General features: G+C 67.0%; 56 protein-coding genes (2 of these 56 only partly in view). 30 read left to right on the top strand and 26 right to left on the bottom strand.

What is annotated here, in order from left to right:
• The 3 genes from ACIBK2_RS40235 to ACIBK2_RS40225 all read left to right on the top strand — a co-directional run.
• Nucleotides 1-569 carry the 3' portion of an SIMPL domain-containing protein gene (locus tag ACIBK2_RS40235; protein WP_396975522.1) on the top strand. 139 nt of this gene lie to the left of the window's left edge, so the window shows 569 of its 708 coding nt (coding positions 140-708); the start codon falls outside the window, past its left edge; its stop codon occupies nt 567-569.
• Between the two features lie 334 nt (nt 570-903).
• A complete protein-coding gene (locus ACIBK2_RS40230; protein ID WP_396975521.1) occupies nt 904-1,887 on the top strand; it encodes a hypothetical protein in 984 nt (327 codons plus the stop codon).
• 164 nt (nt 1,888-2,051) lie between these two features.
• A complete protein-coding gene (locus ACIBK2_RS40225) occupies nt 2,052-2,384 on the top strand; it encodes a hypothetical protein (RefSeq protein ID WP_396975519.1) in 333 nt (110 codons plus the stop codon).
• 315 nt (nt 2,385-2,699) lie between these two features.
• Here ACIBK2_RS40225 and ACIBK2_RS40220 read toward each other — a convergent pair whose 3' ends face one another.
• Nucleotides 2,700-3,737 (bottom strand): beta-ketoacyl-ACP synthase III, encoded by a 1,038-nt coding sequence (locus ACIBK2_RS40220; protein ID WP_396975517.1) that lies wholly within the window; start codon nt 3,735-3,737, stop codon nt 2,700-2,702.
• A gap of 261 nt (nt 3,738-3,998) precedes the next feature.
• On the opposite strand from ACIBK2_RS40220, the gene ACIBK2_RS40215 reads away from it, so the two are divergent.
• The 7 genes from ACIBK2_RS40215 (at nt 3,999) to ACIBK2_RS40185 (ending at nt 9,369) form a co-directional block, all read left to right on the top strand.
• Complete coding sequence (locus ACIBK2_RS40215) at nt 3,999-4,271, top strand: GlsB/YeaQ/YmgE family stress response membrane protein (RefSeq protein ID WP_150399971.1); 273 nt, start codon at nt 3,999-4,001, stop codon at nt 4,269-4,271.
• A gap of 102 nt (nt 4,272-4,373) precedes the next feature.
• Nucleotides 4,374-5,108 (top strand): phosphatidylserine decarboxylase, encoded by a 735-nt coding sequence (locus ACIBK2_RS40210; protein ID WP_396975515.1) that lies wholly within the window; start codon nt 4,374-4,376, stop codon nt 5,106-5,108.
• On the top strand, nt 5,108-6,010 hold the full coding sequence (locus tag ACIBK2_RS40205) for a phosphatidylcholine/phosphatidylserine synthase (RefSeq protein ID WP_357385873.1): 903 nt from the start codon (nt 5,108-5,110) through the stop codon (nt 6,008-6,010). The genes ACIBK2_RS40210 and ACIBK2_RS40205 overlap by 1 nt, the downstream gene beginning before the upstream one ends.
• A gap of 62 nt (nt 6,011-6,072) precedes the next feature.
• Nucleotides 6,073-7,152, top strand: a complete 1,080-nt coding sequence (locus tag ACIBK2_RS40200) for an RNA polymerase sigma-70 factor (RefSeq protein WP_396975513.1) — start codon at nt 6,073-6,075, stop codon at nt 7,150-7,152.
• 98 nt (nt 7,153-7,250) lie between these two features.
• The gene (locus ACIBK2_RS40195) at nt 7,251-8,339 is read left to right on the top strand and encodes an NAD(P)/FAD-dependent oxidoreductase (RefSeq protein WP_396975511.1); all 1,089 of its coding nucleotides are present in this window, start codon (nt 7,251-7,253) and stop codon (nt 8,337-8,339) included.
• A 122-nt stretch (nt 8,340-8,461) separates the two neighbouring features.
• Entirely contained in the window at nt 8,462-9,190 is a 729-nt protein-coding gene (locus ACIBK2_RS40190) for a Clp protease N-terminal domain-containing protein (protein WP_396975510.1), read from the top strand.
• Nucleotides 9,187-9,369 (top strand): hypothetical protein, encoded by a 183-nt coding sequence (locus ACIBK2_RS40185; RefSeq protein ID WP_396975508.1) that lies wholly within the window; start codon nt 9,187-9,189, stop codon nt 9,367-9,369. The genes ACIBK2_RS40190 and ACIBK2_RS40185 overlap by 4 nt, the downstream gene beginning before the upstream one ends.
• 2 nt (nt 9,370-9,371) lie before the next feature.
• Here ACIBK2_RS40185 and ACIBK2_RS40180 read toward each other — a convergent pair whose 3' ends face one another.
• Both ACIBK2_RS40180 and ACIBK2_RS40175 read right to left on the bottom strand, forming a co-directional pair.
• Nucleotides 9,372-10,046 (bottom strand): suppressor of fused domain protein, encoded by a 675-nt coding sequence (locus tag ACIBK2_RS40180; protein WP_396975506.1) that lies wholly within the window; start codon nt 10,044-10,046, stop codon nt 9,372-9,374.
• Between the two features lie 67 nt (nt 10,047-10,113).
• On the bottom strand, nt 10,114-12,171 hold the full coding sequence (locus ACIBK2_RS40175) for an NAD(+) synthase (RefSeq protein WP_396975504.1): 2,058 nt from the start codon (nt 12,169-12,171) through the stop codon (nt 10,114-10,116).
• Nucleotides 12,172-12,260: 89 nt separating this feature from the next.
• Here ACIBK2_RS40175 and ACIBK2_RS40170 point away from each other — a divergent pair, with 89 nt between their 5' ends.
• Both ACIBK2_RS40170 and groL read left to right on the top strand, forming a co-directional pair.
• Nucleotides 12,261-12,554, top strand: coding sequence for a hypothetical protein (locus ACIBK2_RS40170; protein ID WP_357385170.1), 294 nt, complete (start codon nt 12,261-12,263; stop codon nt 12,552-12,554).
• A gap of 208 nt (nt 12,555-12,762) precedes the next feature.
• Nucleotides 12,763-14,388 (top strand): chaperonin GroEL, encoded by a 1,626-nt coding sequence (groL, locus tag ACIBK2_RS40165; protein WP_396975501.1) that lies wholly within the window; start codon nt 12,763-12,765, stop codon nt 14,386-14,388.
• A 142-nt stretch (nt 14,389-14,530) separates the two neighbouring features.
• Here the strand turns inward: groL and ACIBK2_RS40160 are convergent, their stop codons facing one another.
• The gene (locus ACIBK2_RS40160) at nt 14,531-15,559 is read right to left on the bottom strand and encodes an SMP-30/gluconolactonase/LRE family protein (RefSeq protein ID WP_396975499.1); all 1,029 of its coding nucleotides are present in this window, start codon (nt 15,557-15,559) and stop codon (nt 14,531-14,533) included.
• Between the two features lie 118 nt (nt 15,560-15,677).
• Here ACIBK2_RS40160 and ACIBK2_RS40155 point away from each other — a divergent pair, with 118 nt between their 5' ends.
• From ACIBK2_RS40155 to ACIBK2_RS40145, 3 genes are all read left to right on the top strand, one after another.
• Nucleotides 15,678-16,142, top strand: a complete 465-nt coding sequence (locus ACIBK2_RS40155; RefSeq protein WP_379284342.1) for a MarR family winged helix-turn-helix transcriptional regulator — start codon at nt 15,678-15,680, stop codon at nt 16,140-16,142.
• A 682-nt stretch (nt 16,143-16,824) separates the two neighbouring features.
• Nucleotides 16,825-17,457, top strand: coding sequence for a TetR/AcrR family transcriptional regulator (locus ACIBK2_RS40150; RefSeq protein ID WP_379284343.1), 633 nt, complete (start codon nt 16,825-16,827; stop codon nt 17,455-17,457).
• A gap of 50 nt (nt 17,458-17,507) precedes the next feature.
• Nucleotides 17,508-18,368, top strand: coding sequence for an alpha/beta fold hydrolase (locus ACIBK2_RS40145; RefSeq protein ID WP_396975496.1), 861 nt, complete (start codon nt 17,508-17,510; stop codon nt 18,366-18,368).
• Here ACIBK2_RS40145 and ACIBK2_RS40140 read toward each other — a convergent pair.
• Together ACIBK2_RS40140 and ACIBK2_RS40135 are read right to left on the bottom strand one after the other, a co-directional pair.
• On the bottom strand, nt 18,365-19,021 hold the full coding sequence (locus ACIBK2_RS40140; protein WP_396975494.1) for a TetR/AcrR family transcriptional regulator C-terminal domain-containing protein: 657 nt from the start codon (nt 19,019-19,021) through the stop codon (nt 18,365-18,367). The genes ACIBK2_RS40145 and ACIBK2_RS40140 overlap by 4 nt on opposite strands.
• 77 nt (nt 19,022-19,098) lie before the next feature.
• Nucleotides 19,099-21,213, bottom strand: coding sequence for a prolyl oligopeptidase family protein (locus tag ACIBK2_RS40135; RefSeq protein WP_396975690.1), 2,115 nt, complete (start codon nt 21,211-21,213; stop codon nt 19,099-19,101).
• Nucleotides 21,214-21,414: 201 nt separating this feature from the next.
• On the opposite strand from ACIBK2_RS40135, the gene ACIBK2_RS40130 reads away from it, so the two are divergent.
• Nucleotides 21,415-22,389 carry a dipeptidase gene (locus tag ACIBK2_RS40130; RefSeq protein WP_396975493.1) on the top strand — a complete coding sequence of 325 codons (975 nt, stop codon included), beginning with the start codon at nt 21,415-21,417 and terminating at the stop codon, nt 22,387-22,389.
• On the opposite strand, the gene ACIBK2_RS40125 is transcribed toward ACIBK2_RS40130, so the two are convergent.
• From ACIBK2_RS40125 to ACIBK2_RS40115, 3 genes are all read right to left on the bottom strand, one after another.
• Entirely contained in the window at nt 22,386-22,724 is a 339-nt protein-coding gene (locus ACIBK2_RS40125; RefSeq protein ID WP_396975491.1) for an MmcQ/YjbR family DNA-binding protein, read from the bottom strand. The genes ACIBK2_RS40130 and ACIBK2_RS40125 overlap by 4 nt on opposite strands.
• A 93-nt stretch (nt 22,725-22,817) precedes the next feature.
• Nucleotides 22,818-23,864 carry an NADP-dependent oxidoreductase gene (locus ACIBK2_RS40120; RefSeq protein WP_396975489.1) on the bottom strand — a complete coding sequence of 349 codons (1,047 nt, stop codon included), beginning with the start codon at nt 23,862-23,864 and terminating at the stop codon, nt 22,818-22,820.
• Nucleotides 23,865-23,990: 126 nt separating this feature from the next.
• A complete protein-coding gene (locus tag ACIBK2_RS40115) occupies nt 23,991-25,148 on the bottom strand; it encodes an AraC family transcriptional regulator ligand-binding domain-containing protein (RefSeq protein ID WP_396975487.1) in 1,158 nt (385 codons plus the stop codon).
• A 144-nt stretch (nt 25,149-25,292) separates the two neighbouring features.
• Between ACIBK2_RS40115 and lpdA the strand changes: the two genes are divergently transcribed.
• The gene (gene lpdA / locus ACIBK2_RS40110; protein WP_396975485.1) at nt 25,293-26,696 is read left to right on the top strand and encodes a dihydrolipoyl dehydrogenase; all 1,404 of its coding nucleotides are present in this window, start codon (nt 25,293-25,295) and stop codon (nt 26,694-26,696) included.
• 104 nt (nt 26,697-26,800) lie between these two features.
• On the top strand, nt 26,801-27,505 hold the full coding sequence (locus tag ACIBK2_RS40105; RefSeq protein ID WP_396975483.1) for a polysaccharide deacetylase family protein: 705 nt from the start codon (nt 26,801-26,803) through the stop codon (nt 27,503-27,505).
• On the opposite strand, the gene ACIBK2_RS40100 is transcribed toward ACIBK2_RS40105, so the two are convergent.
• Together ACIBK2_RS40100 and ACIBK2_RS40095 are read right to left on the bottom strand one after the other, a co-directional pair.
• Nucleotides 27,506-27,922: a PPOX class F420-dependent oxidoreductase gene (locus ACIBK2_RS40100; protein ID WP_396975481.1), complete on the bottom strand. Its 417-nt coding sequence runs from the start codon at nt 27,920-27,922 to the stop codon at nt 27,506-27,508.
• 46 nt (nt 27,923-27,968) lie between these two features.
• Nucleotides 27,969-28,367, bottom strand: coding sequence for a winged helix-turn-helix transcriptional regulator (locus ACIBK2_RS40095; protein WP_379284354.1), 399 nt, complete (start codon nt 28,365-28,367; stop codon nt 27,969-27,971).
• Between the two features lie 99 nt (nt 28,368-28,466).
• On the opposite strand from ACIBK2_RS40095, the gene ACIBK2_RS40090 reads away from it, so the two are divergent.
• A complete protein-coding gene (locus tag ACIBK2_RS40090) occupies nt 28,467-29,315 on the top strand; it encodes an SDR family oxidoreductase (RefSeq protein WP_396975479.1) in 849 nt (282 codons plus the stop codon).
• 66 nt (nt 29,316-29,381) lie between these two features.
• On the opposite strand, the gene ACIBK2_RS40085 is transcribed toward ACIBK2_RS40090, so the two are convergent.
• Complete coding sequence (locus ACIBK2_RS40085) at nt 29,382-29,759, bottom strand: VOC family protein (RefSeq protein ID WP_396975477.1); 378 nt, start codon at nt 29,757-29,759, stop codon at nt 29,382-29,384.
• Between the two features lie 124 nt (nt 29,760-29,883).
• On the opposite strand from ACIBK2_RS40085, the gene ACIBK2_RS40080 reads away from it, so the two are divergent.
• On the top strand, nt 29,884-30,696 hold the full coding sequence (locus ACIBK2_RS40080) for a TetR/AcrR family transcriptional regulator (RefSeq protein ID WP_396975475.1): 813 nt from the start codon (nt 29,884-29,886) through the stop codon (nt 30,694-30,696).
• Nucleotides 30,697-30,793: 97 nt separating this feature from the next.
• Here ACIBK2_RS40080 and ACIBK2_RS40075 read toward each other — a convergent pair whose 3' ends face one another.
• Nucleotides 30,794-31,327 carry a carboxymuconolactone decarboxylase family protein gene (locus ACIBK2_RS40075; RefSeq protein WP_396975688.1) on the bottom strand — a complete coding sequence of 178 codons (534 nt, stop codon included), beginning with the start codon at nt 31,325-31,327 and terminating at the stop codon, nt 30,794-30,796.
• A gap of 317 nt (nt 31,328-31,644) precedes the next feature.
• Between ACIBK2_RS40075 and ACIBK2_RS40070 the strand changes: the two genes are divergently transcribed.
• The gene (locus tag ACIBK2_RS40070) at nt 31,645-32,514 is read left to right on the top strand and encodes a nuclease-related domain-containing protein (RefSeq protein WP_396975473.1); all 870 of its coding nucleotides are present in this window, start codon (nt 31,645-31,647) and stop codon (nt 32,512-32,514) included.
• An 87-nt stretch (nt 32,515-32,601) separates the two neighbouring features.
• Here the strand turns inward: ACIBK2_RS40070 and ACIBK2_RS40065 are convergent, their stop codons facing one another.
• The 6 genes from ACIBK2_RS40065 to urtA all read right to left on the bottom strand — a co-directional run bounded on the left by ACIBK2_RS40065 (nt 32,602) and on the right by urtA (nt 38,173).
• Nucleotides 32,602-33,306 carry a GntR family transcriptional regulator gene (locus tag ACIBK2_RS40065; RefSeq protein WP_396975471.1) on the bottom strand — a complete coding sequence of 235 codons (705 nt, stop codon included), beginning with the start codon at nt 33,304-33,306 and terminating at the stop codon, nt 32,602-32,604.
• Between the two features lie 10 nt (nt 33,307-33,316).
• Nucleotides 33,317-34,009 (bottom strand): urea ABC transporter ATP-binding subunit UrtE, encoded by a 693-nt coding sequence (urtE, locus tag ACIBK2_RS40060; protein ID WP_396975469.1) that lies wholly within the window; start codon nt 34,007-34,009, stop codon nt 33,317-33,319.
• Nucleotides 34,009-34,836 (bottom strand): urea ABC transporter ATP-binding protein UrtD, encoded by an 828-nt coding sequence (gene urtD, locus ACIBK2_RS40055; RefSeq protein WP_396975467.1) that lies wholly within the window; start codon nt 34,834-34,836, stop codon nt 34,009-34,011. Before urtD ends, urtE begins: the two co-directional genes overlap by 1 nt.
• On the bottom strand, nt 34,833-35,981 hold the full coding sequence (gene urtC / locus ACIBK2_RS40050; RefSeq protein WP_396975465.1) for an urea ABC transporter permease subunit UrtC: 1,149 nt from the start codon (nt 35,979-35,981) through the stop codon (nt 34,833-34,835). Before urtC ends, urtD begins: the two co-directional genes overlap by 4 nt.
• Nucleotides 35,978-36,862: an urea ABC transporter permease subunit UrtB gene (gene urtB, locus ACIBK2_RS40045; RefSeq protein ID WP_379284362.1), complete on the bottom strand. Its 885-nt coding sequence runs from the start codon at nt 36,860-36,862 to the stop codon at nt 35,978-35,980. Before urtB ends, urtC begins: the two co-directional genes overlap by 4 nt.
• Nucleotides 36,863-36,934: 72 nt before the next feature.
• Nucleotides 36,935-38,173, bottom strand: a complete 1,239-nt coding sequence (gene urtA, locus ACIBK2_RS40040; RefSeq protein WP_396975686.1) for an urea ABC transporter substrate-binding protein — start codon at nt 38,171-38,173, stop codon at nt 36,935-36,937.
• Between the two features lie 369 nt (nt 38,174-38,542).
• Here urtA and ACIBK2_RS40035 point away from each other — a divergent pair, with 369 nt between their 5' ends.
• Nucleotides 38,543-40,369 carry an acyl-CoA dehydrogenase gene (locus ACIBK2_RS40035; RefSeq protein ID WP_396975463.1) on the top strand — a complete coding sequence of 609 codons (1,827 nt, stop codon included), beginning with the start codon at nt 38,543-38,545 and terminating at the stop codon, nt 40,367-40,369.
• A 99-nt stretch (nt 40,370-40,468) separates the two neighbouring features.
• Here the strand turns inward: ACIBK2_RS40035 and ACIBK2_RS40030 are convergent, their stop codons facing one another.
• Complete coding sequence (locus ACIBK2_RS40030) at nt 40,469-41,311, bottom strand: TetR/AcrR family transcriptional regulator (protein ID WP_396975461.1); 843 nt, start codon at nt 41,309-41,311, stop codon at nt 40,469-40,471.
• Nucleotides 41,312-41,386: 75 nt separating this feature from the next.
• Here ACIBK2_RS40030 and ACIBK2_RS40025 point away from each other — a divergent pair, with 75 nt between their 5' ends.
• Nucleotides 41,387-42,622, top strand: a complete 1,236-nt coding sequence (locus ACIBK2_RS40025) for an MFS transporter (protein WP_396975459.1) — start codon at nt 41,387-41,389, stop codon at nt 42,620-42,622.
• A gap of 72 nt (nt 42,623-42,694) precedes the next feature.
• Here ACIBK2_RS40025 and ramB read toward each other — a convergent pair whose 3' ends face one another.
• On the bottom strand, nt 42,695-44,101 hold the full coding sequence (gene ramB, locus ACIBK2_RS40020; RefSeq protein WP_396975457.1) for an acetate metabolism transcriptional regulator RamB: 1,407 nt from the start codon (nt 44,099-44,101) through the stop codon (nt 42,695-42,697).
• 93 nt (nt 44,102-44,194) lie between these two features.
• On the opposite strand from ramB, the gene ACIBK2_RS40015 reads away from it, so the two are divergent.
• The 6 genes from ACIBK2_RS40015 to ACIBK2_RS39990 all read left to right on the top strand — a co-directional run bounded on the left by ACIBK2_RS40015 (nt 44,195) and on the right by ACIBK2_RS39990 (nt 49,486).
• Nucleotides 44,195-45,706 (top strand): ATP-dependent DNA ligase, encoded by a 1,512-nt coding sequence (locus tag ACIBK2_RS40015; RefSeq protein ID WP_396975455.1) that lies wholly within the window; start codon nt 44,195-44,197, stop codon nt 45,704-45,706.
• 192 nt (nt 45,707-45,898) lie between these two features.
• Nucleotides 45,899-47,134 carry a lipase family protein gene (locus ACIBK2_RS40010; protein ID WP_396975684.1) on the top strand — a complete coding sequence of 412 codons (1,236 nt, stop codon included), beginning with the start codon at nt 45,899-45,901 and terminating at the stop codon, nt 47,132-47,134.
• 113 nt (nt 47,135-47,247) lie between these two features.
• Nucleotides 47,248-48,513, top strand: coding sequence for an anion permease (locus ACIBK2_RS40005; RefSeq protein ID WP_396975453.1), 1,266 nt, complete (start codon nt 47,248-47,250; stop codon nt 48,511-48,513).
• A gap of 11 nt (nt 48,514-48,524) precedes the next feature.
• A complete protein-coding gene (locus tag ACIBK2_RS40000) occupies nt 48,525-48,809 on the top strand; it encodes a hypothetical protein (RefSeq protein WP_396975451.1) in 285 nt (94 codons plus the stop codon).
• A gap of 10 nt (nt 48,810-48,819) precedes the next feature.
• Entirely contained in the window at nt 48,820-49,155 is a 336-nt protein-coding gene (locus ACIBK2_RS39995; RefSeq protein ID WP_357385230.1) for a DUF3349 domain-containing protein, read from the top strand.
• A gap of 16 nt (nt 49,156-49,171) precedes the next feature.
• A complete protein-coding gene (locus tag ACIBK2_RS39990; protein WP_396975449.1) occupies nt 49,172-49,486 on the top strand; it encodes a DUF3349 domain-containing protein in 315 nt (104 codons plus the stop codon).
• Between the two features lie 446 nt (nt 49,487-49,932).
• On the opposite strand, the gene ACIBK2_RS39985 is transcribed toward ACIBK2_RS39990, so the two are convergent.
• The 5 genes from ACIBK2_RS39985 to ACIBK2_RS39965 form a co-directional block, all read right to left on the bottom strand.
• Nucleotides 49,933-50,757, bottom strand: coding sequence for a class II fructose-bisphosphate aldolase (locus tag ACIBK2_RS39985; RefSeq protein WP_396975447.1), 825 nt, complete (start codon nt 50,755-50,757; stop codon nt 49,933-49,935).
• A gap of 153 nt (nt 50,758-50,910) precedes the next feature.
• Nucleotides 50,911-51,864: a 1-phosphofructokinase gene (locus tag ACIBK2_RS39980; protein WP_396975445.1), complete on the bottom strand. Its 954-nt coding sequence runs from the start codon at nt 51,862-51,864 to the stop codon at nt 50,911-50,913.
• Nucleotides 51,861-53,015, bottom strand: coding sequence for an N-acetylglucosamine-6-phosphate deacetylase (nagA, locus tag ACIBK2_RS39975; protein WP_396975443.1), 1,155 nt, complete (start codon nt 53,013-53,015; stop codon nt 51,861-51,863). Before nagA ends, ACIBK2_RS39980 begins: the two co-directional genes overlap by 4 nt.
• Nucleotides 53,012-54,073, bottom strand: coding sequence for an ROK family protein (locus ACIBK2_RS39970; protein WP_396975441.1), 1,062 nt, complete (start codon nt 54,071-54,073; stop codon nt 53,012-53,014). The genes nagA and ACIBK2_RS39970 overlap by 4 nt, the downstream gene beginning before the upstream one ends.
• Before the next feature lie 79 nt (nt 54,074-54,152).
• Complete coding sequence (locus ACIBK2_RS39965) at nt 54,153-55,097, bottom strand: SIS domain-containing protein (protein ID WP_396975439.1); 945 nt, start codon at nt 55,095-55,097, stop codon at nt 54,153-54,155.
• 128 nt (nt 55,098-55,225) lie between these two features.
• On the opposite strand from ACIBK2_RS39965, the gene ACIBK2_RS39960 reads away from it, so the two are divergent.
• Nucleotides 55,226-55,596, top strand: partial view of an extracellular solute-binding protein gene (locus tag ACIBK2_RS39960; RefSeq protein ID WP_396975437.1) — the 5' portion only. It continues 880 nt past the right edge of the window; the window shows 371 of its 1,251 coding nt (coding positions 1-371); its start codon is at nt 55,226-55,228; the stop codon falls past the right edge of the window.

Here is a 55,596-nt window from a genome sequence, read left to right as displayed (position 1 = left end):
CCGACATCCTGAATGCCGACATCGGCGTCGAGGTGACCGCCGACAACGTCTCGGCCGCGATCTCCCGCGCCAACGACCGAGCCAAGGCGATGACCGATGCCATCGTCAGCGCGGGCGCCATCAAGGAGGACGTGCGCACCACCGACGTCTCGATCCAGCCGCAGTACGCGGGCGGCACAGACAGCACCGTCGTCGGCTACCGCGCGAGTAACTCGGTTCGCGTCGTCGTCCGGGATCTGAGCAAGGCGTCCGGCGTGCTGGACAGCGCGATCAAGGCCGGTGGCAACGAAACCAGGCTGCGCTCAGTGTCTTTCGCGATCGATGACAATTCGCAGCTGCTCGCCGACGCCCGAGCGCGCGCGTTCGCCGACGCGAAGGCCAGGGCAGAGCAGTACGCGGTGCTCGCCGGGGTGAAGCTGACCAAGGTCATCACCATCTCCGAGGCGAACAGCCGCGACGACAACAGCGCCAAGATGTCCGCACGCGACGCCGCACCGCAGTCGGTGCCCCTGGAACCGGGCACCCAAACGGTGACTTTCACCGTGAAGGTCACCTGGGGGCTCAGCTGAATTGCGCGGGCGCGGGACCGAATTCGCGCGGACGCGGTTCAACTAAACCGTGATCGCGTACTTCGGCAACGCGACGACCTGCGCCGCATAGGAAAGCCCCGCGCCGAACGCTTCCTTTCCGCCCTGTCCGTGTCGGTGATGCGGTCTTGTCTTGGAGGGCGTTGCGCGCGGTATCGCGAAAACCCTTGCCGCTCGGGGGATCAGGCTCTGATCCATCGGTGGGCAGTCGGGTGCGTACCCAACCGGCTACCGAGCCAACGGCTTCGTTGCGGGCGACTGGAATAAGACCACCGGCCGCTGCGAAATTCTTGTTCCATAACCAGGGAGCCTTCACATGTCCTCAATCACCGACTGGGCGAGCCTGATCGATCGGCTACTGGCCACCCGGACCCAACCCAACCCAGGCGCCTCAACCGATGACATTGAGTCCGCAGCGGCCCGACTCGGCAAGAAGCTGGACCCGATGTATGCGAGCTTTCTGCGTGTAGCCGACGGCTGGGATCGCTTCGACGGATCCCAAACGATCTACGGAACCAAGGACCTCGCCCACAGCGCGCGGTGGCTGACGAAGCGGAGGCATCTCGACGAGTTTCTGGACTACAACCCGGAAGGACTCCCCGAGGCCTATCCACACTGGGACTCACTGGTTCTCGTGATGTCGGACTGGGTCTTGCCTCTCCGATTGGCCGCGGCCAGTGGTGGCTCCGACGATCCTGCGCCGGTCGTCGACTTCGACGGCGCGGAGGTTTGGATGTCCAGTGACTTCCACACGTGGCTGACCGAGGTGGTGTCTTCATGGCTCGAGCACATCGGCCAGGGTGCGGGGATCGATTTCGGAATCGGCACCACCGGTGTCCAGCGAGCCGACTGGGAGAAACTGCTCAGCGCAATCGATTCCGCACGACCGAAGCCGAATCCACCCGCAAGCGACAGCGAGATCGACAGCACGCAGGAACGGTTGGACAATCCGCTGGACCCCATGTTCGCCGATTTTCTCCGTACCGCAGACGGGTGGGACCGATTCGACGGTTCGATCGACCTCTACGGCACACAGGACATCGCTGTCAGCGAACGATGGCACACACGAAACATCGAGGCCGACCAAGTCGCAGGCGGCAGCCTTTCTCGCGGAGAACTACTACTGATCGGTGCGATGGTGGGAGCGACACCGGCGATGGGCTACGTCGCCATCGAAGCTGTCAGCGGTCGTACCGCCTTCATCAATCAGCGCGGGGATCTGAACTACCACGCCAACTTCCGGGAGTGGCTGGAAGCAACCGCGGTCGACGAGGAAACGAAATGGAAGGGCAGGATATGACACCGCGATTCCGGCGGCCGACCACGCGGCAACTCTCGTTGTGGGGATTCTCCACTGTTGCCCTCGTCATCGTGGCTACCGCAATCGTCTACCTCTTCACAGCGGGCCCGCGCGATCAGACACCTGACCCACGAACGAGTGCCATCGAATCGACCGTGTCGACCATGATCGCGGCATACAGCAACGCTGACGCCGGAACTCTGAAATCCCGCTCCTGTGGCGCGCTCTGGCTGGACCTGAACAACCGCGACGACAGTGCCATTGCCGAAGAGGCTCTCACCGACCGGGAAAAACGAGGAACCGGGCGAGTCGAGAACTTCAGCGGCACAACGATCAACCCGAACGGTCTTGCGGCGACCACTGTCGCAGACATCCATTACGACAAGTACATTCCCGAGCTCGAAGGCTCGATCGTTCCAGCAAAGTTCGACCTGGAATTCGACGACGGTATTTGGAAGCTGTGCAGCTTCAAGCAGTGGGGCGCTCCGCGAAACTAGCCCGATAAGGATCGTGTCACCAAGTACATGACGCGCCAGATATAGCTCCGCCAGTTACCTTGAGTGCATCGATCTGACCTGGTTCTATACCGCAGCCGGCCAGCGGACGGCTATCGATTCGTTACGCCGCCATGGAGTCGGGGCCAGTCCCTCCGGCCTGGTCTGGCGGTAAAGATGTTTACCGCTACAACTCGGGGGTTACAGTCGGTGCCCCTGGAACCGGGCACCCAAACGGTGACCTTCACCGTGAAGGTCACCTGGGGGCTCAGCTGAATTGTGCGGGCGCGGGACGGAATTCGCGCGGACGAGGTTGGACTAAACCGTGATCGCGTACTTCGGCAGCGTAACTACCTGCGCCGCATAGGAAAGTCCCGCGCCGAACGCGATGAGCAGTGCGGTGTCGCCGGGCTTGGACTGCCCCTTGCGCAGCATCGCTTCCATGGCCAGCGGGATCGACGCGGCCGACGTGTTGCCGGTCTCCTCGATGTCGTTGGCCAGCGCGCAGTGCTCCGGCAGCTTCAGCACCCGCGCCATGATCTCGATGATCCGGCCGTTGGCCTGGTGCGGAATCATCGCGTCCAGGTCGTCGGTGGCCAGGCCGGCCCGGTCGATGGCGTCGCGGCACACCTTCTCCAGTGAGTGTGCGGCCCAACGGAATACCGCCGTGCCCTCCATCGCCAGGTAGGGGCGCACCGCGTCGGTGCCCTTTTCCTCGATCTCGCGGAAGAACTCGACCCAGTCCTTGTCCTGCCGGATCGCGTGATGCTGGGTGCCGTCCGAACCCCACACCGTCGGGCCGATGCCCGGCTCGTCGGCCGGTCCGACGATGACCGCGCCCGCGCCGTCGGCGAACAGGAACGCGGTCGAGCGGTCCTTCGGGTTGATGGTGTCGGTCAGCTTCTCCACGCCGATCACCAGCACGTGCCCGGCGGTGCCGCCGCGGACCAGGTCCGAGGCCAGCGCGAGCGCGTGGCAGAAGCCTGCGCAACCCGCGGAGACGTCGAAGGCGGCCGAGCCGTTCATGCCGAGTTCGGTCGCGATCCGCGGTGCGGCTGCGGGAGTGAGCAGCAGATGGGTGGACGTCGCGACGATCACGCAATCGACCTGATCGACCGCGATCCCCGACGATTCCAGTGCGCCCTGCGCGGCGGCGACGCTCATGCTCTGGACGGTTTCCGACTCACCGGCGAAGCGCCGGGTCTTGATCCCGGACCTCGTCTGGATCCACTCGTCGCTCGAGTTGATCGGGCCCGCCACCTCGTCGTTGGTGACGACCCGGACCGGGCGGTATACGCCGAGCCCGAGGATCGCCGTGTGCTCTGCCCCGGTGGTCTGGGCGATTCGAGCAGCCATGTGCGTCTCCTATGTACCTGCGGCACCGCCGCCGGGTTGTCCCCGAACCTTCGAAATGGATCCCTCATCAGCCACCACCTACGGAGCCGTAGACATGAGGCACCCTCATATTAGCCCGAACGTCGGCGTTTCGCCGTGCGTATTCTCACAAACCCCGGGTATACGCCGATTAGCATGCTGAATGCTCAGTCCAGCGTGCCCCAACTATGTGTCTGCGTCCTTACGGTTCGGCGGACGGCAGGCGCGGATTGCGAGGACACCATGCTCGGTCTCGGGATTATCGGGTGGATCATCATCGGTGGTCTGGCCGGATGGATCGCCAGCAAGATCATGAAGACGGACGCCCAGCAGGGCATCCTGCTGAACATCGTGGTGGGTATCGTCGGCGGTCTGCTCGGCGGCTTCCTGCTGAAGCTGTTCGGCGTCGACGTCGAGGGCGGCGGCCTCTGGTTCAGCTTCTTCACCTGCATCGCCGGTGCGGTGATTCTGCTGTTCCTGGTCGGTCTGGTGACAGGACGTCGAGTCCGAAGCTGACGACACCGTGCCACAGGCTCCTTTCCCGTAAGGTGTGAACGCTTGCGCCGGTCCGATGGTCGACGGCGCGATCCGACTGCATCTAGCACGAAAGAGGAGCCTGTGGCCCGCCGTCCCACGCCGCCCGGCACGCCTGAACGCACCGGAGTCGGCCACGTCGCCGACCTGGTTCGCAACGCGATTCCCCCGCTGCATCCCGCCGGGCTGCCGTTCGTCGCCGCACCGCTCGCGGTCGCCGTCCTCGGCGGCAAGCGCAAGTGGGTGCGCCGGACGGGCCTGCTGGCCGCCGCCGCGTGCGCGACGTTCTTCCGCCACCCGACTCGGGTGGCGCCGAGCCGTCCCGGTGCCGTTGTCGCGCCGGCCGACGGCGAGGTCGCCCTCGTCGATACCGCCGCGCCGCCAGCGGAATTGGGCCTCGGCGACCAGCCGGTGCCCCGGGTGAGCATCTTCCTTTCCGTGCTCGACGTGCATGTGCAGCGCACGCCGGTGTCCGGCATCGTCCGCACGGTGCTGCACCAGCCGGGCCAGTTCCGTTCGGCGGATCTGCCGGAGGCCAGCTCGGTGAACGAGCGCAACACCATGGTGCTGGACACCCCGGCCGGACAGCAGGTGATCGTGGTGCAGATCGCGGGCCTGCTCGCCCGCCGCATCGTCTGCGACGCCAAGGTCGGCGATGTGCTGACGATCGGTGACACCTACGGGCTGATCCGGTTCGGCTCACGCGTGGACACCTACTTCCCGGCGGGCACCGAGCTGCTCGTCGAGCCGGGGCAGCGCACCATCGGCGGCGAGACCGTCCTGGCGGTGCTCGGGTCCACCTCATCCGCCGCTTCATGATGGAGGCGGCTGCTCCGACCCAGCGACAGCGCCGCCGACCGATCCGGCTGCTGCCGAGCGTGGTGACCATTCTGGCGCTGTGCTCCGGACTGTCCGCGGTGAAGTTCGGCCTGGACAATCGCCTCGACATCGCGCTGGCGATGATCGGCGCGGCGGCGGTGCTCGACACGCTCGACGGCCGGCTGGCCCGAATGCTGGACGCCACCACCAAGATCGGCGCGGAGCTGGATTCGCTCTCCGATGCCATCTCCTTCGGCGTCGCGCCCGCGCTCGTGCTCTACGTGACGTTGCTGCACACCGAGACCGCGGGCTGGATCATCGCCCTGCTGTTCGCGGTGAGCATCGTGCTCCGGCTGGCCAGGTTCAACACCCTGCTCGACGATGACACCCGGCCGGAGTGGTCGCGCGAATACTTCGTCGGGGTGCCCGCGCCCGCGGCGGCGCTCATCGCGATGGTGCCCGTCGCGTTGTCCGTGCAGTTCGGTGACGGCTGGTGGGTCGGCTTCTACGGCGTCGCCGCGTGGACCGTGCTCGCGGCCGCCCTGGCCGTCAGCACCGTGCCGACGCTGGCCATGAAGTCGGTGTCGGTGGCACCGCAGGCGGCCGCCGGGCTGCTGGTGCTCGTCGCGCTGGCCGCCGCGCTGCTGGTCACCTATCCGACCGTGCTGCTGCTGATCCTGGTCGCGCTGTACCTGGTGCACATCCCGTTCGCCTGGCACTCGCAGCGCTGGGTCGCCGCCCGCCCGGAGACCTGGACGCACAAGCCTGCCGAGCGGCGCGCGCAACGCCGGGCGCAGCGTCGCCCGGTGATCCGGCGCCCCGCCATCCGCGGCTCCACCGCCCGGCTGCGTTTGCGCAGGCCGGGCGGCAGGCAGCGGGACACCAACGACCTGTCCCGCTGACGCTGTTTCCTACTGGGATTTCTTAAGGTCTTGGAAAGCCAGGGCGTGAATGCTCTTGGAGCATGGGCACTCTGGCAGCAGTGGGTGGCTTCGGCTTCAGTGGATGGGGTATCGGCGGCTTCGGTGCCGAGAGATTCGGCCTGAAGCGGTTGCTCGGCCTCGCGGATTCGGCGAGGGCCGAACATAGGCGGCTGCCCGCACGGGCGAGCGGTACGGTCATATCCGGCGGGCGGGCGCGGAAGAAGGTAGCGGTGGAGCCGGACGGGTTGGGCGTATTCGTGACGCATCGTCCCCGGCTGTTCGCGCTTGCCTACCGGATGCTCGGCTCGGCCGGTGAGGCCGAAGACGCCGTGCAGGAGACCTATCTGCGCTGGGATGCCGCCGACCGCAGCCGAATCCGATCCGCCGAGGCCTGGTTGACCACCGTGCTGGTGAATCTGTGCCGCACCTGGCTGGTTTCGGCGCGGGCGCGCCGGGAGACCTATGTCGGGCCGTGGCTGCCCGAGCCGGTGTCCACCGAACTCGGTGAGCTCGGTCCGCTGGAGAGCGTCGAGGAGCGCGAACTGGTTTCGTTCGCGCTGCTCACCGCGCTGGAGCGGTTGAGCCCGGTCGAGCGGGCCGTGTTCGTGCTGCGCGAGGCGTTCGGCTACGCGCACCGCGAGATCGCCGACATGCTCACCATCAGCGAGGCCAACTCGCAGCAGGTCTATCGGCGGGCCGGGGTGCGGGTGCGGGAAGGCCGGGCGCGCTTCGACATTCCGAACGAGTACGCCGGTGAGCTGATCAAACGGTTCCTGAAGGCCGCGCGCACCGGGGACCTCGAGTCGCTGGAGCAGCTGCTGAGCGCCGATGTCGTCTCGGTCGCGGACGGCGGCGGCCAGATCAACGCGGCCCGGCGGCCGGTCGTCGGCGCGAAGAAGGTCGCGCGGTACCTGTCCGGCCTGTTCCGGTGGGAGGTGCCTGGCACGGAGATCTTCATCGAGGAGGTCAACGGCGCGCCCGCCGCGGTGGCCCGGGTCAACGATGTGCCCGTGGCTGTGGTCGCGGTGGAGTTGGTAGATGGTGCGATCGCCACGCTGCGGCTGGTCGTCAATCCGGCCAAGCTGGCCTATTTCGCCAGGTCGGCGGGGTCGTCGAGGTAGCTCCGCGCAAGAGTGACGTGCTTCACGACCCGTAGTTGTCAGGGATGGTGGCGCTGTTCGGTCTAAAGGGTGTCGGCCGATCGAAAAGGAGCCACATCATGACCGGACAGCATCGGATCGTTGTACTCGGCGCCGGATACGCGGGCCTGGTGGCAGCGGGCCGCCTCGCGAGCAAGGCGCGCGGGGCCGAGATCACCGTCGTGGACGCGCGCGCCCACTTCGTCGAACGGGTGCGGCTGCACCAACAGGCGGCCGGGCAACGGATTTCGGCATGGGACCTGCGGGAACTGTTGGAAAAAAAGAAGATCCAATTCGTGCGTGCCCGTGCGACGGATATCGACACCGAGGGCAAGCGGGTATTGCTGGACACCGCAACGGCTCTCGATTACGACACCCTGGTGTACGTGCTGGGCAGCATCGGTGACGCGAACGGCGTCCCCGGGGTGGCTGAGCACGCCTACTCGGTATCGACGCCCGAGGACACGGATCGCTTCGAGGCTCCGCGGGGGACCGTCGTCGTGGTCGGCGCCGGGTCCACCGGCATCGAGCTCGCCGCGGAACTGGCTGAATCGCAATCCGATTCGCGTGTACTGCTGCTCAGCCCCGACGAGCCAGGTGCCTGGTTGTCGACGCGGGCGCAGGCGCATATTCGCCGCGTGCTCGAGCGGCTCGGTGTCGAGATCCGTTCGGATGCCAAGGTGGTCGAGGTGACCGAGGACGGCGTGCGGCTGGCGGACGGCACGCTGATCGAGTCGGCGGCGACCGTCTGGACCGCGGGCTTCGCGGTGCCGGATCTGGCTGTGCGAGCGGGTCTTTCGGTCGACGGTACGGGCCGGGTGCGGACCGACGACTCGCTGCGGTCCGTCTCGCACCCGGACATTTACGCGGCGGGCGATAGCGCGGTAGTCGTCGGTCCTGACGGCCGGGAACTGCGGATGGCCTGTGCCACCGCGCAGCCCACCGGCAAGTACGCGGCCGACGCCGTTGCCGCGCGACTGCGCGGTGCCGAACCGGGACAGTTGCGGTTCCGCTACTTGCTGCAGTGCCTGAGCCTCGGCCGTCGGGACGGACTCATCCAGTTCCTGCACGCCGATGATTCGCCAGGGCGAATCGTGCTGACCGGCCGAACGGCGGCCTGGGTGAAGGAGCTGATCGTGCGTGGCGCGGGGTGGACCGCTCGCCCCTGAATTCCGCTGTCGCCGAAGTACTTTCCGGTGCCGATGCGCTGGTCCCGCATCGGCGTCCGGTACCGGACCCGCTTCGTCAACTCGGGGTTGACGGTCGCTAATCGTCAACCTATCGTTGACGCATGACGATTCCCTACCGCCTCGACGATCTGATCGACGGCATCAAGAAAGCCCGCCCCGACAACGTGCTCGACCAACTGTCCGACGCAGTGGTCACCGGCAATCACCTCGGCGAACTGGCCGATCACCTGATCGGCCACTTCGTCGACCAGGCCCGCCGGACCGGCGCCTCCTGGACCGACATCGGCGCCAGCATGGGCGTCACCAAGCAGGCCGCGCAGAAGCGGTTCGTGCCGAAGGGGCCGGGCGATGTGAGCGAAGCCGCCCAGATGAACCCCAACGCGGGTTTCGCCAGGTTCACCGATCGAGCCCGGTCCGTCATCGTGGCCGCGCAAGAAGCCGCCCGTGCCTCCGGCAACTCGGAGATCAGCACCCCGCACCTGGTACTCGGCCTGCTGGCCGAGCCCAACGGCATCGGTGCGAAAGAGATCCTCACCAGCGGAATCACCCTGGAGACGGTGCGCGCCGCCGCGACAGTTGTGCTGCCCGCAGGCACCGGCGAGGTGCCCCCGCTCATCCCCTTCGACCCGGAAGCCAAGAAGGTCCTCGAACTGACCTTCCGCGAGGCACTTCGCCTGGGCCACAACTACGTCGGCACCGAACACCTCCTGCTCGCCCTGCTCGAACAGGAGAACGGCGCCGGCCTGCTCACCGGGCTCGGCATGGACAAGACGAAGACCGAAGCCCACATCCTCGAGCTGCTGTCCGCGTTCTACACCGAAAAGCCATGAGGCGAGGGCGGGCAGCCGGTCTGGCCCGTCTGACGTCGCTTCGTCGCCGGATCCGCCGCGCGCGCTTCGGAATCCGTGCGGCCACCGCCGCATGGATGCGCAGGCGGCGGATGATCCGCTCGCACGATGTGGTGCGGCAGGGCGAGCAGCGTCCGCTCGACCTGCTGCGCGCCGCATGACCTTAGGCGCGTCCGCGCAGTCCGCCACCCCAACGTGGCCACTGCGCTTGGGGTTTCGGCTCGGACACCAACGGCTCGCGCTCGGTGTCGGTGACGTACAGCGGTAGGTGGGGAGCCAGCTCCTCGAGCAACGCGAGGGTCTTTCCACCCTGCGCGGCTCGATACTCGGGCATCGTCAGCCCGACGATCTGCAGGAATCGCATACTGCCGTGCGGAGTTTCGATGGTGCCGAGCTCCGGGTCGACCGTGAATGCCACCGCGTGAATGCCCGAATTCGGTTGGTCGGCGGCGATCGGACCGTTCGCTTTGATGGTGTGGCCCGGCTCGAACCACTTGCCGGACTGGAAGACATAGCGCGCGAGATTCTGCAGGAAGTTCGCGGGCCACACCGGCGGCTCGGTGCCGGTGGGCTTGCGAACCAGCCGGAAGGTGAACTCGAAGCCCCAGCCGGACTCGTCGGGGTTGTCCCACTCCTTCTCGTACAGCTCGGTCATGCCGTAACTGATGTAGTGCCAGTGCGGTACCGGTTCGGTGCGTGAGTACGCGCTGATTCCGTCGAGCGGATCGGGCCCGCCGAGCGACCAGCGGTGATCGGTGGCCCAATGGAAAGGTTCGATATCGCCGTACAACGGCCGTAGCGCGCCGTCGATGGCATTCCAGCCGGGTGCTTCACTCACCAGCCCACCCTATGCAGATCCGGTCCGCCCGTGCCGCGCGAGTCGGATTGCCTTGGTGGGCAGCGGGTCAGGCCTCCGGCACGTTGCGGGCGAGTTCGTCAAGCCAGGCCGCGGCCGACGCGTCGCTCGGCGCGCGCCAGTCCCCGCGTGGCGAGAGCGAGCCGCCGGAACCGACTTTCGGCGCGTTGGGCAGCGTCGAACGTTTGAATTGGCTGGTCTGGATGAAGCGGCGCAGGAACTCCGCCAGCCACTGTTTGATGATGGCGAGGTCGTAGGTGTTGCGCTGGTCGGCGGGAATCAGGTCGGGCCAGCGTCCTCGGCTCGCGTCCGACCACGCGTGCCTGGCCAGATAGGCGATGCGGCTGGGGCGGTAGCCGAAACGCAGCAGGTAGTAGAGGTGGAAGTCCTGCAGTTCATAGGGGCCGACGGTGGCCTCGGAGCTCTGGCTCGGTGCGGTGGAATCGGTGTCGGGCACCAACTCCGGTGAGATCTCGGTCCGCAGGATCGATGAGAGCACCTCGCCCGCCGCGGGCCCGAACTGCGCGGTGTCGACCGACCACGCGATCAGATATTTGATCAGCGTCTTGGGTACCGACGCGTTCACGCTGTAGTGCGCCATGTGGTCGCCGACGCCGAAAGTGCACCAGCCCAAGGCGAGTTCGCTGAGATCGCCGGTGCCGATGACGAGCGCGCCGTGCTGGTTCGCCAGCCGGAACAGGTGCGAGGTGCGCTCGCCCGCCTGCACGTTCTCGTAGGTGATGTCGTACTGCGGCGCACCGTCGGCGGCCGGGTGGCCCAGGTCGCGCAGCATCTGGGTGGCCGACGGGCGGATGTCGATTTCCTGCGCGGTCACCCCGAGCGCGTCCATCAGCCGATGCGCGTCGGTGCGGGTTCGGGTGCTGGTCGCGAAGCCGGGCATGGTGTAGGCCAGCACATTTGCCCGCGGCAGCCCGAGCCGGTCCATCGTCTTGGCCGCCACGATCAGCGCCAGGGTGGAGTCCAGACCGCCGGAAACGCCGATGACCACCCGCTGCGTCCCGGTGGCGCGCAACCGAGTGCTCAGCCCTTCCACTTGAATGTGCTGCACTTCGGCGCAGCGTTCGTTGCGCACCGCGGGATCGGCCGGAACGTAAGGGAAGCGCTCGATTTCGCGTCGAAGATCAACCGCGCCCGCCGGAATCGGCAACTCGACCTCGATCCGGCGCAGCCGAGTCAGCCGCTCCCGATGGTCGTGCACATTGTCAGCAAAGCTGGTGGTGCGCAGCCGATCCGCGGCCAGTCGGCGCAGATCGAGGTCAGCGGTGACCAGCTGCGGCTGATCGGCGAAGCGTTCGCCCTCGGCGAGCAGATCGCCGTTCTCACACACCAGCGCCTGCCCGTCCCAGGCCAGGTCGGTCGTCGATTCCCCATGTCCCGCAGCCGAATACAGATAGGCAGCCAGATAGCGCGCCGAATGCGACGTGCACAGCGCCCTGCGATAGTCGGCCTTGCCGATGACGATATTGCTCGCCGATAGGTTGACCAGCACCGTTGCCCCGGCCAGCGCCGCATAACCGCTGGGCGGCAACGGAACCCAGCCGTCCTCGCAGATCTCCAGATGGAACACGAACCCGTCGAGATTGCTCGCCGTGAACAGCAGGTCGGCGCCGAACGGCACCCGCTGCCCGGCGATCGTGACGTGCGTGTCGAGGTTCTCCCGCGCCGCCGCGAACTGGCGCTTCTCGTAGAACTCCCGATAGTTCGGCAGGTAACTCTTCGGCACGGCACCGAGCACCACGCCGTGGCACACCGCGACGGCGCAGTTGAACAGCCGCCCCTGGGTCCGCACCGGCGCACCGACCACCAGCACCGTGTCGATGTCGACGCTCGCGGCGATCACCTCGGCCAGCGCCGCCTGTACCGCGTCGTCCAGCGCGTCCTGGTGAAACAGGTCGTCGGCGGTGTAGCAGGACAGCCCGAGCTCCGGGAAAACGGTCAGTACCACCGCGTCGGCCGCCGCCTGCCTGGCGAGCAGCAGCGTCTGCTCGACGTTGTACGCGGGGTCCGCGACCCGCACCCGGGGCACGGCCACCGCCACCCGCGCGAAGTCGTGCCGGTAGAGCGATTCGAAGGGCAGTTGGTGCACTGCCGTCCCCCTTCGACGAGGATGCCGGAGATGATCATGATTTTCTCCTCCGGAACCTACCCTCGATGCTCGCCCGCTAAGCTATAGCAATGGCGGATGAAACGGATTCCGACCTAATCGCGGGGGAACTGCGCGCCGACCTGCTGCGTGCGCTTTCTTATGTGTCCACAGAGTCACAGCCGGACGGCAGCTATGTCGTCAACGGAGACCTTCCCCCCGAGGTGGCGCCCCCATTTATTCGGGCGATCATGCGGGTCGAGGCGGAGTTGTTGTTGCACGATGCGGAGCTGGTGACAGTGGAGGGCGGCGAGCCCCGCTCACCGGAGGAACGCCGGACCGACGCGTTCGTCGCGTTGGTCCTGCGCGTCGACGATCGGGCATAGGCACCCGACCTTGCACTCGGCACTGTCGAGTGCTAGAAATGGCTTTGGCACTCTCTACCCGTGAGTGCCAGGTCGGGACGGTGAGACCGGGTACCATCGACACCCCTGGTCGTCCGTCGCGGGCACCGAGCCTGGCCAGCGTAAATGGGGCGATCCGACGAGCGGTCGTCCTGCGTGTCAGCCTCATTACTTGGAGGATCACCTCGCAATGGCCAAGATGATTGCGTTCGACGAAGAGGCCCGCCGCGGTCTCGAGCGGGGTCTGAACGCCCTCGCCGACGCGGTAAAGGTGACGTTGGGCCCCAAGGGTCGCAACGTCGTCCTTGAGAAGAAGTGGGGCGCCCCCACGATCACCAACGATGGTGTTTCCATCGCCAAGGAGATCGAGCTGGAGGACCCGTACGAGAAGATCGGCGCCGAGCTGGTCAAGGAAGTTGCCAAGAAGACGGACGACGTCGCTGGCGACGGCACCACCACCGCCACCGTGCTCGCCCAGGCGCTCGTCCGTGAAGGTCTGCGCAACGTCGCGGCCGGCGCGAACCCGCTCGGTCTGAAGCGCGGCATCGAGAAGGCTGTCGAGGCCGTCACGGCTCGCCTGCTGGAGTCCGCCAAGGAGATCGATACCAAGGAGCAGATCGCTGCTACCGCCGGTATCTCCGCGGGCGACTCGTCCATCGGCGAGCTCATCGCCGAGGCCATGGACAAGGTCGGCAAGGAAGGTGTCATCACCGTCGAGGAGAGCAACACCTTCGGGCTCCAGCTGGAGCTCACCGAGGGCATGCGCTTCGACAAGGGCTACATCTCGGGCTACTTCGTCACCGACCCCGAGCGTCAGGAAGCGGTCCTCGAGGATCCGTACATCCTGCTCGTCGGCTCGAAGATCTCGACCGTCAAGGACCTGCTGCCGCTGCTGGAGAAGGTCATCCAGGCCGGCAAGCCGCTGCTGATCATCGCCGAGGACGTCGAGGGCGAAGCCCTGTCGACCCTGGTGGTCAACAAGATCCGTGGCACCTTCAAGTCCGTTGCCGTCAAGGCGCCGGGCTTCGGTGACCGCCGCAAGGCGCAGCTCGCCGACATCGCCATCCTCACCGGTGGCGAGGTCATCAGCGAAGAGGTCGGCCTCTCCCTGGAGACCGCCGGCGTCGAGCTGCTCGGCCAGGCGCGCAAGGTCGTCATCACCAAGGACGAGACCACCATCGTCGAGGGCGCGGGCGACCCGGAGGCCATCAAGGGCCGGGTGCAGCAGATCCGTGCCGAGATCGAGAACTCGGACTCGGACTACGACCGGGAGAAGCTGCAGGAGCGTCTGGCCAAGCTGGCCGGCGGTGTTGCGGTCATCAAGGCCGGTGCCGCGACCGAGGTCGAGCTCAAGGAGCGCAAGCACCGCATCGAAGATGCCGTGCGTAACGCGAAGGCTGCCGTCGAAGAGGGCATCGTCGCCGGTGGTGGCGTTGCGCTGCTGCAGTCGGCCCCTGCCCTTGACGGCCTGAAGCTCGAGGGTGACGAGGCGACCGGTGCCAACATCGTGCGCGTCGCGCTGTCGGCTCCGCTGAAGCAGATCGCCTTCAACGCGGGCCTCGAGCCGGGCGTTGTCGCCGAGAAGGTCTCCAACCTGCCGGCCGGCCACGGCCTCAACGCCGATTCCGGCGTGTACGAGGACCTGCTCGCCGCCGGTGTCGCCGACCCGGTGAAGGTCACCCGCTCCGCGCTGCAGAACGCGGCGTCCATCGCGGCTCTGTTCCTCACCACCGAGGCCGTCGTCGCCGACAAGCCGGAGAAGTCCGCCGCACCTGCCGGCGACCCGACCGGTGGCATGGGCGGCATGGACTTCTGAGTCCAGCCACCCGGCAACACTTGTAGAAACCGAAAGCCGGTCCACCCTCGGGTGGGCCGGCTTTCGGCGTTTACGGAGTCCCTTCCGTGCTTCGAACCTTACGGCGTAAGAAAAGCTAACCTATCTTAAGGCCGAATTCGGGTCAGATGCCGTCGACGGACAGGATCGTGAAGGGCTCCTTCGGGGTGCCCGGCCCCATCGGGCCGCCCTTGTCGAATTGTGAAGCGACGACCAGGGTTTGGTTGTTGATGCGGACCAATGTGGTTGGCAGGCCCAGGGATTCGTCGGTGATGCGCTGGTCCAGCGTCGCCGTGGCGCCGTCGTCGGTGATGGTCCAGCGGGCGAGGGCGTTGTCGGTGTTCTGCACCACCCACAGGGTGTTGTCGCGCAGTTCCAGTCCGTCGCCGTGGATCAGGTCGCCGCCGTGCAGGGTGACCTTGCGGATCGGGTCCGCGGTGTTCGGGGCGAGGGCGATGCGGAACAGCTCGCCGACATTCATGTCGACGACCAGCAGGTAGTGGCCGCCGGCGTCGGCGACGATGCCGTTCAAGGTGAAGGCGTCGGGTGCGTGCGGCGCGACGATCGTGCTCAGGTCGAATTGTGTTGTCATATCGGCACGTCCGGCGTGTGCCGCGGCGGCCGCCACGTCGGCGGCGGTGACGCGGTAGACGACGCTGCGCGTGGTATCGGTCAGATACGCGGTGCCGTCCGGGGTGATGGCCAGGTCGTTGACGAAACGCGCCGTCGCGCCCGGCACATCGAAACGGGCGATCAGCGCGCGAGTCGCGATGTCGTACACGGCAACTCCGGCGGTGGAGTCGGTCACCCAGAGCCGTCCCGCCGGATCGACCTTCAGCCCGTTGGCGGTCTTGCGACCGTCGGCACCCGCAGGCAGGAAGACCTCGGCCTGCTTGGCGCCGGGTGTGGCGCGGTAGACGGCCCCGGTGGCGAACGAGCCGACGTAGGTGTCGCCGTTGCGCGGATCGGCGGCGATGCCTTCCGGATAGACGTGGTCGCCCGGCAGGTCGTAGGCGGTGGTGATCCGTACCGACTGCGCGGCGGGGGCGGGTTGTGCCGCGTTCTCGGTGCTGCCACAGGCCGCGACGGCGGTGCAGGCCACCGCGATGGCGAAGGTCGCCATGCGGCGGCGCGTTGCGTGGGACATGGTCATGCCTCTCATCAGGTCTATCGCTTAGACGTACTCACATCTAAGAATGAATACGAAGATAGATTAGAGTTCTAACAGCAGTCAAGAGTCTTATGACAGGTCGGGCAGATACCATGCGGAGATGACGTCCCTGCACTCCTCCGAGCGCCTCGGCTCGTACGTGAAGCGCGCCGAGCAGGCGCTGCAAACGGCGAAGAACGCCGCGCTGAAGCCCGCGGGCGTCACCGTCCCGCAGTACTCCGCCCTGCTCTTCCTCGACGAGAACCCGGGCATCTCCGCCGCCGCCCTGGCCCGGCTCTGCGGCGTGACCCCGCCGACGATGAACACCGTGCTGACCAACCTGCAGGACCGCGGCCTCATCGAACGCACCCCGCACGCCTGGCACAAGAACATCCTGGAAACCCGCCTCACCGAAGCGGGCGCCGCCGTGATGAAGGACGCCGACGCCCGCGCGGTCCGAGTGGAGCGCGCGGTAGCTGCCGGATTCACCGATGCCGAACGCGCGACCCTGCAGGAACTGCTGGCGCGCTGCGCGGATCTCTTCGACTCCGTTCGACCTGAAACCTCTACGGCCCCAAAGAAATAGGCCGAAAGGGCCAGAAGTCGGCCGCTGTCAAGGGTGCGGGACGGACCCGAGAAGCCCTGTCTCGGTAGTCATTTCGATCTACTGGCCGCCGTTGCCGAGGGTCTCGGCAGCGGCGGGTCTTCAAGGGGCGCTCCCCGGGAACGCTCGCGTTGTGTCACCGTCCACTGTGGTGCCGAGCGCGTAGCTCGCACAATCGGCATGCGGCTCACTCCAATAGTGCGGCTCGACGAACTTCGTGGTCAGCAGCGGTTAGCCGGGCGAAGGCGGGGTACGCCTATGTCGTCTATTCGACGCACTATTCGGTACTACCGGTACGCCTCGAACGGCGTTGGTGGACAGGACGAATCAGGCATAACCAGCGGTCCAGTTCGGTTGAGAATTCATTCTACAAATTCCCGTCAAAATCGTGTACGCACATCGCCGTCCATCGGTATGGTCTGTTTTGGCAAACAGTCAGTGACAATGGATTCAGTCGATGCTTATCGCAACTATCGATGTCCCGCAGCGCTATCGAGCGTGCGTGAGCGCCTGCCGTCGACACAGTGTGCAAACTGCTGAGTTCGCGAACGATGAGTTCGCAACAACTCTGCCAACTTTCGGCTAACGGCTGGTCAGTTGCGGGTTGATACCAAGGGCCCGATCCATGTCGAGCGCTTCTTGGGCTTCTGTATTGTCTGGCCCAATGTCACAGGATGCGAATACGGGTCGAATGTATGCCGGGCAACCCGTCGAGGACCGGCAACGTCAGCGGCGTGCGCGTTTTCTGGAATCGGGCCTGACGGTCTTCGCGCGCGACGGCTACGCCAATAGTTCGGTCGGCGCCATCTGTAAGGACGCCGGACTCTCCTCACGACAGTTCTACGAGGAGTTCACCGGACGCGAGTCCCTACTACTAGAGCTCTACGAACAGATCGATCGCGAGTCGCGCGACGCGGTCGCCAAGTCACTGGAAAGCAAGGCCGACGCGAGCGCGCTCGAGATCATCGACGCGTCCACCCGCGCCTACGTCGAGTCCATCGGCTCGGACCCGCGCAAGGCGCGCGTCGCGCTGGTCGAGGTGGTCGGTGCCGGTCCAAAAGTGGAGAAGTTCCGGCTCGAGCTGCGCCGGGTCTGGGGCTCGCTGCTGGCGGGTGCCGCGGAGGACGCGGCCATGCACGGCGAGATCCCGACCGGCGACTACGAGATGCGGGTGCTCGCGATCATCGGCGCGGTCAACTACGTGGTGGACTCGTGGAGCGGCGCCGACCCGCGTCCGCCGCTCGACGACGTGATCAGGGTGCTGAGCCGGGTGATCATGGGGGCGGTCGGCGCGTAACCGTCGATCGCTCGAGTCAAGGTGCTCCGGGGACCGGTAGCGTGCCCATGATGGAGACGGTTCCGATCCAAATGCCGGATGGCAGTACGGTTCCGGTGCGACTGATCCCGGCAGGCGGCGCGCACCGGCATCCGGTCACGCTGGACGCGCCGCGCCCGGTGCTGGTGATCGCACCCGGGCTCGGCGTACCCGCCGGGTACTACGAGGGGTTCGCCGGGAAACTGGCGGCGCGCGGGTTCGATGTGGCGATCGGTGAGCTGCGCGGCAACGGCGACAGCAGGCCGAAGCCGAGCGCCGCCAGCAGCTACGGCTACCACGAGCTGGTCTCGGTCGACTTCCCGGCGATGTTCGAGGTGGTGCGCGACCGGTTCCCGGCCAGCACGCCGTACCTGCTCGGGCACAGCATGGGCGGCCAGTTCGCCGTGATGTACGCCTCGCGGATTCGCGGCAGGCTCGGCGGGCTGATCCTGATCGCCTCCGGAACGCCGTATTACCGTGGCTATCCGGGACTTTCGAGCCCCGGCATCCTCGTCGGCTCGGCGGCCGCCGCGCTCACCGCAGGCCTGGCCGGCTTCTGGCCCGGCGACCGGATCCCGGCGGGCGGCTTCGGCCGCCAGTCCAAGGTGCTGATCGCGGATTGGGCGCGGCTGGCCCGCACCGGCCGGTTCCAGCCGGTCGGTGCGGACATCGACTACGAGGAGCGCATCGCCCGCCTGAAGCTGCCGGTGCTGTCCATCACGATGACCGATGACGACCTGACCCCGCCCAGCTCCGCCGACCACCTGTTGGCGAAGCTGCCCAAGGCCGACGTGACCAGGTGGCATCAGCCGGAACCGTTGGGGCACAACGGTTGGATCAGCGAGTACCGCACCACCATCGACCAGATCGAGAAGTGGCTGCGCGACCGTTAGATGTGTCGGCGGCCGGGTTCGAGGTGGCGGCTGAAGCCGTCGAGCATGGCGTCCAGCCCGACGTCGAAATGGTCGGTGTCCGTTGCTTGTTCCGGCTCCTCGGTGCGCTGCGCGGCGACCGCGGCGATGGCGTGGCTGAGGATGTGGCCGATCGTGTACTCGCGCAGGCAGCGGGTCAGCTGCAGCGCGACCGTCGCCGAAAATCCGTGGCCCTGCAGGTGTTCCACCATCCAGCTACCGGTTTCGACGGCCAGTTCGCTGCGCACCGGACGAGTCGCGAAGACCGGCACCGCGCTCGGATGCCGCCGCAGCGTGGAACGCAGCCGGTGCGCGTAGGCACGCATCAGGTCGCGCCAAGGTTCTTGCCACGGTAGGGATTCCATGTCCAGCTCGGCGAACATCGCGTCGGCGATGCCGTCGAACAGCTCCTGCTGATCGGTGAAGTGCCGGTAGGCGGCCATCGGGTCGGCGCCGAGCGCGGTGCCGAGTTTGCGCATCGAAAATCCGTCGACACCAGTCTGATCGATGAGGGTCAGCGCCACCGCGGCGATATAGTCGCGGTTCAAGGTGGTGCGCGTCGTCGGCGCCGGACTCGCCCGCCGGGTGCGGGCGCGCCGTTTGCGGCTCACCTCGACGACGTTGTCGGAATCCACGACTGCTCTCCTCCCAGGCCCAGGTCTACGACGTAGATGATATCTACACCGTAGGCCCCTGAGCCTCGTACCAGCGGTTATCCGCGCCGCTCGAGCAGCATCTGGGTGAAGAACTCGTAGATCAGGCCCGCCTGGAACGCCGACTGCTTGTTGTCCGCCGCGCCGCCGTGGCCGCCCTCGATGTTCTCGTGGTACCAGAACTCGTGGCCCTGCTCCTCCAGTAGCGCGGCCATCTTTCGAGCGTGGCCAGGGTGCACGCGGTCGTCGCGGGTGGAGGTGGTGAGCAGGATCGGCGGGTAGGCCACATCGGCCTTGGCGTTCTGATAGGGCGAGTACTTGCTGAGGTACTCCCACTCCTCCGGCTTGTCCGGGTCGCCGTATTCGGCGATCCACGAGGCGCCCGCGAGCAGCAGGTGGTAGCGCTTCATGTCCAGTAGCGGCACCTGGCAGACGATCGCGCCGAACAGCTCCGGGTAGCGGGTCAGCATCACGCCCATGAGCAGCCCGCCGTTGCTGCCGCCCACCGCGCCGAGCTGATCGGCGGTGGTGATGCCGCGCGCGACAAGGTCTTTCGCGATCGCGGAGAAGTCCTCGTACACCTTGTGCCGGTTGGCCTTCTGCACCGAGGTGTGCCACTGCGGGCCGTATTCGCCGCCGCCGCGGATGTTGGTCATCACCCAGGTGCCGCCGCGTGCCAGCCAGCCCATCCCGGACGCGCCGCTGTAGGCGGGCGTGCGCGAGACCTCGAAGCCGCCGTAACCGGACATCACCGTCGGGCCCGGCGTGCCCTTGCGGTCGCGGTGGCGAATCACGAAGTACGGCACCTGCGTTCCGTCGTCCGAGGTGGCGAAGAACTGCTCGGTCTCGATGCCGTCGGCGTCGAAGAAGCCGGGTTCCTGCTTGAGTTGCTCGGTGTCGCCGCCGACTGAGCTGGTCAGCAGCGTGGCCGGCGTGGTGAATCCGCTGGTGGTGAGCATGAATTCGTCGCCGCCCTCGAGCGGGTCGAGGTTCAGCACGCTGGTGGTCGCCATCGGCGGGGTGTCGGCCAGCGACTCCCGGTGCCAGCCGTCCGCGCCCGGCGTCACCACGTAGAGCTTGGTCTGCACGTCCTCGAGGGTAATGAGCAGCAGGTGGTTCTCGGTCCAGCCGTAGCCGTGCAGCGAGGTGTGCGCGTCGGGGGTGAAGATCACCTCGAAATCCCGTGCGCCGGAGAGGAACTTGTCGAAGTTCATGGCCAGCAGCGCGCCCGCCGGGTAGGAGTTGCCGCCGACCTCCCACGGCGACTTCAGCCGGACCAGCAGCCAATCCTTGTACCAGGACTCGCTTGCATCGGTGGGTGTGTCCAGATGCCGTAGCGTGCCGTCGTTTTCGAGCAGGTACACGTCTTCGTTGAAGAAGTCGGTGGCGCGGCCGATGTAGTGCCGCTCGTAGCCGGGGGTCCGGTCGTAGCCCGCGGAGACCGCGACGTCGCCGGCCTCGCCCTCGAAAACGGTGACCGCCTCGGCCAGTTCGGTGCCGCGCTGCCAGCGCTTGGCGATGCGCGGGTAGCCGGAGTCGGTCAGCGAGCCCGGCCCGAAGTCCGTGCCGATATACACCGAATCGATGTCGATCCAGCGCATCTCGGACTTCGCCTCGGGCAGGAAGAACCCGCCGTCCGCCGGATCGATGAATTCTCTTGTCGCCATGTCGAACTCGCGCACCACCTTGGCGTCCGCGCCGCCGCGCGACAGGCTGATCAGCGCGCGCGACTGCTCCGGTCGCAGCACCCCGGCGCCGCCCCACACCCAGTTCTCGTCCTCGGCGGTGGCCAGCGCGTCCAGGTCGATCAGCACGTCCCAGTCGGGCGACTCCTTGGCGTACTCGGCGAACGTGGTGCGCCGCCACAGCCCGCGTGGATGCTCGGCATCGCGCCAGAAGTTGTAGAGCCAGCTGCCGCGCCGACCCGGGTAGGCGATCTTGGTGTCGGTGTCGAGCATGTCCAGAATGCGGTGTTCGAGCTCGCTGAACCGGTCGGAGGAGGCGAATCGCTCGACGACCACGCTGTTGTGCGCACGCGCCCAGTCCAGGGCCCGCTCATCGGTTACTTCTTCGAGCCAGAGGTAGGGGTCAGTCACATTCTGCTCAACGCCACTCATGACCGCGCCTCGCTGGCGCTCGGCTCCGTCATGTGCGGGGCACGCTGTGTCATGAATCGTTCGCTGCGCTCACTCATCCCCTCATTGTTGCCGACCAGCGCGAATCAGGGCGCCGGGGTCGCTAGAAGGGTGCTACGCCCTGAGCGAATCAGGCAAATAGGACATGACGTACTGCGCGACACCCGCGCGGCTGCGGTCCGTCCGGTGACCCGCTCGCCTACGATCGCGGTTCGAGGCCGATCCGATCAGGAGGTTTCCTTGCCGCACTTTCTCTGGGAGCAGCATTGCTGTCTGCCGTTGGTGCCGTCGGCCCGGATCGCGGACCTCGCCCGATATCCACTCGGGTCGTACCTGTCGGTGAATGTCGGGTATTCGCCGCATTCGACCGAGGATTCGGTCAAGCTCACCCGGCAGTACCGCGCGGACGCGCTCGCCGACGGGCGATTCCGGTTGGTGCACAGCCACTCCGACATCGGCGATCCGGAAACCATCGCGCTTGCCTTCGATCTGGAGGACTCCGGCCCGCTCGGCGGCGACTTGGACAACGTGGAGCTGTTTTACGAGTTGGGCGTTCGCTCGATGCTGCCGACCTACAACAGCGCCAACAAGGCGGGTTGCGGCTGCCTCGATGCCGACGACACCGGGCTCACCGCCTTCGGTGAGGACCTCGTGCGCAAGCTCAACGAGGTCGGCATGTTCGTCGACGGATCGCACTGTTCGCGCCGCACCGGGCTCGACCTGGCCGCGCACACGCAGGTGCCGATGATCTACAGCCACTCCAATTTCGCCGCGCTGCGGGAGCATCCGCGCAATATCACCGACGAACAGGCGAAGGCCTGTGCCGCGACCGGCGGCGTCATCGGTATCAACGGCGTGGGTATCTTCCTGGGCCGCAACGGTATCGATGACGGTGCCGCGCGTATCGAGGCGATGGCCGATCACGTCGAACACGGCGTCGAGTTGGTCGGCATCGAACACATCGGGATCGGGTCGGACTATTCGTTCGACGCCGAGGACTTCAACGGCATGCTCGCCGACCATCCCGAGCTGTTCCCCGAGTCGTACACCAAATGGGGCCCGCTGCAATGGGTTCCGCCGGAGGAGCTGCTCGGCAGGAGCCAGGTGCCCGGCCTCGACGAGGTGCTGGCGCGGCGAGGCTTCAGCGAAGCCGACCGAGCGGCAGTATTCGGCGGCAACTTCTCCCGGGTCGCCGAACAGGTGTGGCGCGACTAACCGAGATGCTCGGCGGCCACCCGCTTCGGCACACACATGCGCCACGCTTCGACAATGAGCTCAGTCAGCTCCGCCTCATCGATGGCGTCGAGCCGCACCCGAACCCAGTTGTACCGCTCGTCCGACGGGCGCGGCATCATGAATTTCTCCGGCTCGGCTTCGACCAGTGCCACCCGCTCGGCCTTCGGAAACGCGAAGCCCATGCGTGTTTCGTCCGGGGACAGCGCCAGATAGACGATCCGGCCGATTCGATATTTGACCCGGTCGCGGACCAGCGCCTCGGTTGTTCGCGGCAGGCTCATCGCCACCCGCCGCACGTCATCAGCTGTCACCATCGGCCAAGTATCGCGCCGGGGTACGACATCTGGGCCGGGCTGGAAACCGGTGTGGCGCGACCGAATCGGTCGCGCCACACACCCCGGCCGGGTTCACCCGAGACGGACCAGCATCTTGCCCGTGTTCGCGCCGGAGAGTACGCCGAGGAACGCGGCCGGTGCCTGCTCGAGGCCCTCGTAGACCGTCTCCCTGGTGCGGATCGTCCCGTCGGCCAGCCAGGCGGCCGCCTTCGCGATGTACTCGCCGAAGATCGGGAAGTAGCTGTTCACCAGCATGCCGCGCAACGAAAGTTCCTTTGTCGCCGCCTTGAACAGGTCCGGGCCGGGCTCGGCGGTGCCACCGTTGTAGCCGCTGATCGCACCGACCAGCGCGATCCGGCCCTTCGGGCGCATCGCCTCGACGGCGACCCGCAGATGTTCACCGCCGACGCTGTCGAGGTAGACATCGATGCCCTCGGGCGCGGTCGCCGCGAGCTGCCCGGCCACATCGCCTGCCCGGTAGTCGATCGCGGCGTCGAAGCCGAACTCGTCGAGCAGCAGCCTGGTCTTGGCCGGTCCGCCCGCCGAGCCGATCACCCGCGCCGCGCCGAGCGCCTTGGCGAGCTGTCCGGCGACGCTGCCCACCGCGCCCGCCGCCGCCGAAATGAACACGGTGTCACCGGGATTCACCGGAGCCACCTCGGTCAGCGCCGCGTACGCGGTGAGGCCGGTGGTGCCGAGCGCGCCGAGAAAGTGCGGCACCGCGGCCAGCGAGGTGTCGATCGGGGTCACCGCGGCGGCGTCGAGCACCGCGTACTCCCGCCAGCCCGCGAAGTGCGTCACCGTGCTGCCGACCGCGATATCGGCCGCCGTCGAGGCGATCACCTCGCCGACCGCCGAACCCTCCAGCGCCGCGCCCACCTGGAACGGCGCGATGTAGGACGGGCGATCGTCCATCCGTCCCCGCATGTACGGATCCACCGACATCCACGTGTTGCGCACCAGGACCTGTCCGTCGGCGAGCGCCGGAATCGGGTTCTCCACCAACGCGAAATGCTCTGCCGTCGGCGCTCCGGTCGGCCGCGCGGCCAACTGGATCTCCCGCGAGATCTGCGGCAGAGTGCCGATTTCCTGACTGGTGCCCGCTGCTTGAACGCTCATTGCTCTGCCTCTTCTTCGCTGACTCTCGGACCCCTTCGATCCGGTACGGCTAACGCTATGAGCCCGAAACCCGCACTCCCAGGTCCGGAAACGCCACCCTCCGGTCCAAACACGACAGGTAGTGGGTCAACTGGTTCTGAGGTTGGTGGGGGAGGTGCCGGTCCAGCGATGGACTGCCTTGCGGAGCGCGCGGTCGTCGGTGAAGCCGAGGCGGTCGGCGATGACGGAAGTGGTCAAATGTCCTTCGGCGAGAAGGGTTTTCGCCTGTTCATAGCGAACCAGGTCGTATTCGGCGCGCCAGCTGGTGCCGTGTTCGGCGAGCTGGCGTTGCAGGGTGCGCGGGCTGACGGCCAGTCGGCGGGCGACGGTCGCCAGCGACGCGTCACCAGTGGCGATGGCGGCGGCCAGCGCTCCGCGGAACGCTTCGAGCGGGCCGGGGATGGTGCGCGCGGTGGCCAGGACCAGATCGGCGTGGCTGCGCAGGAGGTCGGCCAGCATCGGGTCGGCGCGGGGCAACGCCGCGGTGGCGTCCGCGGCGGTGAACGTGATGGTGTCGGCGGGCGCGTCGAATTCGATGCGGTCGGTGCCGAAGGCGTCGCGCAGGACATCGTGCTTGCTCGGTGCGGCCCGGCTAAAGGCGACGCGGGCCGGAATCACGTGCCGACCGGTGGCTTCTCTGGCCCGCCGCAGGTAGTAGGCGAGCACGTACTCGTTGACAACCGCGACGATCGCCGGGTCGCCCGCGGTGGTCCGGAACCCGACGGTGAGATCACCGTCATGCGTGAGATCGAAACCTTCGGCGGCCGCGGTGACCAGCCGGTGGTACGGCTGCGCGCTCCGCAATGCAGCCGCGAGCGTCGGCCCATTCGTGACGAGGTAGTCCCAGGTGGTGAGGGTGCCTAGGGGAGCGGCATCGACCACGGCGAGCCCGGCCCCCGGCTCCGGTTGTGCCTGAGCGAGCAGGCCCCACAGCTGTACCAGCGAGCTCAGCGGAATCCGGTTGAGCTCGCCGGCCAGGATCGCGTCGTCGGTGCCGTGAATCGCCGCGAGCTTGTCGTCGCCGACACCGGCCCGGCGGGCAGTGTCGCGGACCAGGCGGATCAGATGCGTCGACGCGGTGCTGTCGATGGGCGAGACCGGGATGGACCGGGGCGCGCTGGGCGGCGGTGTCGAGCGATCGGACCGCGCGGCGTCGGCGAACGGCCGGTCCGCGGTGTTGTCGCTCGGGGCAGCCGATCGGTGCGTCGCGAGTGCATCTCGCCCCGCCGATCGACCTGTCGCCACGAACCGACACTAGCGAGTCGAAATGTCTGATTCCCCACTCGAGCCGCCTCGCGAGCACCGAACTTGCGGTCAGGTGTGGCCTGCGGCTCATTGTTGTGGGGGACCGGTGGGCCAACTCGTAGCGACAGAGTTAGGCTCGGTGTCGTGACTTCCCATTACGACGTTGTCGTTCTCGGTGCCGGTCCTGGCGGTTACGTCGCCGCCATCCGTGCGGCACAGTTAGGCCTCCGTACCGCGATCGTCGAGCAAAAGTACTGGGGCGGTGTGTGCCTGAACGTCGGCTGCATCCCTTCCAAGGCGTTGCTGCGTAACGCTGAGCTGGCGCACATCTTCACCAAGGAAGCCAAGACCTTCGGGATCTCGGGCGAGGTGAACTTCGACTTCGGTGTCGCGTTCGATCGCAGCCGCAAGGTGGCGGACGGCCGGGTCAAGGGCGTCCACTTCCTGATGAAGAAGAACAAGATCGACGAGTTCGACGGCAAGGGCACCTTCACGGACGCGAACACCCTCGCGGTCGAGCTGTCCAAGGGCGGCACCGAGACGATCACGTTCGACAACGCGATCATCGCCGCGGGCACCATCACGAAGCTGCTGCCGGGCACTCAGCTCAGCGCCAACGTGGTGACCTACGAGGAGCAGATCCTCACCCGCGACCTGCCCGGCTCGATCCTGATCGTCGGCGCGGGCGCGATCGGCATGGAGTTCGGCTACGTCCTCAAGAACTACGGCGTCGACGTGCGCATCGTGGAGTTCCTGGACCGTGCGCTGCCCAACGAGGACGCGGACGTCTCCAAGGAGATCACCAAGCAGTACAAGAAGCTCGGCATCACCATCACCACCGGTGCCGCGGTGCAGTCCATCGACGACGACGGCTCGAAGGTCACCGTCGCGATCAAGGACAACAAGTCCGGCAACGTGGAGACGGTCACCGTCGACAAGGTGCTGCAGGCCGTCGGCTTCGCGCCCCGCGTCGAGGGCTACGGCCTGGAGGCGGCCGGCGTCCAGCTCACCGACCGTGGCGCCATCGCGATCGACGACTACATGCGCACCAACGTGCCGCACATCTACGCCATCGGTGACGTGACCGCGAAGCTGCAGCTCGCGCACGTCGCGGAGGCGCAGGGTGTGGTCGCCGCCGAGACCATCGCGGGTGCCGACACCGTCACCCTCGGCGACTACCGGATGATGCCGCGCGCCACCTTCTGCCAGCCGCAGGTCGCCAGCTTCGGCCTGACCGAGCAGCAGGCCCGCGACGAGGGCTACGACGTGAAGGTCGCGACCTTCCCGTTCACCGCCAACGGCAAGGCGCACGGCCTCGGCGATCCGACCGGTTTCGTCAAGCTGGTCGCCGACAGCAAGTACGGCGAACTGCTCGGCGGCCACCTCATCGGCCCGGATGTCTCGGAGCTACTGCCCGAGCTCACCCTGGCCCAGAAGTGGGACCTCACGGTCAACGAGCTGACCCGCAACGTGCACACCCACCCGACGCTCAGCGAAGCCCTGCAGGAGGCCTTCCACGGCCTCGCCGGGCACATGATCAACTTCTGATCCACGCTGCTCGGACAAACGGTGGCGTCCGGCCAATAGGCCCGGACGCCACCGTTTTTCGTGTGTGAGATCTGGCGGTCCCGCCGCAGGTTTGCTAGACAGCGATGATGCGAAAGTGGCTGATCGGCGGGGCGCTGATCGTCGTCGTGCTACTGCTGGTGGCGGCCGGCGGGTACTACCTGATGAACTCGCGCAGCTTCCAGTTGGCCGGGCGGCTGGTGAATCGGGTCGATACCAGTGACAAGGTGGTGGCGCTGTCCTTGGATGACGGGCCGACCGATCGGGCGCCCGGTGTATTGAAAGTGCTTGCTGAGCAACAGATCAAGGCCACCTTCTATCTGGTCGGCAGTGATCTCGCGGCGCATCCCGAGTACGGCAGAGCGATCGCCGAGGACGGACACGAGATCGGCAACCACAGCTACAGCCACCGCCGAATGATCTTCAGCTCCGCGAGTACCGTCCGCGACGAGATCGAACGCACCGACGCCGAGATCGCGAAAACCGGCTACCAGGGCCCGATTACGTTCCGCCCGCCCTATGGCAAGAAGCTCTGGTCGCTGCCGAAATATCTTTCCGACCACGACCGCACCTCGGTGACCTGGGATGTCGAGCCGGATTCCGGCGAAACCGCGACCACCGACGAGATCGCCGCGCAGGCGGTGCGCGAGACGCGGCCCGGCTCGATCATTCTGCTGCACGTCATGCACGAATTCGCGGGGCCCGCGCTGGCCGCGATACCCCGTATCGTCGGCGAACTACGTTCTCAGGGCTACCAATTCGTCACCGTCTCGGAGCTCATGGAGCACTGATCACAGCATGCCGTACGCGTGTGACGGGGTGAGGATTGCCAATGCCCGGCGGTCGGCGACCATGGCGCGGCGGTAGTCGTCCCAGTCGGGGTGTTCGCCGTTCGCGGCGCGGTAGTAGTCGACGAGAGCCTCGACGGTTTCGTCGTGCGGATTCGCGGCCACCGGCGTGACCGAGGCGATGGCCTCGATGACGGCGTAGGCGAAGAAGTCCTCGCGGGTGACGTGGATGGCGGCCCATGGCTCACGCACCAGGTTGTGGTATTTCGCGCGGTCCGCGGTGATGGAGATGCGGATGTTGCCGTCGCCGCCGATCACGTGCAGCACGTTGGACTGTTGCGGGCGGCCGTTGCGGCGGATGGTGGTCAGCACGGACCGGCGGTGGTCGCGGGCGAAGTCGACTGCTTGGGCGAGTTCCATGCCGGTATTCAACCGGTAGTGATCCGGGTCTCTTCCCCCGCCCGCCTCACTCGCGGTGGTAGGCCGCCTGGGCGTCGCGCACCTGCGGCATGTTCGTCTCGACCACCAGGACCAGCGCATGTAGTTGATCGGCGACCTGCGCGCCGAGCTCGGTCAACGTGTACTCGACGCGTGGCGGGATGGTCTCGTGTACCTCGCGATGCACCATGCCGTCGCGTTCCAGCGCCTGCAAGGTCTGCGACAACATCCGCTCGCTGACGCCGTCGACCCGCCTGCGCAGCGCGCTGAACCGGTACGAACCCTCGCGCAGCGCGACCAGGGCGAGGATGCCCCAGCGGCTCGCGACATTCTGCAAAACCGGCCGTGACGTGCAGTTCTTGGCGAACACGTCGGGTTCCAGCGTCGGATCGTCCAGGTCTGGCGACGATGTCGGCTGCGTACTCATGCAACCGATAGTACCCAACTTGACCAAAGTGGTGTATGAATGCATAGTACTTACTAATAGTTAGCGCTTAACGAACCGTACATACCCGTGGAGGTAGTTATGACCGTTGCCGTGACCGGTGCCAGCGGACAGCTGGGCCGTCTCGTCGTACAGGCGCTGCTGCGCGAGGGCGTCACTCCGGTCGCGATCGTGCGTGACCCGCAGAAGGTCGCCGATCTGGCCGAGCAGGGTGTCGATGTCCGTCAGGCGAGCTACGACGACGCCGCATCGCTGGATCGCGCACTCGCCGGGGTCGACCGGGTGCTGCTGGTCTCCGGCAATGAGTTCGGTGCCCGAGTAGCCCAGCACACCAACGTCATTCGCGCGGCCGAGCGCGCGGGCGTCGAACTGCTGGTCTACACCAGCATCCCGCAGGGTTCGCAGAACTCGATGATCCTGGCGCAGGAGCACATCGGCACCGAGGCGGCACTCGCGGATTCGACTGTGCCGCATGCGATTCTGCGCAATGGCTGGTACTGGGAGAACTACCTCGGCGGGCTCGCGCACGCCGTCGAGTCCGGCGTCCTGCACGGCGCCGCGGGCGAGGGGCGGGTGGCGGGCGCGGCGCGCGCCGACTACGCCGACGCGGCCGCCAAGGTGCTCACCACCGACGGGCACGCCGGGCAGGTCTACGAGCTCGGTGGTGGCGAACGCCTCACCTATGCCGAACTGGCTCAGTCGATTTCGACTGCCGCCGACAAGCCGGTCCGCTTCCAGAACCTGCCCGAGGCCGACTACGCCGCTGCCCTCCAGCAGGCCGGACTGGAGGCCGGTTATGCCAAGGTGCTCGCCGACGCCGACGCGGGCATCACGAAGGGCCTCCTCGATGTGACCAGCGGCGACCTGCAGAAGCTGCTCGGGCGTCCGGCGACTCCTGCGGTCGATGTGTTCCGCGCGGCGCTCGCCTGAGACCCGCACGGCCGCACTGTCTTCGATTTCCCGCACACGATTCCGTGTGCGGGAAATCGATCGTTACTAGACCCACTGGACGAGTTGCACGATGATGCCGTTCGGGTCGCTCATCTGGAAGTAGCGCTCGCCCCACTCCTCGGTTTCGATCGGCGTGACGATCGGTACCCCCTCGCCCTGTAGCCGGGCGTACTCGGCGTCGATATCGTCCACCACGAACACGACGAGCAGTCCCTCGCCCGCGCTGCCCGCCGCACTCTTCGGCTTGAAGGACGCCAATCCGGTGCGCAGGTAGATCACGTTCAGTCCGGCATCGGACCGGTCCAGCGAGACGAACCCGTCGGCCGACATCTTCTCGGTGAAGCCGAGGTGGTCGATCAGGAACTTCGCCGAAGTCAGCGGATCGGCGACGTTGAGCGAGATGGCGGAAGCGGTGATGTTCATAAGCTCTCCTCGGCTTCGTTAACTCTATACTTAGTACGTTGTACTTTGTAGAAGAATTCCCGGGCGGCCGCACTATGACCTGAATCACGCCGATACGATCGGGTCGACCAGGCGAGGAGACAGAGTGGACGAAGAGAAGGAGCCTCGCCCCGGCGAGCCGAAAACGCAGCGCCGCGGCAAGCAGGATCGCAGCAGCGCGGGCGATCCCGTTCGCACACTGGAGTTGCTGTGGCGAGTCTCCGGCGCGACTCCGGTGCGCGGCCCGAAGCAACGCAGCAGCGTGGATGCCGTGGTCGCGGCGGGCATCGAGCTCGCCGACGCGGAAGGCATCGGTGCGCTCACCATGCGTGCGGTCGCCACCAAACTTGGGCTGACCCCGATGGCTACGTACACCTACGTGCCGGGCAAGGCCGAGCTGATCGACCTGATGGTGGACAAGGTCTACGGCGAAATGGACCGCGCGGACCTCGCGGATCTGCCATGGCGCGATCGGGTCACCACCATCGCGGCGGAGAACCGCGCCATGCTGGCTCGGCACCCGTGGGTCGCCTACCTGCCGACCACCCGACCGCCGCTCGGGCCGGGCATGGCCGCCAAGTACGACCACGAACTCCGTGCGTTCGAGGGCCTCGGCCTGGACGACGTCACCATGGACGCGTCGGTCACCTACGTCCTCGGCTTCGTCACCTCGGTGGCCCGCATCGCCATCGACACCGCACGGGCCGCCTCGGACAGCGCGATGTCCGATCACCAGTGGTGGGAGCGGGCGGCACCGCTACTGGCACAGGTCTTCGACGCGGAACGGTTTCCGGTGGGCGCCCGCGTCGGGGCAGCCGCGGGCCAGACCCACGACTCCGCCTACAGTGCCGACCACGCCTACGAATTCGGCCTCGCCCGGGTACTGGACGGCCTGGCCCAGCTCATCGAAAACCCCTGAGCACCAACCCGTCTCGCGCACTTCTTCTGATTCGCCGCGCCGAAAATCGCATGCGAATCTCGGTGCCGGAAATCAAGAAGCGTGCGTCTGCTGTGCGCTAGACCCCGTCGCGTTGGATGCGGAGGGCGGTGATGGTGGCGGCCAGGCCCTCGTACTGGTTGACCAGCAGCACGATTTCGATGAGGCTGCGCTCGTCGTAGTGCTCGGCCAGCGCCGCCCAGTGCGCGTCGTCGAGGTCGCGGGTCTGCACCAGCTGGTCGACGGCGGTGAGCAGGGCACGGTGTTTGTCCGACCAACCCGGTACCGCCGGCCCGGTGCGCAGGCGCTCGAGGATCTCCGAGGTCACTCCGGCTCGCTTGCCGAGCCGAATGTGGTGGTCCATTTCGTATTCGCAACCACTCAGGTGGGCGACGCGAATGATGACCAGTTCCGACTCGTGCCGTGGCAGCCGACCGCCGGGCATGAGTTTGCCCGAATAGTGCAGCCAGCCGCGAAACAGTCCCTTGGTGCGGCCGAGCGTGCTGAACAGGTGTGCGTCATCGGTGCCCGCGGCCTTGGAGAGCACCTGCCAGACAACCCAGTTGATCGGACCCAGCTCGCGCAGTCGTCCGGGTGAAATGCGTGGTCGCAGCGCTGAAACCATGCTCGGTCGGCTCCTCCGCGTGGATGGGCGAGCGGCCAGGCGGTGCCGGGCCGAGCCGTCAGCCTACCGGCGAGTACGCGCCGGATCGAGGCCATGCTCGACACTAATCGGTCTATCGGTCGCCGCGGTGCCGAATTGCCTGCGCACGCTGGCGATTCCACCGTTACGATCGATTTCGTGCGGAGACGGGTAACTCGTGGGGGCACCCAGAGCTCGCCATGCACTCGATCGCAGGCCGGTCGCGCAGCGAATGCGGCGCGCAGGTAGCACGGCCTGACGAACGTGGAGAGGCGGACGAGCTCGACATGCTGGTGAGGGTCAAGCCCGGGGCGCAGCTCTCCGGTGCCGAACAAGAATTCGTCGAATGCCTGCGCTCGTATCCGTCGGCCGCCCTCGCCATGATCGATCTGCAGGTCGGTGACCGGCAGATCGATGCGGTGATCTGGACGCCGCGCGGGCTCACGGTGCTCGAGGTCAAGGGCTTCCGGCGCAGGCAGAGCGGTATTCTCAGCATCGCCGCCGACAGCCCGTGGAAGATCAGCGATGCCGACGCGGACCTGGACGAGCCGTCCGGCAGCCCGTCCGATCGGCTGGAACACGGCATCGCCACGGTGAAGACGACGCTCGAGCGAGCGCTGCTCGACCCGGGGCACGTGTGCGGCGCGGTCGTGCTCGTCCCGTTCCGCGGCGCGGTGGTGCGGCCGTCGCGCACCAATCTGCGACCGGGCCTGGACGTGGTCGTCGGCAATGTCGCCGATGCCACCGAACTGCGCATCTACCTCGAAAGTTTCTCGGCCGGACCGCGGAAGTGGACGGCTGACCGGGTGATCGGGGACTGCACTGCGCTCGGTCTCGCCGAGCTGACGCCGTCCCGGGCCGACCTGGTCGAGGCCGGGTTCGAGCAGGTGGCGCAGGAGTCGCCGAGTGTCATTCCGCGCCCGCCGAAACCGCGGGTCGAGCCGACACCGGGTGTTCCGACGAAACGGCATTCGTACGCCGGATGGACGGTGGTCGCGCTGGCGGTCATCGGGATGATCGCGGTGATCGGGGTGATCGCCAACTCGCTGGTCCACGACTCCTCGCACCCGAAGCCGCAGGAAACCAGCGTCACGCCGACGCCGACGCCGCCCCCCACGTCGTACCACCCCTGCTGGCCGTTCCAGCAGGACTGCTGAGCGCATCACGATCGACCACTATCCGAACGTGTTCGGGCACGACGGGCCGACAACCCTTCGGCTAGCAGGGGGATGGCCGACGCAGCATCAATCCCGCACGGCCCGAGCCAGTTTGGTGAGTTCGAGCGCGCGTTGGGCACGGGCGAGGACGTGCGCGCGGGAGATGTCGATGTGCGTGGTGAGGGTGTGCAGCGCGGCTTTCACGTTCCCGGACAGCAGTTGCTCGGCGATCGTGATGTGTTCGGCGGTCATGGTGGCGATGCGATCCGGCGTCGGCACGTCCAGGGTGCGGACCGGGCGCACCCTGGTGTGCACCGAGGTAAGCGCTTCTGCCAGTGCGGTATTGCCCGCGGCCGCCAGCAGGACGGTATGGAACTGCTCGTCGGCGACCAGTGCGGGGCCGGGCTCGGGTGGGTTGTCGCGCAGCGTGCGCCAGACCTCGAGTTCGGCTCGAATCAGGGCGAGATCGTGCGCGGGCCGGGCTGCTTCGGGGGAGTCGGCGCTCGCTCGTTGAATTCCCCTGGCCTCCAGCACGATTCGCAGCTCGTACAGGTGGTCGAGCTCGTCGAGCCGCGGCCGGTACGGGTACAGCCCGTCGGAGTGCCGCTCGACCAGCCCGTCGGCCTGCAACCGTGCGAGCGCCTCTCGCACCGGAGTACGCGACACCCCGTATATCTCCGCGAGACGTTCCTCGCCGAGCCGTTCGGTCGGCACGAAGATCCCGGTGGCCAGATCCCGCCGTAGCGAGTGATACACGCGCTCGCCCAACGGGATCCGCCCCCGGCGCGGCATGGTGGTCAGCTCAGATCGCCATCGCCGAGCGGACCACGGTCTCCGCGCCCGCGCCGCCCGCACCTGTGGAGGTGACGCGACCGGACGCCAGGATGTAATAGTGCTGCGCCGCTTGCAGGGCAAAGCCGATGTGCTGCTCCACCAGCAGCACGCTCAAGCCGCCGCGCTGCGTCAGATCGATGATGGTCCGCTCGATTTCGGCGACCACGGAAGGCTGGATGCCCTCGGTCGGCTCGTCGAGGATGAGCAGCTTCGGTTCGGTGATCAGCGCACGCGCGATCGCCAACTGCTGGCGCTGCCCGCCGGAGAGCAGACCGGCCTTGCGGCTCAACAGTTCCCGCAGCGCGGGGAACAGATCGAGCGATTCGTCGATCAGCGCCTTGCCGCGCTTGCGACCGTCGGCGACCACTTGGAGGTTCTCCGCGGTGGTCAACTGCGGGAAACTCTGTTGCCCCTGCGGCACATACGCGAGGCCGCGGCGGACCCGCCGCGACGGCGCCATCTTGGTGATCGCCTCGCCGTCGAACTTGATCTGACCCGACTTGGTCCCGATCAGCCCGACCGCGGTGCGTAACAAGGTGGTCTTGCCCGCGCCGTTGTGTCCCATGATGGCAACCACGCTGTCGTCTGGAACCGTCACGGACACACCGTGAATCACCTCGCTCCTGCCATAGCCGGAGTGGATATCGATGAGCTCGAGCATCAGACGGACTCCTTCACGGTGGTTTCATCTTCGAGGGCCGTACCGATCGCCGCCGCGGTGCCCAGATAGACCTCCTGCACCTTCGGATCCGCCTGCACCTCTTCGACGGTGCCCTCGCTGAGCACCTTGCCGCCGGCCAGCACGGTCACCGAACTCGCGAACGCGCGCATGAAGTCCATGTCGTGCTCGACCACTACGACGACGCGTTCGCCGCCGATGCGGCGCAACAGGTTTCCGGTCTCCTCGCGCTCCTCGGCGCTCATGCCCGCGACCGGCTCGTCGAGCAGCAGCACCGACGCGTTCTGCACCAGCAGCATGCCGATCTCCAGCCACTGCTTCTGGCCGTGCGCGAGCACACCGGCGGGCTTGTCCCGCAGGGCGCCGAGCCCGGTGATCTCCAGCGCCTCCTCGATGCCGGGCAGTACCGACTTGCGGCGCCGCAGCATGGTGAGCGCCGAGCGGCCCGCACCGGCCGCGATATCGAGATTCTGTAGCACGCTGAGCTGTTCGAACACGCTGGCCGTCTGGAAGGTGCGCCCGACGCCGAGCCTGGCGATCTGGTGCACCTTCTTGCCGAGCAGCTCGACGCCGGTCTTCTGCGCCGAGCCGGACGCCGAGACCAGCCCGGTGATCGCGTCGATCAGCGTCGTCTTGCCCGCGCCGTTGGGACCGATCAGGAAGCGCAGATCGCCTTGCAGCACCGTGATATCGACATCGGTCACCGCCTTGAACCCGTCGAAACTCACGGAGAGACCACGGATTTCGAGATACTCGCTCGACATTCCGGCATTGCCGCCGAGCTTCGGCTCGGGTGTGGTTGTGGTCATCGGGATTCCACCTTCTCCGGCTCGATCTCGGGCTGCGGTTCGACGACGACCGCCGCCGGAGCGACCGGTTCGGATCGCCGGAATCTGCTGTCCAGCAACCCCTTCAGCATCGGCCACACGCCCGCCAGCCCGGCCGGGATGAAGCCGATCACCACGATGAACAGCACGCCTTGCAGGTAGGTCCACCCGGACGGGAACTCCTCGGAGAACGCCGTCTGCGCCCAGGCCACCCCGATCGCACCAAGCACCGGGCCGAGCAGGGTGGTCCGGCCGCCGATCGCGACGCCGATGAGGAACGCGATGGACGGCACCACGCCGATATCGGCGGGCGAGATGATGCCGACGATCGGCGTGAACAACGCACCGGCGATACCCGCGAAGAACGCCGCGACCACGTACGCGACGATCTTGACGTTGGCCGGGTCATAGCCGAGGAAGCGCACCCGCTCCTCCTGATCCCGCACCGCGACAAGCAATTCGCCGTACCGGCTGCGCATCAACTGCCGCACCAGCGCGACCACCACCAGCAGCGTGCCCGCCGCGATGAAGAACAGCATCTTCCGGTTCGCCGGATCAGAGAGCTTGAACCCGAAGAAGGCACGGAAGTCGGACAGCCCGGTGAAGCCACCGATGGCCTGCTGCCCGGTCAGCAGGATCGCCAGCGCCGCCGCCAGCGCCTGACTGAGGATGGCGAAATAGGCCCCCTTGACCCGCCGCTTGAAGACGCCGTACCCCAGCACCGCCGCTACCAGCGCGGGCAACACCAGGATGCCGATCAGCGCCACCGGCCCGGATGCGAAAGGCCGCCAGAATGACGGCAATTCGCGAATACCGGAGATCTCCATGAACTCCGGCACGTCGTTCCCGAGCCGCGAGGCATCGGCCATCTGCAGATGCATCGCCATGATGTAAGCACCGATGCCGAAGAACACGCCCTGCCCGAGCGTGAGCATTCCGCCTCGGCCCCAAGCCAATCCGATGCCCACCGCGACGATCGCGAAGCACAGGAACTTGGCGAGCAGGTTCAGCCGGAACTCGCTGAGCGCGACCGGGGCGACTGCGAACAACAGGATCGCGGCGATGCCGAAGCCGCCCAATGCGGTCAGGGTCGAGTGTGCGCGCCACCTCTCTACCAGCGTGGTCATGCCAAACTCCTTGTGCGGACAGTGAACAGACCCTGCGGACGGACCTGCAGGAAGATGACGATGACGACGAACACAATGACCTTCGCGATCGATGCCGTCGTCGAGTATTCGATGTAGGAGTTGAGCAGGCCGAGCGCGAACGCCGCGATCACCGTGCCCTTGATCTGGCCGAGCCCGCCGATCACCACCACCAGGAAGGCGTCGATCAGATAGCTCTGCCCGATGGTTGGACTGGTCGAACCGATCAGCGTCAGCGCGACACCGGCGACACCGGCCAGGCCGGAGCCGATGAAGAACGTGCTGATGTCGGTGAAACGGCTTGATACACCGCTTGTTTCGGCGAGACCGCGGTTCTGCACGACGGCCCGGATGCGCCGCCCCATAGGCGTGGTCTTCATCACCGTGGCCAGGATGATCACCGCGGCCACCGCGAGCACGAGAATAAAGATGCGACTCTTCGGCACCACCGCGCCCAGAATGGTGACGCCACCGCTGAGCCATTCCGGTGCGACGACATTCTTGGCGGGCGCGCCGAAAATGTCACGGGCCAGCTGTTGCAGCACCAACCCGACACCGAAGGTGACCAGCAGGGTGTCCAGCGGCCGGTCGTACATCCAGCGGATCAGGCCCATCTCCAGCGCCGCACCGAGCAGGCCACCCACCAGGAAACCGACGAGCAGCGACACCACCAGCGACACACCGGCCGACGAAATGACCTTCTGCACAACATAAGTCGTGTAGCACCCGGCCATGATGAACTCGCCGTGCGCCATATTGATCACGCCCATCTGACCGAAGGTCAGCGACAGGCCGAGCGCGGCGAGCAACAGAATTGATCCCAGACTCAGCCCGGTGAAGAGCTGGCCGATCACGACGTCCATAAGGACTCCTCGGATATCGGGCCGGTGCGGGGTGGCCGCGAAATCACGGCCACCCCACACCGATCGGGCGAATTACTTGAGGCCCTTGGCCCAGTCGTAGGACTTCAGGTACGGGTCCGGCGTTACGGCCTTGCCCGAGTCCCACACCGTGTAGATGAGCCCGTCCGGCCGGATCTCGCCGATCCGCGCGGTCTTGGTGATGTGGTGGTTGGAGCCGTCGACGGTGACCAGGCCCTCGGGCGCCTCGAACGTCACGCCGTCGGCCGCGGCCTGAATGTCGGCCACCGCGAACGACTTCGCCTTCTCCACCGTGTTCTTCCACAGGTAGACCGAGGCGTACGCAGCCTCCATCGGGTCCGAGGTCGGCTTGTCCGCGCCGAACGCGGCCTTGTAGTCGCTGACGAACTTCTTGTTCACCGGTGAGTCCACGGTCTGGTAGTAGTTCCACGCGGTCAGCTGCCCGGCGATGTTCTGCGCGCCGATGCCCGCGACCTCTTCCTCGGCGATGGACACCGAAACCACCGGCATCTCAGTGGCTTTCAGGCCCGCGTTGGTGTACTCGCGGAAGAACGCCACGTTGGAGTCGCCGTTGAGGGTGTTGAATACCGCGCCCGCCTTGGCATTACGCACCTTGTTGACGATGGTGGAGAAGTCGGTGGAGCCGAGCGGGGTGTAGTCCTCGCCCTTGATCTCGATGCCGTTGGCCTTCGCGTACGCCTTGATCTCGCGGTTGGCGGTCTGCGGGAAGACGTAGTCGGAGCCGACCAGGTAGAGGGACGTAATGCCCTTCTGCTTCAGGTAATCCAGGGCCGGAATGATCTGCTGATTGGTGGTCGCGCCGGTGTAGAAGATGTTCTTGCTGTCTTCCAGGCCCTCGTACTGCACCGGGTAGTAGAGCAGCGAGTTCAGGCTCTCGAACTTCGGCTTCATCGCCTTGCGGCTCGACGAGGTCCAGCCGCCGAACACCGCCGCGACGCAGTCGGAGCTGATCAGCTTCTCGGCCTTCTCCGCGAAGGTCTTCGGGTCCGACGCGCCGTCCTCGAGCACCAGTTCGACCTTCTTGCCGAGGACCCCGCCCGCGGCATTGATCTGATCGACCGCCAGTTTGGTCGAGTTGGCGACGGTGACCTCGGAGATCGCCATCGTGCCGGACAGCGAGTGCAGCGAACCGATCTTGATCGAGTCCTTCGACGTGTCAACGCAGGAGGCGGCGTTCGAGCCGGTCGTGGTGGCGTCGTCCTTGGCGCCACAGGCGGTCAGCAACAAACCGGCGAGCGCCACTGCGGTAGGTACCGCCATCGCCTTGACCATGCGCCGGGAGCGGTGTCGATGGATGGCACGGGAATCTGACATGGGGCGGGACCCTTCTCACTTCATCAGGTAGTTCGGCGGCGCGACGTGCACCGCGGCGAATACCTCCGCCTTTGCCCCGGTCAAAGCTGTCGACCGGGATGTATACAGGCGGTGTATTCGTGGTGCGAACGTTAGACAGAAGTTGTTGCGCCGGAATATCTCTCGATGACGAGTCCATTTCGTCTGTTTCGACGGTGTGAACGTTTGCGGTTACCGCCTGGTGAACCTCGGTGAGGTGGCCGCGAGCCTACGGTTGCGTAGCGTCACCGCGGTACGGCAGGCTGCGTTTGTACATCGTCAAAACGGCCGAAACCTGGGAGGACCGTCGTGGGTCACTACAAGGCGAACGTGCGTGACATCGAGTTCAATCTGTTCGAGGTGTTCGGGCTGGACAAGCTGCTCGATACGGGCGCCTACGGCGATCTCGACTCCGATACCGTGCGCGAGATCCTGGCCGAGGTGAAGCGGCTGGCCGAGGGGCCGATCGCGGAGTCCTTCGCACCCGCCGACCGCGATCCGGTGGCCTTCGATCCGGCCAACTACTCCGTCACGGTGCCGGACGCGCTGCGCAAGACCATCACGGCCGTGCACGACGCCGACTGGAGCAGGCTCGGGCTGCCGGAGGGGATGGGCGGCACGCCCGCGCCCGCTGCGGTGGTGTGGGCCGTCCAGGAGCTGATCATGTGCGCCAACCCGGCGGCGAGCTTCTTCAACATGGGCCCCGTGATGGCCGCGGTGCTCTACAACGTCGGCAACGAACAGCAGAAGCACTGGGCTACGCAGGGCTACGAACGCGGCTGGCAGGGCACCATGGTGCTGACCGAGCCGGACGCGGGCTCCGATGTCGGTGCGGGCCGCACCAAGGCGACCGAACAGCCCGACGGCACCTGGCACATCGAGGGCATCAAGCGCTTCATCTCCGGCGGCGATGTCGGCGACACCGCGGAAAACATGTTCCACCTGGTGCTCGCCCGCCCCGAGGGCGCGGGCCCCGGCACCAAGGGCCTTTCGCTGTTCTACGTGCCGAAGTTCCTGTTCGATGCCGAGACGCTGGAGCTCGGCGCCCGCAACGGCGTGTTCGCGACCAATCTCGAGCACAAGATGGGCCTGAAGTCCTCGCCCACCTGTGAGCTCACCTTCGGCGGCGACGTGCCCGCGGTCGGCTGGCTGGTCGGCGACGTGCACAACGGCATCGCGCAGATGTTCCAGGTGATCGAGAACGCACGCATGGTGGTCGGCATCAAGTCCACCGGCACGCTGTCCACCGGGTACCTGAACGCGCTCGCGTACGCCAAGGAGCGCGTGCAGGGCGCCGACCTGACCCAGATGACCGACAAGGCCGCACCGCGGGTGCCGATCACCCGGCATCCCGATGTGCGGCGCAGCCTGGCCATGCAGAAGGCGTATGCCGAGGGCATGCGTGCGGTGTACCTGTACACTGCGGCGCATCAGAACGCCGATGTCGCGCAGCTGGTTTCGGGCGCGGACGCCGAATTGGCGCACCGGGTCGACGATTTGCTGCTGCCGATCGTCAAGGGCGTCGGTTCCGAGCGGGCCTACCAGTACCTGACGGAATCGCTACAGACGCTTGGTGGTTCGGGCTACCTGCAGGACTATCCGATCGAGCAGTACATCCGAGACGCGAAGATCGACTCGCTCTACGAGGGCACCACCGCCATCCAGGCGCAGGACTTCTTCTTCCGCAAGATCATTCGGGACAAGGGGGTGGCGATCGGGCACGTCACCGGGCAGATCGCCGCGTTCCTGGACACCAAGAGCGGCCGGTTCGAGACCGAACGTGAGCTGCTGCGTACGGCTTTGGGCGATGTGCAGGCGATGGCGGCCACGCTGACCGGGTATCTGATGGCGGGTCAGCAGGATCCGGCCGAGCTGTACAAGGTCGGCCTAGGCTCGGTGCGCTTCCTGCTCTCGGTCGGCGACCTGCTCATCGGCTGGCGGTTGCTGGTGCAGGCCGAGATCGCGGCCGCCGCGCTGGCGGCCGAAGCGCCCGAGAAGGATCGGCCCTTCTATACCGGAAAGATCGCTGCGGCAAGCTTCTTCGCGAAGAACGTGCTGCCGGAGCTGACCGCGAACACGGCGATCATCGCCGCGATCGACAACGACATCATGAATTTGGACGAAGCGGCCTTCTGACACCGCACCGAACACCGACCGAAGGCGCCCTTCACTCGACTAGACCGAGTGGAGGGCGCCTTCGGTCGATGCGAGTCGGGTGCGGGTGGGCCGGGGGCGTCAGTCGGCGAGCAGTTTGAGTACGACGGGGCGGGACAGTGTGCCCGAGACGTCGCGGGCGAGTTGGTTGGCGCTGGTGCCTGCGGCGTGGGCGGCGCGCAGGGCGGCGGCGAGTTCGTCGCGGGCCGCGTCGGCGGCCGCCTGGGCGTCGCGGAGGCGTTGGGCTGCTCGGTCGACCCTGGTGGGTTGGTCGTCCTGAGTGGTCAAGGTGTTGACCGGTGCCGTTTCCGGTGGTGATACCGACGCGTCCGCCTTCATCGCGGGCGGGAGATTACGCATCGCCGCCATGGCGAATTCCTGCATGAACTCGCGGGTTGCGTCCTTGTCCTCGGCGGCGTTGCCGAGCAGCAGCCGGGTGGTCTGCGGCACCGCGAGGCTCCAGTTGGACATGCCGCACAGGGCGAGCAGCAAGCGTCCGGCGTACTGTGCGTCGATGCCGAATTGTTCGATGGCCCTGTCGAATTTCTGCTCGTAGTGCTGCGCGCGCCAGCCGTCGATGTCGTGCGCGTCGACGCCGCGATGCAGGCCCTCCCACAGCAGCAGCCGCAGCAGTTGCGGGTGGTTGTTGTGGTAGTCGAACAGCTTGCCGACATACCGGGCCGGGTCGGTCTCGGTCAAGGGTTGGACCACGTCCATGAACTCGCGCATGGTGTCGATCAGGATGACGTCGAACAGCTTGTCCTTGCTGCCGAACAGGCCGTAGATGCGCTCCTTGTTCACGCCCGCGGCCTCGGCGATGCGATCGACACGCGCGCCTGCCAGGCCGTATTCAGCGAATTCGGCTCGCGCGGCACGCAACAACGCCTGCTTGGTCGCGTCGCTGCGCTTGATGATGGCCGTCATGGTTGCGATTTTACCATCTCATTAAACCAACTATTTGGTTGACAACTGATCTGTCGCAGTCCTACTGTCGTCTTCATGGCAACGCCGACCCTTCCGCTCACGACCGGTACTCCGGCCGCCGCGCCCACCCTGAGCGCATCCCCGCGTGCACACACCGCGCGCACCGTGCCCGTCTTCGTGCTGTCCGCGCTGCTCGCGACCGGCCAGATGTACATCCCGATTCCCCTGTTCACGGCCATGAAAGCGGACTGGAATGTCGGCTCGGGCGTGATGACCTGGATCATCAGCGCGTTCGCCTTCGGCTACGCGGGCGGCTTCGTGCTGTTCGGCCCGCTGTCGGATCGCTACGGGCACCGCCGGGTGCTGATGACCGGCATGCTCGTGGCCGCGGTGGTTACCCTGTTGACCGGCCTGGCGTTCAGTGCGCCGATCGCGGTCGGGCTGCGGATCGTGCAGGGCCTCGTCGTCGGGTCCATTCCGCCCGCGATCATGGCCTATGTGGCCACCCGGATCACGCCCGCGCACCGTGCCGTGGCGACCATGTCGGTGGCCACCTCGTTCCTGGCCGCGACGGTGATCGCGCAGATCATCTCGCAGGCGGTGGTCGCCTCGTTCCCGTGGCGCACCATGTTCATCGGTTCCGCCGTCGTCTTCGTGGCGCTCGCGGTCGTGCTGCGCCGGGTGATGCTCGACGACGCCCCGACCGGGCGCGATCTGCCGCTGCGGCACAGCTACGCCGCGATCCCCGCGGTGCTGCGCATCCGCCCGTTGCTGCCGATGCTGGTCGCGGGCTCGATGAGCATGGCGGTGATGGTCGGCGTGTACACCGGTCTCGAACTCACCGGCGTGGTCAAGGGTTCCGGCGAACTGCTCGCCCTGCGGGCCGGCGCGCTGCCGGTGATGGTGGCGCTGCCGCTGCTGGCGATCCCGCTGGCCCGGCTCACCAAGCACTACCAGATCATGCTCGGCGTCCTGGTCGCGGCGGCCGCGATGGTGGCAGCCACTTTTGAGGGCTCGCACCTGGCCGTGCTGACCATCCTGCTCGCGGTGCTCGTCGGCGGCCTCGGTGTCATCGGCCCGGCCGTGCTGCAGAGCGCAGGCGAACTCGGCGGCGAATCCCGTGCCGCCGCAATGTCGGTCGCGATGTTCAGCTTCTACGTGGGTGCCACGGTGGGCCCGCTGGTCGCGGCTGCCGCTGCGCCGCACGGCTTCTCAGCTCTGGCCTGGACCCTGGCCACCCTGTTGGTCATCGCACTGGCCATGACCCTGGTCGGCCTGCGCATCCAACGGCGGGCACTCGCCGTGGCGTGAGCCGACGGAATGCCCGGACACGAAGGCCGACAACGCGATTCAGCGCTGTCGGCCTTGGTCGTGGGCGGCTGATTACTTCAGTACGTACGGCGAGACCGAGCTGCGGTGCTCGCTGATGTCGAGGACCTTGCCCAGGGGCGGGAAGGCACGCTGCGGGCAGTTGAGCCGTTCGCAGACGCGGCAGCCCGCGCCGATGGGGGTGGGCTGGACTTCGTCGAGATCTATGCCGTCGGCGTAGATCACCCGGCCCGCGTGCCGTAGCTCGCAGCCGAGGCCGATGGCGAAGGTCTTGCTCGGCTGGCCGTAGCGGGTGGCGCGGCGTTCGACCGTGCGGGCCACCCACAGGTATTTTCGGCCGTCGGGCATCTGCGCGATCTGCGTCATGATCTTGCCGGGATAGGCGAAGGTCTCGTAGACGTTCCACAGCGGGCAGGTGCCGCCGCTGGCGGAGAAGTGGAAACCGGTGGCGGACTGGCGTTTCGACATATTGCCCGCCCGGTCCACCCGGACGAACGAGAACGGGACGCCGCGCAGCTTGGGGCGCTGCAGCGTCGAAAGCCGATGGCAGATGGTCTCGTAGCTCTGCGTGAAGAACGCCGAGAGCCGCTCGATGTCGTACCGGAAGTCCTCGGCGACCTCGTGAAAGTGCGTGTAGGGCAACACGGTTGCCGCCGCGAAGTAGTTCGCCAGGCCGAGCATCGCCAGCTTGCGGGTGTCCTCGGCGGCGAAATTGCCCTCCTCGACCAGTTTTTCGAGCAGGTCGCCGCATTCGAAGTAGGCGAGCTCGGCGGCGAGCTTGAACGTGCGCTGGCCACCGGACAGGTGCGGCGCGATCTCCAGCCGCTGGGTGTCCTCGTCGTAGCGGTGCAGCACGCCCTCGCCGAGGTCGATCCGTTCGACGATCCGCACGTCGTGCGCGCGCAGGATCCGGGCGACCTCGCTGTTCACGTCGCCGCCGTGGAATCGGATGCGCGCGGTGAGTTCCTCTGCGGCGGTGTCCAATTCGTGGATGTAGTTCTGCCGCTGATAGAAGAAGTCGCGCACTTCCTCGTGCGGCTTGCTGATCGCCGCGCTGCCCGAGCCGTCGGCGAACCGGTCCTCGGTGGCGGCGGCCAGTTGGGCGGAGGTGTTGCGGTAGCGGTTGTGCATGTTGACCAGCGCGCGCGCCATGCTCGGATGCGCGGACACCATGTCCGCGATCTCCTGGGTGTCGGCCTCGATGCCGAGCTCCTGGTCCATCACGACCTCTTGGAGTTCGGCGATCAGTCTGGTGTCGTCCTGGGAGGAGAAGAAGGTCGCGTCGACCCCGAACACCTCGCTGATCCGCAACAGCACCGGAACGGTGAGCGGGCGCACGTCGTGTTCGATCTGATTGAGGTAGCTCGCCGAGATCTCCAGCTTCTGGGCGAGTGAGACCTGGCTCAGCCCCCGTTCGGTCCGCAGCTGACGAAGCCGCGCCCCGACGTAAGTCTTGGCCATGTGTCCAGTTTATGGGCGTTTTCGCAACCCTGCCAAGGGAGAATTAGCAGCAGTGCTGAGCTATATGTCACAGGCAGGCGTTACCGTCGACGGGTGTTGTTCTCGCATGTCGTCCAGGCTTCGGAGACGGTCCGCGCGACCAGGTCACGCAAGACGAAGATCGCCACCTTCGCCGAGCTGCTGACCGCCGCCGCGCCGGACGAACTCGCGCCGGTGGTCGCCTGGGCCTCCGGCGAGCTCCGGCAGGGGCGGATCGGCACCGGGTGGCGCACCCTCACCGGAGTGGACACTACCCCGGCAGCCGTTGCGACGCTGACGGTTTCGGCGGTCGATGCCGCGCTCACCGAGTTGGCCGGGACCTCCGGCGCCGGATCGGCGGCGCGGCGCAAGGCGTTGCTCATCGCGCTGTGGACCGCCGCGACCGTGGCCGAGCAGGGGTTCCTGCTGCGCCTGCTGACCGGTGAGCTGCGCCAAGGGGCGCTCACCGCGATCGTCAGCGAGGCCGTCGCGGTGGCCGCGGGCGTGCCGGTCGACCTGGTCCGCCGGGCCTACATGCTGTCCGGTCAGCTGCCGGTGACCGCGATGGCCGCGCTGACCGGCGGTGTCGAGGCGCTCGGCGAGTTCCGGCTCGAGGTGGGTCGGCCGATCCAGCCGATGCTCGCGTCACCCGGCGCGACGCTGGACGGTGCGATGACCGAGTTCGACGGCGAGGTGAGTGTCGAGATCAAAATGGACGGCGCGCGGATTCAGGTGCATCGTGACGGCTCGCGGGTGTGGGTGTTCACCAGGACGCTGCGTGACATCACCGCGAGCGTGCCGGAACTGGTCGAGTTGGTCGCCGGGCTCGATTGCGCCAGCGTGGTGCTGGACGGGGAAACCCTGGCGCTCACCGATGCCGGACGACCCCGCCCCTTTCAGGAGACGATGAGCCGGTTCGCCGAGGTGAGTTCCACCCGAGAACTGTTGCTGCACCCGTATTTCTTCGACTGTCTACACCTGGACGGCACGGACCTGCTCGATGCCCCGCTGTCCGAGCGTCGTGCCGCACTCACGAAAGTAGCTGCCGCACACAGCATTCCCGCGCTGATCCGGCCCGACGAAGAAGCAGCCGCCGAGTACTTCGACGATGCACTGGCGGCCGGCCATGAAGGCGTGATGATCAAGTCGCTGTCCGCGCCCTACGCGGCGGGCAGGCGCGGCCGGGCCTGGCAGAAGATCAAGCCGACGCATACCCTCGACCTGCTGGTTCTCGGCGCCGAATGGGGCTACGGCCGCCGCACCGGCTACCTGTCGAACCTGCACCTCGGCGCCCGCGACCCGGAAACCGGCGAGCCGGTCATGGTCGGCAAGACCTTCAAAGGCCTCACCGACGCCCTACTGCAATGGCAGACAGCCGAATTCCCTGGTTACGAACGTGAGCGCGACGAGCACACCGTCTACCTGTGGCCCGAACTCGTCGTCGAGATCGCCCTCGACGGAGTGCAGGTCAGCTCCCGCTATCCCGGCGGCGTCGCCCTTCGCTTCGCCCGTGTGGTCCGCTACCGCCCCGACAAGGAACCCGCCGAAGCCGACACCATCGACACGGTCCGCGCCCTGCTGCCGTAAGTCGCACGCCGAACGGTGCGCTTGTTCGCATCGACTCGCGGCAGTCTCGGCGATGTCGAGCGGTTTGCCTGCCAGCGATGCGAAGATTGCGCTGCCACTGCAAATGAGGGCTCCTCAGGGGTTCGGGGGCGGGCCAGACTGCAGTGGGTTCGGCAGGGTGCTGCTTCGGGATCGGGGAAGACGTTGAGTTCTGTGGTGTGGCGGCTTCGCGCTATCGCGCTGGTCGCGGTCCTGGCGGTCAGCGCGGTGCTCGGCACCATCGCGCACGCGAATCCGATCGATGACCTGCTCTTTCCGTCCCGCGATATCGCCGACGCCATGCCGACGCCGCTCGGCGATCCCTTCTACAACCCGCCGGCCGGCTTCGAAACCCTGGCTCCGGGAACGGTTCTCGCGTCCCGTCCCGGCGGCACCGGCGTCACGGGTGTCCCGCTGCTCTCGACCGAGTTGCTGCTCCGGTCGACCGATGCGAAGGGCAAGCCCGTCCCGGTGGTCGCCACCCTGCTCATGCCCGCGACGCCATGGACCGGCCAGGGACCGCGTCCGCTGGTGACCTTGAATCCGGCGATCGACTCCCTCGGCAACCAGTGCGCGCCGTCCTATGAGCTTCGCATGGTGTCGAGCAAGTTGTGGATGGCGCAGCTCCCGCTGTCCAAGGGCTTCGCGGTATTGGTGCCCGATCACCAGGGACCACGTCAGGCCTATGCGGCGGGCCTGATGGCCGGGCACGCGGTGCTCGATTCGATCAGGGCCGCGACGCGCACCCCCGAACTCGGTCTGCGGCCCGAAGCGCCGACCGCGATCACCGGCTATTCCGGCGGCGCCATCGCCTCGGCGTGGGCCGCGCAGCTGGCGCCGATGTACGCGCCGGAACTGAATCTGGTCGGCGTCGCGTTCGGCGGTGTGCCCGCCGACTTCGAGATGCTGCTGCACACCATGAACGGCAGGGACTTCGCCTCCGGCATCTTCCTCGCGGCGACCCTGGGTCTGGCGCGCGAGTACCCGGAGATGCTCGGCCTGATGAACGACAACGGCTGGCGGCTCGTCCGGGTGGGCAAGGACTTCTGCGAGGCCCATGAGGAGACCGTCGGGCTCGTCGCGCCCATTCCGGTAGAGGCGCTCACCGATGTGCCCGCGCCGACCGAGCTGCCGTTCATTCGGCAGATTCTGGCGGAGAATCGGCTCGGCGCGCTGCCGCCGACCATCCCCGTTTTCCTGTATCACGGGCTGAACGAATGGTGGGTACCGCTGGCCGGTGCCGAGCACCTCTATCAGGACTGGTGCCGGGGCGGAACTCAGGTGGATTTTCAGGTATATCTCGGTGAACACTTCATCGTGAGCACCAGCGGTATTCCGGGCGCGTACGCCTGGATCGAAGATCGATTTGCTGGCAAACCAGTGAACAAGGGTTGCACTCGATTCGGCTGATAGGCGACGGGATCCAGGCCGATAGAGGACAGGATCCAACTTAACGCATGGGCGACGCGCGGTGAACCGCAACCACCTGGCAATCCTATTGACCTGTGCCGCACACTTGACTCGTGACCGTCGAATTACTGGTTCTTCTGATCGTCATCGTCACAGCACTCGCCTTCGATTTCACCAACGGCTTCCACGACACCGCGAACGCCATGGCGACCTCCATCGCCACCGGCGCCCTGCGGCCTCGGGTGGCGGTGGCGTTATCGGCAGTGCTGAATCTGGTCGGCGCATTTCTCTCCGTGGCGGTTGCCGCCACCGTGGCCAAGGGCATCGTCCGACTCGATGCCGTCCAAGGCCATGACCTACTCATCATTGTGTTCGCCGGTCTGGTCGGTGGCATTCTCTGGAACTTGCTCACGTGGTTGTTCGGCCTGCCGTCGAGCTCCTCACACGCACTCTTCGGCGGCCTGATCGGCGCCACCCTCGCCGCGCTCGGTTGGAGCGGCGTGATCTGGGCCGCCGGCTCGGACGGGGTGCTCACCAAGATCATTCTGCCCGCCGTGCTCGCGCCGGTCGTCGCGGCGCTGGTGTCGGCCCTCGGCACCTGGCTGGTCTATCGGATCACCAAGAAGTCCGATCCCGAGAAGGTGGAAACGGGCTTTCGCTGGGGTCAGATCGGCTCGGCCTCGCTGGTCTCGCTGGCGCACGGCACCAACGACGCGCAGAAGACCATGGGCGTCATCTTCCTGGCCCTGGTCGCGCACGGCACGCTCACCAAGAACGCCGACATGCCGATCTGGGTGATGGGCGCGTGTGCGCTCGCCATCGCGGCCGGCACCTACCTCGGCGGCTGGCGCATCATCCGGACGCTCGGCAAGGGCCTGGTGGAGATCGAATCACCGCAGGGCCTCGCCGCCGAAACCGCCTCGGCCGCCATCATTCTCAGCTCCGCCCACTTCGGGCTGCCGCTGTCCACCACGCAGACCGCGACCGGTTCCATCCTCGGCACCGGGATCGGCAAGGGCGCCGAGGTGCGCTGGGGCGTGATGGGCCGCATGGTGGTCGCGTGGCTGCTCACGCTGCCGCTGGCCGGCCTGGCCGGTGCGGCGTGCTGGGCCATCGCGCATTACATCGGCGGACTGCCGGGTGTGCTGGTGGTGTTCGCGATCCTGCTCGGGCTGTCCGGGCTGATGTATGCGCGGTCGCGCCAGGATCCGGTCGACACCAGCAACGTCAACGACTGGCCGGACGACACGCCGGGCGGCCCGACCGATCCGGTCGATGTTGTCAAGCCGAGCGGCGCAGCCCGCGGAGATGGTGCAGAATCCGGCACACCGGCCACGACCGCGGAGCCGGGCAAGTCGACCCGGTCGGCGCAGGTTTAGGAGGAGTAGACATGCATACACTCATCACAAACCTGAACGCGCTCTGGAAGGTCATGCTGGCCGGCCTGATCCTCGGCGCCGGGCTGCCGCTGGTGTTCGCGGTCGGGGTGCGGTTCTGGTCGACCGGTGACACGGTCGCCGCGGACGGCCGTGTCGCGCAACGCAATTACCCGGCGTTGGGCGTCGCGGTGGTGTGCTTCGGGCTGATCATCGCCGCGATCGTCACCGGAATCCTTTATACCGCTAAGGCTTTCATTGCCGCGAAGTTCGGCATCCACCTGTTCGGACAGGCCTGAAGGGCGAGATGTGACCGATCAAGCGAAACCCGCAGAACTCAGGCCGAGGGTGCTGGGCCGGATCATCGGCTGGCTGCGTGCGGGCTACCCGCAAGGCATCCCGACTTCCGATTACGTGGCGTTGTTCGCGGTACTGCACCGGCACCTCACCGAATTCGAGGTCGTCGCGATCGCCGAGGAGTTGGCGGCGTCGAACCCGGACAGCGAGATCACCCGCGCCGAGATCGAAGACGCCATCGCGCGGGTCGCGAAGGAGCAGCCCGCCGAGGTCGACGTCGTTCGGGTGGCCTCGCACCTGGCCGCGGGCGGCTGGCCGCTCGCTACCCCACCACCCGACGTCGACTGAGCGCACCCGGTCGCCGATGCCACCCTTTCTGAACGCCATCATCGACTGGCTGCGGGCCGGATATCCGGACGGTGTCCCGGAATCCGACTACATCCCGCTGCTCGCGCTGCTGCGCCGCCGCCTCTCCGACGACGAGGTCCGCCAAATCGCCGCCGAACTGGCGGGTTCCGGCGACCTCCCCGCCGACAAGACCGACATCCAGGTGATGATCACCAAGATCACCAACGAGATGCCCTCGGAGACAGACGTTTTGCGCGTCCAAACCCGTTTGGAGGCGCACGCCTGGCCGCAGGACGGGTCGTCGTCCGGAGAGGCGACACCACCTCTCTAACAGGCTGTCGCTCGAACAGGCCATCGCTGAACTTGCCATGGCACCCGAGTCGATTCAGCTCCCAGCTGACTCTCAGCTGAGCTGGGGCGAGCGTTCAGCTGCGGCGAGCAAGCTGACGTAGTCGGAATCGCCTGACTACTCCGATAACTCGCCTGGTGGGCCTCTGCCCGAGCCCACCACCCCGCCGGCCGGCGGCGTCGGTCCCTCGCCCACGCCGCCGGCCGTCCACGTCAGATGGTGGCTCCGCGCGCGCAGGTCCAATTCCGGAAGTCCCCAGGTCACTCGGGACGCGAGGTTCCTAGGGGACTCTCAGGTGGACTGGGGGGAAGTGCTCAGGTGGGGGCGGCAGGGTGGCGGGTGTTGACCTTGGTGGATCGGCTGCCCCGGTTCACCCCTCCCCGCGGTCGGCGGCGTTACTCCTGGCGCCGCCGACCGCATACTTCTGTTCAGCCGAGTAGGTGAAGGAAGTGCGCTACCTCGGCTTGGATCGCTGCGCGTGCGGGAGTCAGGTATTTGCGGGGGTCGGAGAGGCTGGGGGTGGCGGCGAGGGTGGTGCGGATGGACTCGGTCATCAGGACGTTCAGGCGGGTGGCGATGTTGACCTTGGTGATGCCGTGGTCGACGGCGGCTCGGAGGCCTTCGTCGGGGACGCCGGAGGAGCCGTGCAGGACCAGGGGGACCGGGACCTTGGCGGCCAGGTGCGCGATGAGGTCGTTGTCGAGGGTGGCGGTGCGGGTGTGCATGGCGTGCGAGGAGCCGACGGCTACGGCAAGGGCGTCTACGCCGGTGGTGGCGACGAATTCGACGGCCTCGTCGGGGTCGGTGCGGACGCCGGGGGCGTGGGCGCCGTCCTTGCCGCCGACCTCGCCCAGTTCGGCTTCGACATGGACGTCGCGGTCGTGGCACCAGCGGGTGATGTCGGCGGTGCTGGCGACATTGGCGGCGTAGTCGAGCGTCGAGCCGTCGTACATGACCGAGCGGATGCCGAGATCGACTGCGGCGCGGACCAATTCGGGAGCCGTCGCGTGGTCGAGGTGCACGGCGATGTCGGCGCTGCTGTCCGCCGCGATGCGCAGGCAGGCGAGAGCCAGTGGGGCCAGGCTACCGTGGTAGCTCGCGGTGTTCTCCGAAAGTTGCAGCACGACAGGCCGTTTCGCCGACTCCGCCGCCGCCGCAATGGCCTCGGCATGCTCCAAGGTGATCACATTGAACGCCCCGAGCCCACCCGGTCGCGCGGCAATGATCAAGTCGGAAACGGGCGTCAGCGGCATCGGTATATCTCCTGAGGGTTCAACACGCCCGCCTGCTCGGCAGGCACGGTCGGGGCAACGAACAGTACGAATTCGTCATCGATGCCCGCGATCCGTAGCCCCCAGCGCTGCGGTGCCGGAGTGGCGGGTCACGGCGGAGCGCTGGGGTCGGGTTCACGGGGCGGATTCGTGGCGGGTGGGTAGGTCGAGTTGGGTGACGCGGACGGTGGGGGCGATGCGGGTGCGCAGGCAGCGGTCGATTTCTCCTGCCACGGGGATCACCACGGCGGCGGCGGAGGTGGCGACGGCGTCGGTGAGGATGGCGGGCCAGTCGGGGGCCTGGTCCTCGGTAAGGGCGGCGATTACCGCGGCGGTGGCGGAATCGCCTGCGCCGGTGGGGTTTCCGGCCAACGGCTCGGGCAGGGTGGCGTACCAGGCGCCGTCGGCGGTGACGGCGACCATGCCGTCGGCGCCGCGGGTGGCGATCACGGCGCGGACACCGCTCTCGATCAGGGGGTACGCGGCGAGGACGACTTCCTCGGCGGTGGCCGGCTTGATGCCGGTGAGCTGGTGCAGCTCGTCGCCGTTGGGCATGAGGATGACGCCGGGGATCTGGGCGGCCAGGCGCAGGGCCTCGCCGTCGACGTCGCAGATGGTCGGCACGTCGGCGGCGATGGCGGTGCGGGCGATCTCGGCGGGCAGGGTGGCCGCGATGCCGCCGGGCAGCGACCCGGAGATGACGAGGCCGTCGACGTCGGGCAGCATGCCCGCGACCCGGACCGCGAGTTGCTCGGCGGCGTGCGGATTGGAGACGCGCGCGCCGGGCTCCCACAGGGCGGTCGCGGTGCCGTCCTCGGATTCGCTGATCACCACCGTGCGCCGGACCCAGGGCAGCGCGTGCACGAAGTCGACCGGCATCTCCAGCTCGGCGGCGGCCGCGAAGGCGTGGTCGGAGAAACCCGTCGCCCTGGCGTACTTGCCGAGCTGATTCAGCACCCGCGTGACGTTGATGCCTTTGCCGCCGATGCGCTGTTCGACCGAACGGACCCGATGTGCCTGGCCGCGTTCGAAGTGCTCGACGCGGTAGGTCATGTCGTAGGCCGGATTCATCGTCACGGTGAGGATCACGACAACCACTCTCCTCGCCTGAGTACCCGGCGCAACTGGAGGCCCTCGCCAACGATCAGTAGGTCGGCTAAGTAGCCCGTCCGCAGGTCACCGACGTCGGGCAGTCCGAGGGCCGCCGCCGGGGTAGCCGTCGCCGCGCGCACCGCGTCGGCCGGCGCAACGCCCGACTCGCGCACCGCACGGGCCACGCCGTCGAGCAGCGTGCTGACACCGCCCGCGATCGAACCGTTCGCGATCCTGGCGACCCCTTGCCGCACCGTGACCGACTGCGGACCGAGCTGATACTCGCCGTCCGACAACCCGGCCGCCTGCATGGCATCGGTGATCAACGCGACCCGGCCGGGCGCGGTCGCGAAGACCAGCGCGGCGAATCCGGGGTCGACATGCACGCCGTCCCCGATCAGCTCGACCGTCACGTGCCCGCCCGCCGCGGCGACCAGACTCGCCCCGACCGGACCGGGTTCGCGGTGGTGCAGCGGCGGCATGCCGTTCGCCAGATGAGTGACGAGAGATCCGAACCCAGTGGGCCGCAAAGCTTTGAGGAACGAGGCGTAGTCGGCGTTACTGTGCCCCAGCGAAACCCGCACACCGTGCTCGCTGAGCCGTTGCGCGACAGCGTCATAACCGGATCGCTCCGGAGCCAGCGTCATCACCCGCAGGTGCCCGCCCCCGGCGGCGAGCAGCTGATCGGTGAGCTCGAGATCGGGATCCCGCAAAAACCGCGGATCCTGTGCCCCACAACGCGCTTCCGACAGAAACGGCCCTTCGGCATGAATCCCGCCGAGCACCCCGTCGGCCGCCAGCTCGCGCAATGTGGCGGTCTGCGCGACCATATCCGCCGCGGCCGCCGTAACAATGCTCGCCACCACCGTCGTGGACCCGCGCGACTGATGAAACTCCGCCGCCGCCCGCGCTTCCGCCGCATCGACGGTGTCGAACCGATGCCCGAACCCGCCGTGATTGTGGATGTCCACCAACCCGGGCAGCAACGTCCCCGCAAAGGCGGGCTCTGGCGAATCCGGATGCGCCGCAACCCACTCCGCGAACGGCAGCACGGCACCGATCCGATCGCCCACGATCGTGACAACGCCGTCGTCCAACTGAGCGGTCGCCGAGACGATCCGCCCACGAACGACCAATTCGCTCGTCACGTGAGCGCCCCCTGCCTAGCGAACAGCGCGGCCCCCGTGAGACCAGCGCGCGCGCCGAATTCGCCGAGCACAACATGCGGAGCCGGAACCAGCCGGAGCCGATCGGAAATGGCTTGGTGGAGCGGCTCGGTCAGTGCGGCGCCCGCACCCGCCAGCCCGCCGCCGAGGATGATCAGTTCGGGGCAGGCGGCGTGCACGATGCCGATCAGACCGTCGGCGAGCGCGTCGACGGCGTCCGCGAGCACGGCCTTGGCATCGGCGTCGGTGTCCACCAAGGCGAATACTTCTGCCGCGCCGCTGATTTCACGTCCGGTCCGGCGGGTGTAGGCGCGGGCGATCGAGGCACCGGAGGCGACGGTTTCCACGCAACCCGTGTTACCGCACGGGCAGGGCAGGCCGTCCGCGCGCACCGGAATGTGCCCGTATTCGCCCACCTGGCCGTAGCTGCTGCGCACCAAGCGCCCGCCGACGGACAGGGTGCCGGAGATGCCGGTGCCGAGGATGACCACGCAGACGTTGTCGTAACCACGTCCGGCCCCGACGCGCCATTCGGCCCAACCCGCCACGGCGACATCGTGTTCGAGCAAGACCGGCATTCCCCAGCGATCGAGGAACCGGTCGCCGACCTTGAAGTCCCGCCAGCCGATGTTGCTGCTGAACACGGCGATCGACCGGACGGTGTCAACGATGCCGGGTACCACCACGGCCGCCCGGCCGACGCGGCCGCGCTGTTCCGCGGTCAGTTCGGCGAGCAACTGATCGCCGAGCACCCCCATCGCCTCGAACGCCGCGTCGCCCTGCGGCGTCAGCATGGTGCCGACGGCAAGCACGGTGCCCGCCGCATCGGTGATCTCACCTTTGATGGTCGTCCCGCCGACATCGAGGCCGAGCACCAGCGCGTCCTCGGACAACGCGTCCGGCTGCGGCAGTACCGCAGCCGAACGCGTCGGTGTGCCGCCGCGGTGTGCCGCGGTCGACCCGGCAGTCTCGGCCGTGGGCCGGGCGGCACTGGTCGAGGACGTTTCGTTGTCGGCCGTCGGGTCCGGCACCACTCCCATGCTTCGCACAGTAGTTCCCGGCGCGTCGCGCAGTGCGGCGCCGGCTGAACCTGGGTCGAGTTTCACCGGGCCGGTCCGATCACTGGTCGAGGACGACCGAGCGATTGAGCCCACGCGGGTGGTCGGGGTCCAGGCCGAGGTCCGCCGCGCGCAGCACGCAGAGCTGGTGCACGCGGAGCAGGTCGGCCATCGGGTCGAGGTCGCGGTGCTCGAAGTGCGCACCGGTGCTGGCGATGTCCCTGGCGAAGTTCGGCACCAGCGGGCCGAAGGCCCAGACCGCGCGACCGGGCGCCGAGATGGCGACCGGGCCGTGCCGGTACTCGGTGGCCAGGTAGGACTCGGTCCAGGACTGGCAGGATTCGCGCAGCTTGAGCCCGGATTCCTCGGCGATGGCGGCGGCGAAGCCCATGCCGACGAAGCTGATCTCCTCGGCGTGGCGGACGTCGGCGAGCGACACCGCCGGATCCTCGGCGAGCACCTTGCGGCCCTGCTCGATCACCGGCGCGAGATCTTCGCCGAGGTGCCAGCGCAGGATGGCCAGCGCGGTGGTGGCGAAGCGGGTCTGCACCACCGATTCCTCGTCGACCTCGTCGATCAGGATCGGATCGCCGAGCTCGAGCACCGGCGTGCCGGGACTGGAGCAGATGACGGTGCGTGGAATGTGTGCTGGGATGTCCCGCATGGCATTGACCACCTCGGTGGTCGTGCCTGACCGGCAGATCACCAAGTAACGGTCATATTCGCGGCTGGAGCGGACCTCGCTGGCAGGCCAGGCATCGGTCAGACCGTGCCCTGCGCCCTCGCGCAGCGCCGCGATCGCTTTGGACATGAACAGGGAAGTGCCGCAACCGATCACGGCGACTCGCTCGCCCTTGTGGGGGAGGATGTCGCGATGTTCGGCAGCGATCGTTTCGGCGCGCGCCCAGTCGTCAGGCTGGGTGGCGACCTCGTTGGCCAGATGGGTGACGGGCGTGGGTTCGGCGGAGATCGGCACAACAACAGAATCCGCCCGGTGATCGTTCATGTCAAATTTACGAGCGAATCAGTCACATATGATCAAGCTTGGGTCTATGTTGATAGTCGGTCGATCAGTTCGATCCCATCATCGGCTGTCCAGTGGCGCCCGGTGTGCAAATTTGAAAGGTTTTACTCGTGAAAAGACCACTCCACGGCGTGCTTGCGGGGGTCGCGATGGTCACCGGCCTTGCGCTGGCGATCTCGTCCTGTGGGTTCGGCTCGAAGGATAACGCCGACTCCGACACCACGATCAACTTCTTAGCCCCGGCCTACAGTGACGGGGCCAACGGTACGAAGGCGCTGTGGGACGGGATCATCGCGGACTTCCAGAAGCAGAACCCCGCCATCAAGGTGAACCTGCAGATCGAGTCCTGGAACTCGATCAACGACGTGGTGCGCACCAAGCTGCAGTCGAAGTCGACCACCCCGGACATCCTCAACATCGATGCCTACGCCAGCTTCGCCAGTGACGGACAGCTCTACCCGGCCTCCGAAGTCGTCTCCCC

It is taken from the genome of Nocardia sp. NPDC050175 (genome assembly GCF_044459885.1).
Lineage (GTDB): Bacteria > Actinomycetota > Actinomycetes > Mycobacteriales > Mycobacteriaceae > Nocardia.
Note: the sequence above shows the minus strand (reverse complement) of the source record. Positions and strands in the feature narration are given on the sequence as shown.

What these genes read in the sequence shown, in the direction of transcription:
- ACIBK2_RS40230 (WP_396975521.1), top strand. Translation starts at nt 904, where the DNA reads ATGTCCTCAATCACCGACTGGGCGAGCCTGATCGATCGGCTACTGGCC.
- ACIBK2_RS40225 (WP_396975519.1), top strand. Translation starts at nt 2,052, where the DNA reads ATGATCGCGGCATACAGCAACGCTGACGCCGGAACTCTGAAATCCCGC.
- ACIBK2_RS40220 (WP_396975517.1), bottom strand. Translation starts at nt 3,737, where the DNA reads ATGGCTGCTCGAATCGCCCAGACCACCGGGGCAGAGCACACGGCGATC.
- ACIBK2_RS40215 (WP_150399971.1), top strand. Translation starts at nt 3,999, where the DNA reads ATGCTCGGTCTCGGGATTATCGGGTGGATCATCATCGGTGGTCTGGCC.
- ACIBK2_RS40205 (WP_357385873.1), top strand. Translation starts at nt 5,108, where the DNA reads ATGGAGGCGGCTGCTCCGACCCAGCGACAGCGCCGCCGACCGATCCGG.
- ACIBK2_RS40200 (WP_396975513.1), top strand. Translation starts at nt 6,073, where the DNA reads ATGGGCACTCTGGCAGCAGTGGGTGGCTTCGGCTTCAGTGGATGGGGT.
- ACIBK2_RS40195 (WP_396975511.1), top strand. Translation starts at nt 7,251, where the DNA reads ATGACCGGACAGCATCGGATCGTTGTACTCGGCGCCGGATACGCGGGC.
- ACIBK2_RS40190 (WP_396975510.1), top strand. Translation starts at nt 8,462, where the DNA reads ATGACGATTCCCTACCGCCTCGACGATCTGATCGACGGCATCAAGAAA.
- ACIBK2_RS40185 (WP_396975508.1), top strand. Translation starts at nt 9,187, where the DNA reads ATGAGGCGAGGGCGGGCAGCCGGTCTGGCCCGTCTGACGTCGCTTCGT.
- ACIBK2_RS40170 (WP_357385170.1), top strand. Translation starts at nt 12,261, where the DNA reads ATGGCGGATGAAACGGATTCCGACCTAATCGCGGGGGAACTGCGCGCC.
- groL (WP_396975501.1), top strand. Translation starts at nt 12,763, where the DNA reads ATGGCCAAGATGATTGCGTTCGACGAAGAGGCCCGCCGCGGTCTCGAG.
- ACIBK2_RS40160 (WP_396975499.1), bottom strand. Translation starts at nt 15,559, where the DNA reads ATGACCATGTCCCACGCAACGCGCCGCCGCATGGCGACCTTCGCCATC.
- ACIBK2_RS40155 (WP_379284342.1), top strand. Translation starts at nt 15,678, where the DNA reads ATGACGTCCCTGCACTCCTCCGAGCGCCTCGGCTCGTACGTGAAGCGC.
- ACIBK2_RS40150 (WP_379284343.1), top strand. Translation starts at nt 16,825, where the DNA reads ATGTCACAGGATGCGAATACGGGTCGAATGTATGCCGGGCAACCCGTC.
- ACIBK2_RS40145 (WP_396975496.1), top strand. Translation starts at nt 17,508, where the DNA reads ATGGAGACGGTTCCGATCCAAATGCCGGATGGCAGTACGGTTCCGGTG.
- ACIBK2_RS40125 (WP_396975491.1), bottom strand. Translation starts at nt 22,724, where the DNA reads ATGGTGACAGCTGATGACGTGCGGCGGGTGGCGATGAGCCTGCCGCGA.
- ACIBK2_RS40120 (WP_396975489.1), bottom strand. Translation starts at nt 23,864, where the DNA reads ATGAGCGTTCAAGCAGCGGGCACCAGTCAGGAAATCGGCACTCTGCCG.
- ACIBK2_RS40105 (WP_396975483.1), top strand. Translation starts at nt 26,801, where the DNA reads ATGATGCGAAAGTGGCTGATCGGCGGGGCGCTGATCGTCGTCGTGCTA.
- ACIBK2_RS40100 (WP_396975481.1), bottom strand. Translation starts at nt 27,922, where the DNA reads ATGGAACTCGCCCAAGCAGTCGACTTCGCCCGCGACCACCGCCGGTCC.
- ACIBK2_RS40095 (WP_379284354.1), bottom strand. Translation starts at nt 28,367, where the DNA reads ATGAGTACGCAGCCGACATCGTCGCCAGACCTGGACGATCCGACGCTG.
- ACIBK2_RS40090 (WP_396975479.1), top strand. Translation starts at nt 28,467, where the DNA reads ATGACCGTTGCCGTGACCGGTGCCAGCGGACAGCTGGGCCGTCTCGTC.
- ACIBK2_RS40085 (WP_396975477.1), bottom strand. Translation starts at nt 29,759, where the DNA reads ATGAACATCACCGCTTCCGCCATCTCGCTCAACGTCGCCGATCCGCTG.
- ACIBK2_RS40070 (WP_396975473.1), top strand. Translation starts at nt 31,645, where the DNA reads ATGCTGGTGAGGGTCAAGCCCGGGGCGCAGCTCTCCGGTGCCGAACAA.
- ACIBK2_RS40065 (WP_396975471.1), bottom strand. Translation starts at nt 33,306, where the DNA reads ATGCCGCGCCGGGGGCGGATCCCGTTGGGCGAGCGCGTGTATCACTCG.
- urtE (WP_396975469.1), bottom strand. Translation starts at nt 34,009, where the DNA reads ATGCTCGAGCTCATCGATATCCACTCCGGCTATGGCAGGAGCGAGGTG.
- urtD (WP_396975467.1), bottom strand. Translation starts at nt 34,836, where the DNA reads ATGACCACAACCACACCCGAGCCGAAGCTCGGCGGCAATGCCGGAATG.
- urtC (WP_396975465.1), bottom strand. Translation starts at nt 35,981, where the DNA reads ATGACCACGCTGGTAGAGAGGTGGCGCGCACACTCGACCCTGACCGCA.
- urtB (WP_379284362.1), bottom strand. Translation starts at nt 36,862, where the DNA reads ATGGACGTCGTGATCGGCCAGCTCTTCACCGGGCTGAGTCTGGGATCA.
- urtA (WP_396975686.1), bottom strand. Translation starts at nt 38,173, where the DNA reads ATGGTCAAGGCGATGGCGGTACCTACCGCAGTGGCGCTCGCCGGTTTG.
- ACIBK2_RS40030 (WP_396975461.1), bottom strand. Translation starts at nt 41,311, where the DNA reads ATGACGGCCATCATCAAGCGCAGCGACGCGACCAAGCAGGCGTTGTTG.
- ACIBK2_RS40025 (WP_396975459.1), top strand. Translation starts at nt 41,387, where the DNA reads ATGGCAACGCCGACCCTTCCGCTCACGACCGGTACTCCGGCCGCCGCG.
- ramB (WP_396975457.1), bottom strand. Translation starts at nt 44,101, where the DNA reads ATGGCCAAGACTTACGTCGGGGCGCGGCTTCGTCAGCTGCGGACCGAA.
- ACIBK2_RS40000 (WP_396975451.1), top strand. Translation starts at nt 48,525, where the DNA reads ATGCATACACTCATCACAAACCTGAACGCGCTCTGGAAGGTCATGCTG.
- ACIBK2_RS39990 (WP_396975449.1), top strand. Translation starts at nt 49,172, where the DNA reads ATGCCACCCTTTCTGAACGCCATCATCGACTGGCTGCGGGCCGGATAT.
- ACIBK2_RS39985 (WP_396975447.1), bottom strand. Translation starts at nt 50,757, where the DNA reads ATGCCGCTGACGCCCGTTTCCGACTTGATCATTGCCGCGCGACCGGGT.
- ACIBK2_RS39970 (WP_396975441.1), bottom strand. Translation starts at nt 54,073, where the DNA reads ATGGGAGTGGTGCCGGACCCGACGGCCGACAACGAAACGTCCTCGACC.
- ACIBK2_RS39965 (WP_396975439.1), bottom strand. Translation starts at nt 55,097, where the DNA reads ATGAACGATCACCGGGCGGATTCTGTTGTTGTGCCGATCTCCGCCGAA.